The organism is Pseudoduganella buxea (genome assembly GCF_009720835.1).
GTDB lineage: Bacteria > Pseudomonadota > Gammaproteobacteria > Burkholderiales > Burkholderiaceae_D > Rugamonas > Rugamonas buxea.
Genome location: NZ_WNKZ01000031.1, coordinates 1 through 57,671 on the forward strand (window position 1 = coordinate 1; position 57,671 = coordinate 57,671).

General features: G+C 60.6%; 42 protein-coding genes (1 of these 42 running past the window's edge). 19 read left to right on the forward strand and 23 right to left on the reverse strand.

The genetic code is table 11. The annotated features are described in order from the left end of the window. Positions 1–84: 84 nt before the first annotated feature. On the reverse strand, positions 85–642 hold the full coding sequence (locus GM672_RS12435; RefSeq protein ID WP_155470851.1) for a hypothetical protein: 558 nt from the start codon (positions 640–642) through the stop codon (positions 85–87). 2,877 nt (positions 643–3,519) lie between these two features. Here GM672_RS12435 and GM672_RS12440 point away from each other — a divergent pair. Beyond that, a complete protein-coding gene (locus tag GM672_RS12440) occupies positions 3,520–3,810 on the forward strand; it encodes a hypothetical protein (RefSeq protein ID WP_155470852.1) in 291 nt (96 codons plus the stop codon). Positions 3,811–4,266: 456 nt separating this feature from the next. Then, positions 4,267–5,370 (forward strand): ribonucleotide-diphosphate reductase subunit beta, encoded by a 1,104-nt coding sequence (locus GM672_RS12445; RefSeq protein ID WP_155470853.1) that lies wholly within the window; start codon positions 4,267–4,269, stop codon positions 5,368–5,370. Between the two features lie 1,407 nt (positions 5,371–6,777). Here GM672_RS12445 and GM672_RS12450 read toward each other — a convergent pair. The 4 genes from GM672_RS12450 to GM672_RS12465 form a co-directional block, all read right to left on the reverse strand. Continuing rightward, a complete protein-coding gene (locus tag GM672_RS12450) occupies positions 6,778–9,270 on the reverse strand; it encodes a DNA repair protein (protein ID WP_155470854.1) in 2,493 nt (830 codons plus the stop codon). Positions 9,271–9,377: 107 nt separating this feature from the next. Beyond that, a complete protein-coding gene (locus GM672_RS12455) occupies positions 9,378–10,649 on the reverse strand; it encodes a metallophosphoesterase family protein (RefSeq protein WP_229417703.1) in 1,272 nt (423 codons plus the stop codon). Next, the gene (locus GM672_RS12460; protein WP_155470855.1) at positions 10,646–12,064 is read right to left on the reverse strand and encodes a recombination directionality factor; all 1,419 of its coding nucleotides are present in this window, start codon (positions 12,062–12,064) and stop codon (positions 10,646–10,648) included. The genes GM672_RS12455 and GM672_RS12460 overlap by 4 nt, the downstream gene beginning before the upstream one ends. A gap of 187 nt (positions 12,065–12,251) precedes the next feature. Then, positions 12,252–13,478: a DUF1173 family protein gene (locus GM672_RS12465; protein ID WP_155470856.1), complete on the reverse strand. Its 1,227-nt coding sequence runs from the start codon at positions 13,476–13,478 to the stop codon at positions 12,252–12,254. Positions 13,479–13,749: 271 nt separating this feature from the next. Between GM672_RS12465 and GM672_RS12470 the strand changes: the two genes are divergently transcribed. Further along, entirely contained in the window at positions 13,750–14,073 is a 324-nt protein-coding gene (locus GM672_RS12470; protein WP_155470857.1) for an H-NS histone family protein, read from the forward strand. A gap of 144 nt (positions 14,074–14,217) precedes the next feature. Further along, entirely contained in the window at positions 14,218–14,805 is a 588-nt protein-coding gene (locus tag GM672_RS12475; RefSeq protein WP_155470858.1) for a TerD family protein, read from the forward strand. A 1,142-nt stretch (positions 14,806–15,947) separates the two neighbouring features. Here the strand turns inward: GM672_RS12475 and GM672_RS12480 are convergent. Together GM672_RS12480 and GM672_RS12485 are read right to left on the reverse strand one after the other, a co-directional pair. After that, entirely contained in the window at positions 15,948–16,454 is a 507-nt protein-coding gene (locus GM672_RS12480; RefSeq protein ID WP_155470859.1) for a T6SS effector amidase Tae4 family protein, read from the reverse strand. Continuing rightward, positions 16,451–16,903: a Rap1a/Tai family immunity protein gene (locus tag GM672_RS12485; protein ID WP_155470860.1), complete on the reverse strand. Its 453-nt coding sequence runs from the start codon at positions 16,901–16,903 to the stop codon at positions 16,451–16,453. The genes GM672_RS12480 and GM672_RS12485 overlap by 4 nt, the downstream gene beginning before the upstream one ends. Before the next feature lie 257 nt (positions 16,904–17,160). Here GM672_RS12485 and GM672_RS12490 point away from each other — a divergent pair, with 257 nt between their 5' ends. From GM672_RS12490 to GM672_RS29965, 5 genes are all read left to right on the forward strand, one after another. Continuing rightward, positions 17,161–19,305: a type VI secretion system Vgr family protein gene (locus GM672_RS12490; protein ID WP_155470861.1), complete on the forward strand. Its 2,145-nt coding sequence runs from the start codon at positions 17,161–17,163 to the stop codon at positions 19,303–19,305. Between the two features lies 1 nt (position 19,306). Continuing rightward, positions 19,307–20,707, forward strand: a complete 1,401-nt coding sequence (locus tag GM672_RS12495) for a DUF2169 family type VI secretion system accessory protein (protein ID WP_170300040.1) — start codon at positions 19,307–19,309, stop codon at positions 20,705–20,707. An 11-nt stretch (positions 20,708–20,718) separates the two neighbouring features. Beyond that, on the forward strand, positions 20,719–25,677 hold the full coding sequence (locus GM672_RS12500; protein ID WP_155470863.1) for a PAAR-like domain-containing protein: 4,959 nt from the start codon (positions 20,719–20,721) through the stop codon (positions 25,675–25,677). Positions 25,678–25,685: 8 nt separating this feature from the next. Next, positions 25,686–26,093 carry an NTF2 fold immunity protein gene (locus tag GM672_RS12505; protein ID WP_155470864.1) on the forward strand — a complete coding sequence of 136 codons (408 nt, stop codon included), beginning with the start codon at positions 25,686–25,688 and terminating at the stop codon, positions 26,091–26,093. Positions 26,094–26,963: 870 nt separating this feature from the next. Next, a complete protein-coding gene (locus GM672_RS29965) occupies positions 26,964–27,212 on the forward strand; it encodes a helix-turn-helix transcriptional regulator (protein WP_155470865.1) in 249 nt (82 codons plus the stop codon). 45 nt (positions 27,213–27,257) lie between these two features. On the opposite strand, the gene GM672_RS12515 is transcribed toward GM672_RS29965, so the two are convergent. Then, positions 27,258–28,448, reverse strand: coding sequence for a tyrosine-type recombinase/integrase (locus GM672_RS12515; protein WP_155470866.1), 1,191 nt, complete (start codon positions 28,446–28,448; stop codon positions 27,258–27,260). A gap of 762 nt (positions 28,449–29,210) precedes the next feature. Continuing rightward, the gene (locus GM672_RS12520) at positions 29,211–29,948 is read right to left on the reverse strand and encodes a PEP-CTERM sorting domain-containing protein (protein ID WP_229417705.1); all 738 of its coding nucleotides are present in this window, start codon (positions 29,946–29,948) and stop codon (positions 29,211–29,213) included. 483 nt (positions 29,949–30,431) lie between these two features. Here GM672_RS12520 and GM672_RS28335 point away from each other — a divergent pair, with 483 nt between their 5' ends. The 3 genes from GM672_RS28335 (at position 30,432) to GM672_RS12535 (ending at position 37,378) form a co-directional block, all read left to right on the forward strand. After that, a complete protein-coding gene (locus GM672_RS28335; RefSeq protein WP_229417706.1) occupies positions 30,432–32,879 on the forward strand; it encodes a CehA/McbA family metallohydrolase in 2,448 nt (815 codons plus the stop codon). A 393-nt stretch (positions 32,880–33,272) separates the two neighbouring features. Next, entirely contained in the window at positions 33,273–36,209 is a 2,937-nt protein-coding gene (locus GM672_RS12530; RefSeq protein ID WP_170300042.1) for a ligand-binding sensor domain-containing diguanylate cyclase, read from the forward strand. 197 nt (positions 36,210–36,406) lie between these two features. Beyond that, positions 36,407–37,378 (forward strand): zinc metalloprotease, encoded by a 972-nt coding sequence (locus GM672_RS12535; RefSeq protein ID WP_155470868.1) that lies wholly within the window; start codon positions 36,407–36,409, stop codon positions 37,376–37,378. Positions 37,379–37,395: 17 nt separating this feature from the next. Here GM672_RS12535 and GM672_RS12540 read toward each other — a convergent pair whose 3' ends face one another. Both GM672_RS12540 and GM672_RS12545 read right to left on the reverse strand, forming a co-directional pair. Beyond that, complete coding sequence (locus GM672_RS12540; protein WP_229417707.1) at positions 37,396–39,096, reverse strand: methyl-accepting chemotaxis protein; 1,701 nt, start codon at positions 39,094–39,096, stop codon at positions 37,396–37,398. Between the two features lie 161 nt (positions 39,097–39,257). After that, the gene (locus GM672_RS12545; RefSeq protein WP_155470869.1) at positions 39,258–39,437 is read right to left on the reverse strand and encodes a hypothetical protein; all 180 of its coding nucleotides are present in this window, start codon (positions 39,435–39,437) and stop codon (positions 39,258–39,260) included. Between the two features lie 96 nt (positions 39,438–39,533). Between GM672_RS12545 and GM672_RS12550 the strand changes: the two genes are divergently transcribed. Beyond that, positions 39,534–40,502, forward strand: coding sequence for an IS1595 family transposase (locus GM672_RS12550; RefSeq protein ID WP_155470870.1), 969 nt, complete (start codon positions 39,534–39,536; stop codon positions 40,500–40,502). 124 nt (positions 40,503–40,626) lie between these two features. Here GM672_RS12550 and GM672_RS12560 read toward each other — a convergent pair whose 3' ends face one another. Both GM672_RS12560 and GM672_RS12565 read right to left on the reverse strand, forming a co-directional pair. After that, positions 40,627–41,178 carry a hypothetical protein gene (locus tag GM672_RS12560; protein WP_155470872.1) on the reverse strand — a complete coding sequence of 184 codons (552 nt, stop codon included), beginning with the start codon at positions 41,176–41,178 and terminating at the stop codon, positions 40,627–40,629. A 58-nt stretch (positions 41,179–41,236) separates the two neighbouring features. Continuing rightward, a complete protein-coding gene (locus GM672_RS12565) occupies positions 41,237–41,968 on the reverse strand; it encodes a class I SAM-dependent methyltransferase (protein ID WP_155470873.1) in 732 nt (243 codons plus the stop codon). A 237-nt stretch (positions 41,969–42,205) separates the two neighbouring features. Here GM672_RS12565 and GM672_RS12570 point away from each other — a divergent pair, with 237 nt between their 5' ends. After that, on the forward strand, positions 42,206–42,667 hold the full coding sequence (locus GM672_RS12570) for an Hsp20/alpha crystallin family protein (protein WP_155470874.1): 462 nt from the start codon (positions 42,206–42,208) through the stop codon (positions 42,665–42,667). 90 nt (positions 42,668–42,757) lie between these two features. Here the strand turns inward: GM672_RS12570 and xdhB are convergent, their stop codons facing one another. From xdhB to GM672_RS12585, 3 genes are read right to left on the reverse strand one after another with little or no spacing between them, the layout of a single operon-like run. Further along, positions 42,758–45,112: a xanthine dehydrogenase molybdopterin binding subunit gene (gene xdhB / locus GM672_RS12575; protein WP_155470875.1), complete on the reverse strand. Its 2,355-nt coding sequence runs from the start codon at positions 45,110–45,112 to the stop codon at positions 42,758–42,760. Continuing rightward, on the reverse strand, positions 45,109–46,593 hold the full coding sequence (gene xdhA / locus GM672_RS12580) for a xanthine dehydrogenase small subunit (protein WP_155470876.1): 1,485 nt from the start codon (positions 46,591–46,593) through the stop codon (positions 45,109–45,111). The genes xdhB and xdhA overlap by 4 nt, the downstream gene beginning before the upstream one ends. 27 nt (positions 46,594–46,620) lie before the next feature. Further along, on the reverse strand, positions 46,621–47,922 hold the full coding sequence (locus GM672_RS12585) for an NCS2 family permease (protein ID WP_155470877.1): 1,302 nt from the start codon (positions 47,920–47,922) through the stop codon (positions 46,621–46,623). Positions 47,923–48,479: 557 nt separating this feature from the next. On the opposite strand from GM672_RS12585, the gene GM672_RS12590 reads away from it, so the two are divergent. Next, positions 48,480–49,835, forward strand: coding sequence for a uracil-xanthine permease family protein (locus GM672_RS12590; protein ID WP_155470878.1), 1,356 nt, complete (start codon positions 48,480–48,482; stop codon positions 49,833–49,835). A 105-nt stretch (positions 49,836–49,940) separates the two neighbouring features. Continuing rightward, on the forward strand, positions 49,941–51,317 hold the full coding sequence (locus GM672_RS12595) for an 8-oxoguanine deaminase (RefSeq protein ID WP_155470879.1): 1,377 nt from the start codon (positions 49,941–49,943) through the stop codon (positions 51,315–51,317). 14 nt (positions 51,318–51,331) lie between these two features. On the opposite strand, the gene GM672_RS12600 is transcribed toward GM672_RS12595, so the two are convergent. Next, on the reverse strand, positions 51,332–52,036 hold the full coding sequence (locus GM672_RS12600) for a GntR family transcriptional regulator (RefSeq protein ID WP_155470880.1): 705 nt from the start codon (positions 52,034–52,036) through the stop codon (positions 51,332–51,334). A 172-nt stretch (positions 52,037–52,208) separates the two neighbouring features. On the opposite strand from GM672_RS12600, the gene GM672_RS12605 reads away from it, so the two are divergent. Both GM672_RS12605 and GM672_RS28925 read left to right on the forward strand, forming a co-directional pair. After that, positions 52,209–53,408, forward strand: coding sequence for a Gfo/Idh/MocA family protein (locus GM672_RS12605; RefSeq protein ID WP_211517357.1), 1,200 nt, complete (start codon positions 52,209–52,211; stop codon positions 53,406–53,408). A gap of 7 nt (positions 53,409–53,415) precedes the next feature. Further along, positions 53,416–53,646, forward strand: coding sequence for a hypothetical protein (locus GM672_RS28925; protein ID WP_211517358.1), 231 nt, complete (start codon positions 53,416–53,418; stop codon positions 53,644–53,646). A 10-nt stretch (positions 53,647–53,656) separates the two neighbouring features. Here the strand turns inward: GM672_RS28925 and GM672_RS12610 are convergent, their stop codons facing one another. After that, entirely contained in the window at positions 53,657–54,166 is a 510-nt protein-coding gene (locus GM672_RS12610) for a hypothetical protein (RefSeq protein ID WP_155470881.1), read from the reverse strand. A gap of 86 nt (positions 54,167–54,252) precedes the next feature. On the opposite strand from GM672_RS12610, the gene GM672_RS12615 reads away from it, so the two are divergent. Beyond that, complete coding sequence (locus GM672_RS12615) at positions 54,253–55,164, forward strand: alpha/beta hydrolase (protein ID WP_155470882.1); 912 nt, start codon at positions 54,253–54,255, stop codon at positions 55,162–55,164. On the opposite strand, the gene GM672_RS12620 is transcribed toward GM672_RS12615, so the two are convergent. From GM672_RS12620 to GM672_RS28340, 5 genes are all read right to left on the reverse strand, one after another. Then, positions 55,165–55,896 (reverse strand): sterol desaturase family protein, encoded by a 732-nt coding sequence (locus GM672_RS12620; protein ID WP_155470883.1) that lies wholly within the window; start codon positions 55,894–55,896, stop codon positions 55,165–55,167. It abuts the gene before it with no gap. Positions 55,897–55,984: 88 nt separating this feature from the next. Continuing rightward, complete coding sequence (locus tag GM672_RS12625; RefSeq protein ID WP_155470884.1) at positions 55,985–56,530, reverse strand: hypothetical protein; 546 nt, start codon at positions 56,528–56,530, stop codon at positions 55,985–55,987. Positions 56,531–56,743: 213 nt separating this feature from the next. Beyond that, positions 56,744–57,118 (reverse strand): hypothetical protein, encoded by a 375-nt coding sequence (locus GM672_RS12630; RefSeq protein WP_155470885.1) that lies wholly within the window; start codon positions 57,116–57,118, stop codon positions 56,744–56,746. A 166-nt stretch (positions 57,119–57,284) separates the two neighbouring features. Further along, positions 57,285–57,461, reverse strand: a complete 177-nt coding sequence (locus tag GM672_RS12635) for a hypothetical protein (RefSeq protein WP_155470886.1) — start codon at positions 57,459–57,461, stop codon at positions 57,285–57,287. 88 nt (positions 57,462–57,549) lie between these two features. Further along, positions 57,550–57,671, reverse strand: the 3' portion of a protein-coding gene (locus GM672_RS28340; protein ID WP_170300039.1) for a hypothetical protein. It continues 424 nt past the right edge of the window; the window shows 122 of its 546 coding nt (coding positions 425–546); the start codon falls outside the window, past its right edge; its stop codon occupies positions 57,550–57,552.

Genomic DNA, 57,671 nt, shown 5'->3' on the forward strand with positions numbered 1-57,671 from the left:
CAACTGGTTGTGGACCTACAATCACGACCGACCCAATATGGCGCTCGGCGGTATCACGCCAAAACAGAAATTGGCACTTGCCGCTTAACCTCTACTTTTAGCGTGCTCTAAAAATGGGGGGATTACCAGCGGAGACGCTTCCGATCGGGCACTACGGGTGATTTCCGTCAAAGTTACGTGTTCCTTGGCCGGTGGTGTAACGTCCCGATGTCGGCGTTGTCTTGAATTGGCTTCATCAGTATCGACACCGCACACTGAGCTTAGTCGTCGATACGCGGTGATTAAGTGACGAACCATAATTGGATTAGCGGCAGCAATGAACGCCGCGTTCTTCCGATTGTCGGAGCGGTTACTTCCTTCAATTTTCATATCGAAACCACGTCGACTGTGCGTCCGCCGGGCCACAACGTGCGTCTCAAATGCGCACCAGGGGCCTGGTGTCGCGGCATCGCAAAGTTCTTCCAGTTTGTCCAACAAGTTTGCAAACGCCTCATCAGTGGGCACTAGAGCCCCAAAATACGCGGCACCGTTCCATGCCGGTATGTTCCGCAGAGGTTCTGCTTGAGTCAGCGCACGAATGGCACTGTCAATTTCATTTTGCGCCGTCAAGCTCACCATTTGATCTTTGTTGAACGTGTTCATCCCCATTCCAATACCTACAACGTTTTGCCGCTGCTATTGTTCTTCTACGCCTGCCATGGATTAGTCTGCGAGCGTGTCTTGTGTGGCTTGTCGGCATTGTGTGCCAGTAGCCACATATGACCGCCCCCACATTTGCCGTCGAGCTGCCCTGGCCCTTTCAGGCGGACTAGAGTGCACACTCCGGACATGCCCAAATGGGATAGCCTTACAATGTAAACTCAACAATACAATTAAATGCGTGCTCCCTTAGTATCTACCATGCGGAGCGGGATTCAACCTGATATGCCAGACTGTGCAAATCCACAATGGCGTCATTTTGGGCCCAATTTCGTGTCGACCTTGAAGTCTGGGCGTTCGAGTGCGAGAATGAAGTGCTATCTGTGAGAATCGCTCTCACTATGCTCTCAGCGCAGTCCATCGCGGACGATGCTTGAGAACCTACGTGGTCACCACGCGGGCGTTGGCGTACGATATGCGCCCCTTTGTATTGGCCAGCTCCCTGGTCATTCTTTGCAAGCCGGACAGCGAGCAAGCTGCACGGTGTTTTGCAAAGTTGGTTGTCGCCAGCTGCAATGGCTGACGAACGCTGGAACGCTTCCCCAGTTGTTCCTCATAAGGTCCAGGTTTTCTGTACTGGGCCTACCTTTGTCTTTCCGACAAACAGTTTGAGCTTTCCTGGCTCATGAGCGAAAGGGACCCTCGTGGAGCCCTGACGTTCTCTATCCTGACACGGAGGTCTACATGTCCACTGTTATTGAAGAACCCGTCTGCACGCTACTGGGCGGGTCGGGGCGACGCGCTATGGTTATTCAAACATCAACGGTATGCGCCTTGCTGCTACCGCCGATGCAAACGCATCGCTCAGGTACGTCGAGCTGCGTTGTCTCGGCACCAATCTCTCAGCCACGCCGCCTGTTTGTCATGCTGAGGTCAGTCGTTACTGCAGCACGTCGCTGCTTGGGCACACACGCTATCGCGCATCGGAGCTAGATAGCACGGCAAGTAATCATTTGTGCCGCACGCGGGGGCTACTTGGTTTCCCGCAAGGGCGCCTGATACCTCTCGCTGCGCACTTGAGGAGATCATCATGGCGAAGGATAGGCCACCTGGGCGGCGGCGTTCAGCGGCCGACGTGGAAGAATCACGCGTCTGGGCCGGATTATATCGAAAGGTACGGGATCCGGTTATCGCATTCGAAGTGCTTACGATGCTGGACTCCGATCAGAAATGCTTGGAAGAACATCGAGGCCTTTATCTGCAATGCCGGTGTTCGTTACGACGCGCGAAACAGCGCGAAGCGCGATTGTCCACCGTGCGGCATTGTGGGACAGTTCTGGTGAGTTGGCTGTGCCTGCCGTATCGAATGGTCGGTGGCACGCTACGATTTCTGGCAGACGTGGTCACGAGTCCGCCGGAGTTTGAAGAGGAACCCGCTACGGCGGCGGTTCAGCGATTGAGCAAGAAACCTAGCCCTTCAGAACAACAGAAGAAGCAGGTAAAACAGGCCGGCCCCGTTAAGCATCAGGCAAAGGCGTCCGAGTCTAGCCAAGAATCGCCAAGCGCGGATGGTCAAGCGCAGGCGTCGGTCAAATAGTCGGCCCTGGGTGCCAAAACAACACTCAACGGCGCGATCAATTAAACCATGCAGCAACCTCGTGTCACTGCCATGTCCCGGAAAGCGGTCCTTGCAGCCTTTGACGTACCTGTCCAAATCCTGCAAGGACACAATATTCGCTGGCGGCACTCCGGTAATCCATGAAAGTCGTGCGATTTCTGCGGGCGTCAACCGAACTCGTTTTCCCAGCTGAATCATTTTACCGTTCCTTATGGCGATCACACCCCGCGGCAATAGCGCTTCGTGTGTCATTCATATTAAGCACGAGTCCCGCAGGATTCAACCCTGAAAGGATGGCTCCCGGGCCTCGCGCTTGTCTCAGGCTGCGATCGGAATTGCGGCAACGGAGTGATTTGGGTGTTTCTTGCGGAGTGGAGGCAACAATGAATCGTTTACTGGACGCGGGGCGAAGGACCACCGCATCGATATCTACCCACATCGTGGACCCAGCAGTTGAGAAGCTTGAGGCCCTGCGGCCTGGCGCTTGGCTGCGAACCAAGGACGGCGGTCGGTATATCCGAACCGACCGTACGTGCATATGTTTTTGCAACCTGGAAACAGGAGAGATGTGTTCGGCGAAAGATATTTGTTATCGCCACGGCGGCATCAGGGAGGAAAACCTTCTTCATGATGCATGAGACGTATTGCGCGTGGCCGGGTCGTTGCCGTCTTGGCGGCCGGCACGCACTGTTGGCCCCGTCGGACACAAGGCTGTGATGAATATTAATGGGCGGGAATAATGGAAGAACTCGACGAAACTCCAGGAGCGACCGCGGTTTTCGCACTCGCACAAGCCTGTGCCGGACTCGATAACACTGAGGCCGCGTCCTCTCGGTTGAAAGCCGCAGCATTTGATATTTCCCAGTTTGGATATCAATGCTGGATGACCGGGAGGCCCATGCCAGATGTGTTCCTTGGATACGCCAATGCCGGTCCACTATGGGCTGAAGGAATTCGGCGCGCACGCATGGACTGCGCTTTGATGGCATGCAGTTGCGACTGTCCCCGCGGTTGGCGCGCCTTTGAACCGTATCGCGTCTGCCAACGCGACGTTCCAACGCGCCGGCAACAACGGTTGGCAGCAATCCGTATCGTCGTTGCGGCGCTTTGTCCGGATAAACAGGGCATTATTGTTGCCAGCGGACTGGTGCCGCGGCGGCTATCAAGCGAGTATCGGGACAGGCGATAATATTTTCGGTTGACGTAATCTTGTAAGATTTGAGAATCTCTTGCGATTAAGTTCCTAATATTTGAGGAGAAATATGAAATACATCGGATCTGTCCAAATCTCCGATACGGAGATGAAAATTTGGGTGCATCAAGATGAGTGCGAAACCTGCGTGTGGTTGTTCGGACCGCAGGGTAGTCATGCTAGTGTTTCCAAGCGATTAGCGCTGCCAAGGCTGGGTGCAAGTGAATTCTTCGCCAAAACATACTCGGGAAACTCGCCGCTGCGCGAACCCTTGCTCAATACCGGTCTGTTTATCGATACCGGACGCCGGGTGCCAAGTGGATTTGTTGACCTAGAGGTGTGGCGCTTGACGCATCCATAAATTCGACAACGGCACACAGGCTGGAGCATCGTAAAATCAGCCAGATGTCCGGTGGTTCATATCTGGCCAGTCGCAAATTAAGGGAGTAATGATGGACATATTTTCGACATCGGATGATTGCTGTGGCGACGGTCTCTCGCTCGCCCCAGAGAAGTGCATCGATGGCAGTTGGTCGGCTCGGCAACTGGATGCTTTTAATGAGGGGTTTCACGCACGTACCGCCTGCCATGGTGACTGCGTGCCGGACCCCGACGTCGCCTGCGAGCCGGAACTGCTGGGCCAATGGCACCGTGGGCGGGCTGCAGCTATTCTGATCGGCGTTCTCGCAACCTGCGACTGTGGGGATGCCGGGCGCTGCCTGCGTACCGACGCCTGTGGGTCGGTATGCCTCATTAGGCAAACCCGTGGGTACGCGCCAGAGAACGTATTCCGGGCGGAATATAAATCTAGTTTTGGATGATGGAGGATCTGATGCGGGATTGTGATGAAGACCAGGTGGTACCGAGTTCGGGGAGTGCGCAAATCGATCCTGGCGAACACCGTCTCACCAAACGCATTATCAATGGAAAGACGGACATCAATCAGCTGATGCCGTTCCAATACACATGGGCCTGGGAGAAGTATTTGGCCGGGTGCGCCAACCACTGGATGCCGCAGGAAGTCAATATGCAACGCGACGTAGAACTGTGGAAAAGCCCTACTGGCCTGACCGACGATGAGCGCCGGATCGTCGAGCGCAATCTTGGTTTCTTTGTTACCGCTGACTCCCTGGCTGCGAATAATATCGTGCTGGGAACCTACCGGCATATTACGGCGCCCGAGTGCCGCTTGTACTTGCTACGCCAAGCATTCGAGGAAGCCATTCACACGCACGCTTATCAATATATTGTAGAATCGCTGGGATTGGATGAGCGGGCAATCTTCAATGCATACCATGAAGTGGATTCTATTCGGGATAAGGACCAGTTCCTGATACCGTTCATCGACACGTTGACCGATCCGGCTTTTGTAACAGGTACGTTCGAGAATGACCAAAAGCTGCTGCGGTCAATCATTGTCTTCGCCTGTCTCATGGAAGGGCTATTTTTCTATGTCGGGTTCACGCAGATATTGGCGCTCGGTCGCCAGAATAAGATGACCGGCGCCGCTGAGCAATATCTGTATATCTTGCGTGACGAATCGATGCACTGCAACTTCGGCATCGACCTGATCAATACGATCAAGATCGAAAATCCACACCTATGGACATCGAAGTTTCGCGATGATCTCGTCGTGCTGTTTCACCAGGCCGTTGAGCTCGAGTCGCGCTATGCGGAAGATACCATGCCGCGGGGCGTCCTCGGCCTGAACGCGCAAATGTTTAAAGAATACTTGCGATTCATTGCCGACCGACGTGCCGTGCAGATCGGACTAGAACCGATCTTCGCGCAAACCGAGAATCCATTTCCATGGATGAGCGAGATGATCGATCTGAAAAAGGAACGGAATTTCTTCGAAACTCGGGTCACAGAGTATCAGACCAGGGCGCTCGACTGGGGCGACTGTGAGGCCTGCCAATGAACGAGCACGATTCGCTATGCTTTATGCTCTAGCGGAAAACCCGTCGAATGTCGGTAAGCAGTCGGTTGACCAAGTCTGCTTCTGCATCCCGCACTGTTGAGGAAGATGACGCTCCAGGATCGTCATTGATGGATTTTGTGGCTAGCCGTCTCCAACTGGTGCATTGCTTGATAGATATCGCCAGCGAGCTGGCGACACTTAGGTGGTTTCAAAATAAGACGAATGGACGGAGGTTGCCAGAACCTGGCACGCAACGTTCAAGATAGGCGGCCCTTATGGCCGCCATTTTTTTTCGATTGACCTTCTGAGTCCGGCTCAGAGAATGGACTGGTTTCGACAAGATGCACCTCGGACTGGTATTACATATTATGCCCAATGAATATGTCCCCAACGTCTGCGTTTCCCTGCAATCCACTCTGTCACTTCTTTTTGGCTGCGACAACGCGCAATAGCATACTATCATGCTGTCCTTCTGCCTCACAGGAAAAGATTTGCAATGGCACATCTTTTTGTGTCCGACCACCAATGCCGCGCTAATGCTCGAGGTAACCTCTGCGCCGTTCAACGAACAGGTTATGGACAGGGACTCGCCCGCCTTAGTGGCGTACACCCCTCCCTCGGTCGTCTTGCCGACCACGTAGTGCGGCTGTAGGCCTATGTAACGAAAGCTGACCTTCAGCGACTCTTGCTGCAGATGATAGTGCTCTTGGCGCTCGTCAATGCGCGCTTCGCGTATCGCGTTGATGCGGTCCTCGATCCAGCGTTTGTCGTCGCTCGTCAAGTCATGGCGGCTTCTCAGATAGGGCGGTTGGGCCGGTGCAAGTTGGCCGATCTTCGGAAGGACTGTGGTGAACAATATCTTTCTTTGGACGAGCGGACGACAAGATGGTTGAGTACAGATTTCTGCGCATTGATAGAGCAAGGCGAAATGCGGCGCGCATTGCACGCGCCGCACATATTACTTGGGGAGATATAGCATCAATGGTGCTTATAAAAATCTCACCTCCTTCCTATGTACTTACTACCGTTGTCCCGGGAGAAATTCGAATGCCGACCGGTCGCTCTTTGCTTAAAAGGCGATAATATTAATTGTTGCACTTATGGTGCGGGCGACAGCGCTTGCACTGCAAGTCGCCATTGTACCGGCCTATCAGGATGTTGCTTATGCTTCCAACGCGGCAGCCTTCTGCCACGCCGAACCACGATTTCGTAGAAGCAAAAATCACAGCGATAGACTCCTGAATACGGTGCAATTTTACCCGCGGCATGCAATTCGTCAAATACGTCGGCAGATGACGCTACAAGCAATGCGCTGTATTTATATACTGCCACGAATCACGCCCTCCTTTTTCGATATTGGAATGTCCGAAATAATGACATCGTTTTTCAATTGATGATCAATGAATATCAATATACTAGCTCATCGATTGTTGCGAGGGGATTGTGTTCAACTCGACTTTCATCACTAATCGAAAGAACGTATTGATCCAGGTCTATAACTGCATCAGCCATTTCGATCAGCTCCGGCGTATGCGAGATAAAAAACTCTTGATTGTAGTCACCGATATCGAGAACGGCACGTTTCATTGCCATGAACATGCGCTTATGCTCTGGGTCAAATGCCCCATCGGCTTCGTCGGAGAAAAGCGTGTCGGAGCGCGTACGCGACCGGCGGGCGAGGAACAGCGCCATAGCGCGAAACAGGCTCTCGTTGATCCAGACTCGTTCGCCGCCGCTCATCTTGGCCAGGTTTTTCGACTGTTGGCTTTCCGCATCGTGAACGACTATCGCGAACCCGTCGGTCATTTCCCCCTTGGCCGTCGCGACGAGCGTTTGCAAGGAAACAGTGAATCGGGGGCCATAGCACGCCATCAACAAATTGTTCGTCAGCACAGTAAGCTCGGGCCCGGCGTCTTCGATTGAAAGCGCGATGATTCCGTCGTTTCCCAGTGCTTTGGCGAGCGTCGTCCACGTAGCGCAACTGGCCTCGACCCGTTGCGCCAAATTCTCGCTTTCCAATAACGCCAGTCGGATTGCGCCAAGCCTCTTGCCGGCGTCGGCGTGCAACTGCGCCTTGACGGCGGCATCTTGTAGCGTTTGCTCACACGCATTAAGTGCTTCTTGTGCGTCGGACAGCTGCCGTTCTGCTGCGGCGAGTCTATTCTGGTCAAACGGCGCGGGAAGTGCAGCGAGCGCGTGTTGTATACGTTCATCCGCTTGCTTGAGCAACTTACATTCATTGTCCCGGTCGCGTTGCAGCGCAGCTGCCTCGTTGTTGAGCTCCTGCAGGCGCGTACGGTCCTCCGCAGCTTCGCGTACGCTTTGCGCAGTCAGGTCACTTAACTGTGCTACGACGATAGCGCGGTTCGTCTCTGCCGCATCGACATCGCGGCGACGTGCAGCAAGGGCGCACGTATCACGGAATCGTTGCTCTGTGCGCTGCAGCCTGTCAGCATGCCGCGCGAGCGCGGTGTGAGGATCGCCCAGTGCATCGCGTTGGCGTCGCAAGTCTGCTAGCTGGTCCTCGAGATCTTGTCGGTCCGTGCCCAATCGTGCGACTTCCTCTAGCGCCGAAGGGATGAGGGGCTTGGCCGTGCGTGCATCAGCTAGCAGGGTACAGCGTCCGGGCAGGTCGGTCCCCGCGCACGGCACCTGTTCAGTAAGCTTGCAGCGACGTTTCAGGTCATTGACGCGTAGTACCGCTTTCCCAGCCGAATGCTCAATGGCGGCGATCCTGTGCTGTAAGTGGAGCGCTGTGTCGTCCAACGTCGCGGCGCGCTGGGCTTTCGTCCGGTGTTCTGCCAAAAGTTCTTTGCGTGCAGCAACCAACGCTTGCCAGCGCGGTAGCGCACTCTCCGCGCGAAGGACCAGGGTGCGGCGGTTAAGAAGTTCGTCCAAGATGGTTTGCTGCTGCAACAGGGCGGTGCGGGATCGCTGACGATCGGCTTTGCGTTGTCGAATTCCCCGTTTGATCGTTTCGTAGGCGCTGGCATGAGCGCGCTGTCGTTGCGCATAGTCCTCCATTGCGGCCCTGTGTCGCGCAACGATCTGATCACGGTCCGCCTTTAGTTCGTGACGGCGCGCTTGAAACTGCTGGTCGTATGACGCCTGTGCCACGAGCGCAGCGTGCTCGCTGTGCGCCCTGGCTAAATGCATCTTTGCCTGACCAGCTGAATGACGGAGCCAATCTTCACGGCGTGAAACGTCGAGCAATGCAGCGCATTCACCCGTCAGGGCAGCTTCCTCTTCACGCCGGAGCTGGCATTGGTGTCGCAGGGGTTGCAAACCGGTACGTAACAACTTCGCTGTTTCAGCAGCAGACGTCCCAAGGTGCCGAATTTCACTAAGACCCAGTAAATCACCGAACAGTGCCTTGATTTCAGCGTTGTCGTATTTCGAAAGCGAACGACGATTCTGGGCCGAGAAGCACGTCGTGAGGAATACAGTTTGTGACCCGGCGACATGCTCAATACACCGTGTGTAGGTGTCCATCTTGCCGTCGGAGACGGTTCCGTCAGGTAGGCGTACTGGCTTCCATTGGCTGCCGTGGCGAATGTGTAGATACGCTTCAGTACGCCGCCTTCCAGCAAGGCGTATGACCAAATGCTGACGAAATACCGTGCCGTTCTGTTCCCACACCAGGACTTTGTGATTTTCCGGCAAGTAGACTTCATCGTAGTAGCTGAATGCGCCGAGGCCATCGCGGCCGGCCTGCGAAGGCATGACCGGATAGTAGATCATGTTGTTCAGGACCGTTGTCTTGCCCCGGCCGTTGCCACCCGTGATAGCGACCAGCTTTGGAGAGCCCCCAAGCGCTCGAAAGTCGAGGTGAATCGACTCGCGGTGCATGCCATCGCGCACGCCGTTGAACCCGGTCAGTGTCAGGGATATCAGAGCCATCAAAGTCTCCTACAATTCAAAACATGCTTCTACAGCGCAACGCCGCACTCTTTTAGGCGGCTGGATAGCGCCCATCGGCCACCGCGAACTCTCTAATCGATGCGCTGCTATCGGGGTGTGTCCAGTTCCAAGGAACGGTGTGCAGATTCCGGCGTAGACACCGAGGGAAGGAGCAATCGCTGTGCGATCTTGGCCGGGTCGTACCGCCGGAGATCGTCCAGGGCGGCGATCAGCGGTGCGCTATCGACCTCTGCAATCGATGCCCACCTTTGGACTTTCTCCTCGAGCGTCAGGTGCTGGGTGATGCCCGTCGCCCGCGTGCACGCCAGCGGCACCATACGCCCCTCCAATTTCAGGTTCGCCGCGCCGCGGAAAAGCGCTTCGATGCGGGACCGATCTATGGAGGACTGTTCCTCTTCTAAATACGTCCAACGAATGCGCACCCACGTCCCAGCGACATCGTGGGTCGTGGTCCATGCCTCCAACTCGGCCATGTCGGGTGGTCCCGCAAAGGAGAACTCCGTCATCGTCCGCGCTGGTGTCGGTATCGCTTCGAACGTGGCGCCATCGGTATCGAGGTTCCAGATCAGAAATACCTTGTCACCACGCTCACCATAGTGATTGCGGCCGACCGAACCAGGGTACGCTATTAATTGGCGTCCTCTGGACCACGTCTGATGCAGATGAATATGCCCAAGCATGAAGGCGTCGGCGCCCGCGGCAAGCAAGTCGTTTGCTGTGAATTCGTGGTCCAGACCGGCCATCGGTACGCCGTGTTCAGTCTCGCAATCGTTAACGGTCCCGTGCGCCACCCCAATCGTCGGTATCCCATGGCTTCTGGCCCATGCGTTCGCATGGGAAAAGCCGCGCAGGACAGTCGCAATGTGTTCCCCCATGACGCTGGCCGCATCGGCGGCCCCAACCGCCGCTGCGAGCGATGCTTTGTTCAGTGTCGGTACGCATGAACAGAGCAAGTGTGCGTCGGGAGGAACCTTGTCGAAACGCCAACCCGGCGATCGGACCCACTCCCGTGCTTGGGTCAGCACTACCTGTTCCAAGTGATCGGCGACTAATGCCTGGTACCGGCCACCCATGAATCGAAACAAGGATAGCGTGCCGGGGGGTTCATGACTGAAGGTCCCTTGCAGGATCAACACCGGACAGTGATCAAGCAGGCGTCGCACCTGAACCGCCAACGCAGCGAGGGCTGGTGAATGAGCCTCGAGGGCGTGATGGGTGGAATCCCCGCTGATGACGGCCAGGTCGACTTGGCGGCCGATTGCCGTTTCGACGGCGAATCGAAAGCAGCGGTCAGATTCGTCCAGCGTACCGTGACCGTAGTGTAGGTCGGAAAAGTGCGCTATACGCATTGTCATCATGCTCCCCCGTCGCGATGCCGGTCGGCAAGCGCGCGTTCGATCTTGTCGCGCAGGCCTTGGGGATCATTTTTATAGCGCACCAATTCATCGAGAACGCGGCGGCGGCCAGTTGCATTTTTCACCCAACCACTACCCCAGCGGATATAGCTATATTTGTCGAAATTGTCAGGATCGAGCTTATACTCCAAAATAAGACGACCGATCGATTGATATACCTCGTCATGCACCAATGGGTCGTCGGGGTGGACGCCACTTTGACTCGCACCGGTTTCGCGCCCTGTGTCATTGGGCGCGTCTGGCTGGCGTTGCTCGGCCGTTTCAGTGACCGGTGTTTGGGCTCGTAGGGATGTTGCGGGGGTTGGGGCTGCAATTGGCACATCGCGTTGCTCATCGCTCCAGTCGTCCGTATCTGGGTTCACCGTATATGCGTCGATGGATAAAGCGCTGACAGCGCTATCCGCGGCGAGCAGCGTATCGTCGCCTTCGGGGGCAACCAAGGCACACAAATCGACTGGCGCCTCCAAATGGATAAGCCACTGTGCGACCCGCGTTGGGCGGCCGTTGTCGTCGATCCGCGTGACCTCGGTCAGCTTTTTTGTGATGTAAAAGGGCGTTTTTTTGTCGTCGAGAAAGCCGGCCAGCCGGCCGCCGCGCATAAAAGCAACTGCTTCAAAACGCTGAATCGCGTTGCTCATGGCATAGAAGCTGTTTGTGGGTAGCTCGAACGCTTCCACGGACTTAATGCCAGGGATAAAGAAGATGAATCTGCCGGCCAAGTTGCATTTGCGCGCTTGGAACTGTGGGCACAGTTCCGGATCACAAATGCCATCGTTTTCCGGCCGCACAACCGTTGGTCGGCCGTTAAAGCTGCGTAGAGGCCGGCCGCCTGGACCTTCCAACTTCGGTGGGGCGTACATCATGCAGTGCCGTGTGCGCCCGTCGGGAGAATAAGCGCTCCAGTACTGACGCTCGTTCTGCTTCCACGCTACCAGCTCGTGCGGCATCACCGCTTCCCATGAATCGGAGGGGAACACGACGGGAAAGCGGTACAAGCGCCGCACCCCGTCACCGCGATCTTCACCGTATGCCGACAAAATTTGGTCGGCAATCTGTTCGTTGGAAAAATCGCACGGGCGCACAGTAAAATATTGCACGTTTTTGGGTAGCAGTACCACCCTGTCCTTATATTCTGGGAACTTCCTGACGATTAGGTCGCCGATCAGATCAAAAGACAGGCCGTTCTGTAAGCCGTTCTCATACAGTTCGACGATCGCTGGGTTCGCCGCGGCAGCGCGTGTAAGTTCCTTCACGCCTGGACGTATTTTGCCGCCCGTAGGGATGCGCGAACGGACCGTTCGCCCGAGAACCGTGTGGTGTACCACTTCTTTCTGCGTTGAAATTTCAGATCTGGCCATGTCAGTCTCCTGTTGATAAGGTCTGACCTATGCTCGCATGGGTCCTTACCGAATCAAGTGCAGGATCTGTCACTTCTGTCTCCAGGCATATCCTAGAATCCTTGATCGATCAGGTCGAATCGCGTACGGGGGCAACGTTGCCGGGCATACTCGGCAGTTCTCACGTTTCCAGCTGGAAGCTGACAGCTTAATGGTATCTATGTACGGGTACAGGCGGTGGTAATTCCGGGATAGATTCTTCGGCTCGCCAGAGCCAAACGGGAAGGCCATCGTGTGATTTCAAGCGTTCTTTTGCGTCACGATCCCTTTTCGTCATGAACCCGCTTACGACGTGAAGCGGCGTTGGCACTGATCCGGTGTCGAGCAACAGTACGTTTGGGAAAAGTGCAGGCTCTTTCGCATCGTACGGTAGCGGCTTCATAAATCTTCTTCGCCGGTCTACCAGATGATGAAGCAGTGGGAGCTCACATGGATCGCAAAGCGGAATCCACTGGTGAGTTGCGAGTGTCAGAAAGATGGCGTCCGCCTGATAACAGTACGGTTGCGGTGAGTAAATTATCGCGCTGACTAGAATGCGCGATGGCGGCGTGCCGTCGGCTTGACGCACCATGAAGAGCGGTTTAAATTTCTTCAACGTCTTCGCCCATAGCTTTTCATCGATCAAAATAGGGGCGTCGGGCATGTGCTTCAGCATCAGGCGATAGCCGAACGTATCCTCTTGTGCCGCTTTGAACTCGCCCATGACCAGCGCCATCGGAAACTCTTCGGGTGTTCCGTGACGTTCAAGGAGCGCTAGCTGGGCACGTCGCCGGCCCCGGATTTGCTCTCTATCGTCCGGGTGATAGGGTTCGGGGATATACAGCCTTTCCACAAGCGGCGAGTTTTTCACGTTAACACCGTCGGCGGCTTCCAACACATACTTGCGAAAGACGCCCTGGTTGCGCTTTCCATCCATCGCCGGTGACCAGCGGTTGAAACGCGCCTGCTCCAGTAGATAGTGGGTCACGGCACGTAGCGACATGTGATGACGTGCCGCACGCACTTCGGGCGCGCAATTCTCGCCAACAGGTTCAATTGCGCGCCCGCGTCGCCGCGTCAACGGGAAGTCGACAAACATCTGGACACCCTCATCCGTACTTTCGATCAATGCGTCGCCTAGCAAGACCCCGAGACCGGATTCCGACGCAGGAGGGTCATAGTGCTCACAATGTGGAGCATGGAGTGGTCCGGTGCCGGGCATCCGTTTAAGTACGAATTGATGAAATTTGGCGACGTACATTTCGACGCCTCCTGGCACGCACATGCACCGCGCGCGTTCGGCAGACCCATGGATATATTGCAAGGCAGATTGAAGCTGCCCATCGTCGCCGGCCAGTCGGTATCCCCGGATGAAATAGGTCGAGCTATCATTCATGACTCCTCCCCTCGTGTGTTCAGATAGATGAAAGTGTTTTGATCAGGCTGTTAAGTTCGTCCGGAGACTGCCGGGGCAGCTTGGTGGGACTGGACCCTTTCGCAGGCCTATTACCATCGTAGCCAGCTATGTCGCCAGATAAAAGGATCGACACATTCAAAAATTTGCGCGGGGAGCGAACGTTTTCGCAACGGGTTATCGGCGGTCTTGTTCATTTGAGGTAATATAGGCATGTTTCATAACCCGTCGAAATGCTATAGGAGAATTGAACATGATTGACCTGGACAAGATGTCATCTGCAGAGCTTGTGCAACTGATCGAGGCTGCAGAAAAGCGCGTTAAGGTTAAACGTACTGAAGAGATTGAGGCTGCGCGCAAAGAAGTAGAGGCGATCGCCAGCAAAATTGGCGTCCCTGTCAGCGAGCTTCTTGTCGCCAAGGGGCAGGGGACACATCGGCGTTCCGGCAAGCCGGTCGAGACCAAGTATCGGCTTCCGAACGATCATTCGAAAACCTGGACGGGGCGCGGACGTCAGCCATTATGGGTGCGTGAGTGGCAAGACAAACACGGCAACTTGGACGGCCTCAAAGCTTAATCACAGTTGCACCGGCTGCGGGAACTTCAAATCGGATCGCCGCAGTCGACCCGAGGGCATAAAGCTAGTTAGGGTGTAACTAGACCAAACGATGAATGTCGGAGTTGGCATAATAGCGAACCGAACATCAGTAGAGAGAAGGGCATGGTGATAGAACTGAACCGTGGCGAGAATGTGCGATTTGAAGAAATCGATCCGTCCATTACCAAACTCCGAGTAGACATAGACTGGGCGAGTGCAGATATCCAAGAGCACGAAATTGATATTGCAGTATTCTTGCTAACAGACGTAGGAGTAGTCCGAGACGCAGATGAGTTGATTTTCCATGCTCATCCGGTCTCGGCCAATGGCGCCGTCAGGCTTTGCGATGTTCCTTTTAATTTGGATGCTCGCCTGCGACGCGAGGCCGTGGAAGTCGATTTGCCGGAAATACCGCAGCACGTCGTGCGGATTGTCATTTGTGCAAGCATCTATGACAGAGGTCGTCGTGGATTGTCTTTCGCCCAGATAGATCGACTGTCCGTTCGGTGTGTTGATACTTCTGCTAATATCGAGATCGTCAGCTTTAAACCGGCAGGATTCGATGCGTCGAAGACTGCGATCGTATGCAGTGAACTCTGCCGTGATGGACATGGTTGGCAATACATGGCCGTTGGGCGCGCCATCGCCGGCGGTTTTGCGGCGCTGTGTGAGGAGTATGCGCAAATTATTGTGCAGCAGGTCACAGCTTAGTCGAAGTCGTTGGTGTTGCAGCGCTGTTTGCAATAAGCGTCGGCACGGGGCGCTCATTCCATAGTGCAATGAGGCTATACGCGACATGGGCGTACATCAAAGCAGCTCGAGAATTCAAGAAAACATAGGGCTAATAGGTCGTACGTTCGACCTACTTCAGTTTGTAGAGCATATCGCAGCCTGGTTGACGGTGTTCGATCCCGAAGGCGGATACAGAAGGATAGCCTCGATTGCTGCCAATAGGTAAGCTGCGATGATAATGCGCGCGAGCGATAAATTGGCGGACGATGCGTCACTATATACGCCACAGTCATAGTACAGTAAAAAATTGTGTAGCACGTCACTGGGGTGACCATATTGAAAAATGCACGCGTTATCGAATAGCGATGCGACACACCGAGTCGTCCCATTATTCATGATACGACCATCGTTTCCCACCTGGAAGCGCAAACCCTTGGGTACCACGTTGCGAAGTGCTCGCAGGTCCCATTCTGTTGCGGTGTATCGCGGTACGCGCCAGTCTGTCGCCGTGATCGAGTCTGGAAACAAGTTGCCAAGTCGTCGCAGTACCCGGTGGAGCCGGCAGTCAATGCGTCGGCTTCCGCGCTGGCTTCTCGCCAAAACACGGCTGAGTTGGACCGCCTCCAAGAGCACCGGGGCCTGGGGACTGTGTAGGACCTGCTCTGGCCAACAAGCGGGGTTTAATAGTGCCGCGCTCACGTCCATCTGGACAGCCTCAACAATGCAAAATTAGCAATGGCGGATGTTCTGACCATGGAGTCATTTTTTTAGGCGGAGTCCCTCATGTCAAGGTGGGCACTGGCGATTTAGTACAGCATCACAGTTTCCGTTCTGCGCAGGCTGTCATAGCGGCGCCACTAGTGCTGTGCGAGCCGCGTTCTAAACATATTGCTGTTTGGCCATGTTCGTGCCATCTGTAGCGGCCACTGCCGCTAATCTTGTTGGTAGCGAACTACTCCCCTGTTGTGCCGCCGGGACACCTAAGGGCTCGAACGCAATGAGACAACAGACACCTATTTACATCACCGCGAGCAGCAGCGGGTGCACGCGCTACGGCGTGCAGCTCAATTGACCATCTAGGCATAATCGATGATCGAAGCGGGCCGCATCAAAGCAAGTGCTCAATGCAGATCCCAGAACCACACCTTGTTGTACGGACCGAAGAAGCAAGTATTCGCGCACTCTTCAAAACCCGGCCTTCTGGGGTACAACAAATCTATGTGTCCTTGTGCACCGACTATTGGCAGTAGGTCGTTGAAAAAGAACGCAGCCACGCCCTGCCGCATTACCAGCTTGGTCTTTGCGTCAGCGGACGAGTCAAACCGCTCCGGTGGCCCCCACATGTCTTGCAGCTGCTCGGAGAGATTTTTCATCCCGGGTTCGATGCGCTGGCCCTTGTGCGGCCCCCGGTTGATGCGCAGCCCGCCCCTACGCAGTGGTGTTCCGGCCTTGGCCAGGGCGTAGCTGACGCGTATGGCACACGTGTTCTGATACGCCGGATCATAGATCAAGGCCTCGATACCCAATTCCGTATAGAGGGCCGGCAGCATCATGGACTTGGCCGGATAGGCAGCAGCGAGGGTGGCGAACGATGGCTTCGCCACGCGGCTAGGCAAGCGTGCTGTCATTTGTTATTTCCTTCGGGGACAGGACATGGGTATCGGCGCTTAAGTTCCATGAGCACAAGAGGCGCAGCATTGCCTTTGAGTATCTCTACCGAGTAGCCTTCCCTTATCGCGCCAACCACCTCATAAGTACTCTCATCTGGCTTGATGGGGTGATTGAAGCACCAGACCGTCCCTTGGGTTCCATCCTTCAGCCCAGCCACATAGTGATAGGCGCGATCGCGCTCCCGAAAATCGGCGTCAGTCACCGGCGGCGTCATGAGCTTTTGGATAACTTCGGCCGCTGTCATTGTATTGAAGGGGTACGGATAGGGGTGGGAATGGCCGCTTGCGGCAGTTACCGTTCCTGGACATGCCCGCGCGCATGGGAGAACACCTATTGTCGTCCACATGACTCCCGCCAGAACAGAAAGGTGGATTCTTGGAAAGAAAAATCTTTTGTTGTTAGGCATTGAAATTTCCTCTGGATAGTTCTAACTTGCTGGCGCAATTTGAGTGAAATAGAAAAACGCCCGTGACAGATTGCCGGTTGAGGCGTGCTTACCATTATAATTCTGGGTTTCCCGATGAGTACCGCCTTATCTTCGTACGAACAAGAGATATTGATCCTCGACAAGGGGCGGTATGACTTTCGTCAGTGCGTTCTCTGCAGTAAATAACTATTGTGCAACTATGGCGCACCCTATTCAATCATGATGCGGAAGATAGAATGACTCTTTTCTCTGACACCGGATGGCAGTCCAGCAGGTTGGGCCAAACTAATCGTCTGCTACGACTCCAGTTTCCTAATGGGGACGGTCCGGCAGCGACAATGGTGGCGAGCAGATTGGACGCGCGCGAAGGTGTCTCACGCGATTTCCGTTTTGTGGTAGAGATCATTTCCGACGATGCGAACATTGCGTTAAAGGACGTGCAGGGAAAACTTGTCACAGTCGAGCTGGTGCGCGAGGACCGTAGTCTGCGATATTTCAGCGGATACGTGTTTGAATTCCGTCGCGATGGGAGTGACGGTGGCCTGGTTTATTACGACATGGTATTGCTGCCATGGCTCGCGTATTTGCGCCTGCGCCGAGACAACTACATCTTTCACGATAAAGATATTGCAGATCAAACCCACGAAATCTTCGCTGACTATCCAGTGCGCGACTGCGAGATGCGTATTGCAGCGGGCGGCCCGGTGATCACCTTCGCGTGCCAGTACGGGGAATCGGACTACAACTATCTGCACCGGCGCTGGGAGCAGTTGGGTTGGTATTACTGGTATGAGCACCGGGCCGACGGCCATACGCTGGTGCTGTCGGATGACTCGACATTGGCACCACCCATCGATGGCATGCGCTCCGACATACCATTTCAAAGCGAAGCTGGGGCAAACGAGGACGATGGTTTATTTCATTGGACGCCACAGCGTCAGTTGATGCCAAGCAGCGTAGGACTGTCCAGCTTCGACTTCAAGAAGCCCAGGCCTGCTAGCATCGAGCTACCCACCATCAACGAGCAGGGTGCTGTTTTGCCCATCGAATCGTATGAGTACGCTGGTGCTTACGGATTCAGCAATAACGCTGACGGGGACAGGCAGATTCGTTTGCGTTTAGAAGAACTTGAAGCTGCCGGCAAAAGTTTTGAAGGGCACGGCAATGACCGAACGGCCCAGCCGGGACGTAAATTTACGCTGAGTGGGCATTTTGATGAGGTCAACGCCAGCGATCTGGACTTCCTTATCTTGGAGGTCCATCACATGGCAAACAATAATTACCAGGATGCCGACGCGGCATCATCCCGCTACACCAACCGCCTTGTCTGCAGCCGCATTCGGGTGCCATGGCGGCCAGGTCGTGGCCATAACAGCACGGAGCCGAAAATCTACGGCCTGCAAACTGCCATTGTCACCGGTCCAGACGGTGAGGAGATTTGGACGGACGAGTATGGCAGGGTGCGCGTGCAGTTCCATTGGGATCGCGCAGGCAGGGGCGATGACCGTAGCTCTGCCTGGCTGCGCGCCGCAACGCCTTGGGCCGGCGCCAATTTCGGCATGACATCGATTCCCCGCGTTGGTTCGGAAGTCATCGTTCAGTTCCTGGATGGCAATCCCGACCGGCCCCTGATCACCGGCATGGTGCCGAATGCTGTCACGATGCCGCCCTGGCCACTGCCGGAGAACAAGACGCAGAGCGGCATCCTGTCGCGATCGACACCAGGTGGCACGTATGAAAATGCCAACGCGCTACGGTTCGAAGACAAGAAGGGCGCAGAGCAGCTATGGCTTCATGCCGAGAAAGACCAGCTCACCGAGGTGGAGCACGACGAAGACAAGTGGGTCGGCAATGACCGCCGTAAAACCGTCGACCGCGATGAAACGAATCACATCAAGCGTGATCGCACCGAGACGGTGGAACGCCACGAAAAGATCACAGTGGGGGAGAACCGTACGGAAGATGTCGGCAATAACGAATCCATCAGCATTGGGAAGAATCGCACCGAGGACGTCGGCGCAGACGAAAACGTCACTATCGGTGGTAGTCGCCACGTCCTGATTGGCCAAGTTAAGACAGAGACGGTGGGCCTGGCCAAGATCGTGTCAATCGGCGGTGCTTATCAAACCACGGTTGGCGCGGCCATGAATACGTCGGTGGCACTAATGCAAAGTGAACAGGTCGGGTTGTCGAAAAGCGTCGCCGTAGGACAGAAGATCTCATTTACTGCGGGCGAGGAGGTTTCGATCGAGGTTGGAGAAAGTAAGCTCGTGATGCGCAGCGATGGCCGCATTGAAATTTCTGGGAAGGAAATCATCATTCGCGGATCAAAGAAAGTCGAACTGCATGGCGACGATGTTGACATCAATCCAAAAGGCTGACATGACGCCACTGCCCACGATACCAGCACTGCGCTTTGACAACCGCACTGTTTTCGACGCTCTCCACTTCGATACGATTGACCAGCACGATATTGGCTTTCACGTCATCGTTGCGAAGATCGGCTACCGTCTCGGGCTGTGTGACGAAAGAGGACAAGCGCAATTGCAGCCGCTTGATACTCCTGCAGCACTGTACACGGAAGACCGCTTTCACGAAGATCGCGTCGAATGCAGCGTACGGGTGGAAAGCGATCTGGCACCGTACAAGCCCCGGTGCGACGTTATCGTGCTTGGCGACGCTCATGCACCGGGCGGTCGCCCCGCAAAATCCTTCGATGTGACGGTTCGGGTGCAGATGCCCGACCAGCCTGCGCTACTGCCTGAACCACCGCGGCCACTTAACCCGTTCCAGCCCATTTCAGGAACGGTACGCCGGCAATGGCAGTCTAAGCTCGCCGGCGCCGCCGATACGCGAACTCCTGGTCGTCTGCTCATCAACAAAAGTGTGCGGGTCACAGGGCCTCGTGAGCTGCGACGCGCTGGCGTACTGCGGCCCGGTTGGCAACTGACCAGCCCGTCCCCCGTTGTCAAGATACCGCTGCGGTACGAATACGCGCAAGGGGGTGAATGCATGGTTGATGGTGGGAGCGTGGCCGCCAGCCGTGTGCCCGAGCAATGGCGACTGACCCCGGAACAGCAATCCAATTACGGTCATATGCCTGTCGCGCCGGCAGCGCATGGCGCCTGTGAATACAATCCGACAGGTCGCGGTTTTGCCCCGGAGTGGTATTTGAAAGCGACGCGCACAACTCGGCTGCCAGCGCCGCAGCTGGAGTATCTCGATGTGCCGTTCTCCGCACGCATGTTCGCGCGCTGCTCCCAGGGGAAATCCGAGCTGGTTCCTGCCGGACTCGGTTTTGTCGGCCGAGCGTGGCTACCGCGCCGGAAATTGGTGGGCACGATCGATCCATCGGCCGCCTGGTACGGCGACGACGTGCCGCGGCTGCCGGGTGACTTCGATTTCGCTTACTGGAACGGTGCCCCCCATGACCAGCAGTGTGACCATCCGGCTGGCGGCGAGCAGGTAACGCTCGTCAATCTGTCCGCGCCTGACGCGCCATTCGCCCGCGATGGCGTTGTGCGTTTTCGCTTACCGCATGAGCGATTGTTCGCCTTGGGGGTGAATGCTACCGACGCCGTCGCGGCGACGCCGCTGTCCATCGATACCATCATCATCGACACCGCATCGGCACGTGTCGAGGTGACTTGGCGCCTGTGCTTGATTGCGGATGGAGAGTTTGCAGAGGTCCGCCTATTGCACGCCTCGACACCTGAACAGCTGCAACGGCTGCAGCATTGGAATTCACCCGAACAGACCCAGGACTCGTCGTTTGTCGCCTGACGCACAATCATATGGCCCACGAAACCGTCACTAAATCGCAGCGCTTCTATTGCGTCAGTATTACTCCCGACATATGCAAGACGCCTGTTGGGAGCAGCGTTGTTCCCATCCCCTATAACATCACTGGCGAATTCAAGGATTCCCTTTCCGTTTCCTCGAATGTTAAGGCCCATGGCGAACCAGTCTTCCTACACAACAGAAGCTATATTCCAGCAGTGAAGGGCGACGAGCGCGGCACGCTTGGAGGTGTGAAGAGCGGCACCTTTATGAAACGGGTGGAATCGCTGCAGTTCAGCTCGACAAAGGGAGCAAACGGCACTCAGACCATCCAGGAATCGCGGTTAGTATGGATGAACGACCGTAACACCGTGGGCCGGATCCTGGAACGCAAAGTGCAGGCGCCGCGCGCCAGGATCAAAATGTTTGGGTACGAGCTGCCGGGTTCGGTGAAGGAAGCGGCGCAAATTTATATGGACGACTATTCTGCGTCAGTCCATCAGTTCGGTGCCAATGCGATGGATGCCGGTGGCAAAATCGGCATGGGAAGTGCCGCGCTCGGCGTAGCGGGGCTAGGCGTCGCTGCAACCGGAGTTGGCGCACCGGTTGCGGCAGCAATGGAAACCGGTGCTGCACTTGGCGGCGCGACTGCAGGCGCTGTCGCGGGAGGTGGCTATGTGATCGATTCGGGAGCGACCCTTGCTGACCAGGCAGCGGAGTACTTCATCAGTGGGAAGACGCCTGACGTGCTCGCAGCGGCTAAGGACATGGCCACCAGTGGCCTGGAGAACTTGTTACTTCGGAAGATCCCGGGCGGGGGAGGGCTGTTCAAACGTTTCTTTAAGAAAAAAGACGTCCCTGGGAAATCCACAGCACCGCCACCGAAGAAGCCAAAGGAAGGGAATGATAACGACGGTGTAGATGGCGGCAAGACGAAGACGGAAAAGAAAGACAAGAACGACAAGCCAGCAAACTGCTGTCCGAAGGACAAGGGGCCGGCCGGTAAAAGCGCAATGAGCCGAAAGCCGGTGCACATCGGAACCGGGGAAGAAATTCTCTATCAGTCCGATTTCGAGCTCGATGGTCCGCTACCGCTGATCTGGTCACGTACCTACCGATCAGGGTCCGAAACAGAAGACTGGAGCATGTTAGGAGCACGGTGGGCCTTGCCCTTCAATTCTGGGGTGTCGGTGTGCCCGGAAGGCGTGGTTTTCCACGACGACACAGGCCGCGCGGTCCGGCTGCCGTTGCTGGCGGAAGGACACGAGTACGATCATCGTGGCGAAGGCTTCATGTTACGCCGCGACAGCGCGGACCAGTTTACGCTGAAGTGGCGCACTGGCACTGTTGACACCTTCGTGCGGGGGGCGGACGGCTTCCTACCCCACGGCTATCGGGGTGTCAACGCCATGCTGCCTCCCAGCCAGTCAACCATGACCCAGCGCTTCTGGCTGGTTCGCACCGTTGGCCGGAACGGACACGGCACCACGATCGATCGCTACCCCGAGGCACAGCCAGGGGAGGTGTTGTTACGGGTCCGCACCGATGACGGTCTGGTAGTAGAGGCGCTGTCGGCGCCGATGATCGCGGAGGATCTCGTTCAGCCACTGATCGGCCGCGTCGAACAGGTGTTCCCCGATGGGCGGCGTATATGCCACGTAACATACACTTACGAACGCGATTCGAATGTTGACGAGAGCGCACCAACTCGCTGGTATCTGACCCGGCAATCGAGGGGGACCGATGAGGTACGCACGTACCGATACCGGCACTGTTTATTAGAACAGTGCACCACCTACGGCGGTTTCGCGTATGGGTTGGAATGGATTAGCTTGGAGGCACTGCGCGACGCTTGGTCGGGCAGCACACTTTCGGCCGAGGAATTGCGCCAGCGGCGCCCCATTACGCAAGACAACAGCTATCGTGCTCGTGCCATCCGGACCACGACCGTGGACGGCTGCGGCGAAGTAGGAATGAACTATGTGAATGCAGACACCACGCTAGTGACCGAGGCCGATGGCGGCGTGCTGGAGTACCAATTCAATCACGACTGGCTGATCGTCGAGGTACGACGCATCGGCGTGGACGGCAAGACGATCTCCCTTGGCAGGCGTGAGTGGAATACCGATGGCAAGCTGGTGGCCGATATCGACCCGGCTGGCAACACGAGTCGCTATACCTATGATGAACGCGGCAACTTGGCTTCCGTGACAGATGCGCTGGGTAACATCACCTTGCTCAGCTACACCGCCGACAACCAGCTAGAACGGGAAACGGATGCGCTGGGTCATACCACGACGTTCGCTTACGACAAGCGCGGAAACGTTGTCGAGCATCGGGACCCGCTCGGCCGTGTGAGCCGGCAGGAATATGATGAGGCTGGGCGCCTACGTGCGATCGTCGATGCCAAGGGCGGCCGCAAGCGTATCGAATACGATACGCATGGTCGCATGAGTGCCTACACGGACTGCTCGGGCCTCTCTACCCTGTATCGCTACGACGACCAGGGCCGACTCGTCGAACTGGTCGATGCAGCTGGGCAGAGCACGCGCTTTGAATATAGCCGGTATGGCGACCTTACGGCATGCCAGTACCCCGACGGAACGAGCGAACGCTTCCGCTTTGACATTGACGGTCGCCTGCTCGAATATCTCAACGGCAAGAACCAACCGACCCGCTATGCCTACAACGGCCATGGGTTGCCGATCGAGCGGACGGACGCGAACGGGAATGTAGTTCGATACCGCTACGACCGGGCACTGCGGGTCGTCGAACTCGTCAACAGCAACGAGGAAAGCTACCGGTTCAGCTATGACGCTGAAAGTCGCCTGCAGAGCGAAACCGCCTTTGACGGTAAAACGACCCGCTATACCTATGACCGCGCAGGACACCTGATCGCGCGCGACGTCAATGGCCTTCGTACCGAGTATGCACGCGACTCGCTGGGTCAACTCGACGCCACTGTTAACGCAGACGGCAGCGTGCGTTACGCGTTCGACCCATTAGGCCAGCTGATCGGCACGCGCAGCGCCTACGCTGAACATCGCTTCCGGTACGACGCCGTCGGCCAGATGATCGACGAGCGCGCCGCATATCGCCGCGTCCGACCGATGACTCCAGAACATGAAGCACCCTATGACATCGCGTTGCGCATGACACACGAGTATGACGAGCTGGGTAATCGCATTCGTACGACACTTCCGAACGGCCGTGTGATCGACACTCAGCGCTACGGTTCCGGCCACTGGCATGGGACGTTGTGGAATGGGACTGCGATTGTCGATATAGAACGGGACCGGCTGCACCGCGAAGTTGAGCGCCGCGCCGGTAATAATGGCGGCCTGCTGACACACCGTGCTTTTGATCCCCAATCACGGTTGGTGGCAATCTCGCTGTGCCAAGGCGACGAGGTCCTGCATCGGCGCCAGTACGCGTACGACCGCGCTGGCAACCTGGAGAGAATCAACGATCTGCGTCGGGGAACAACCCGCTACGAATACGATCCTGTCGGCCAGCTGCGCGTGGCCGTACACCCGAATCTCACCGAGGTTTTTGCTTTCGACCCTGCGGGTAATCTTCTTGAACCGGAAACCCGCGTCAACGGTGTATTCGACACGCGCCCAGACAGGCTGACTGAGCAACCGCTGCCGGGCAGCCCTGTGCCCCGGTTGGCAGCGGTGACGCAAAACCTGCTGCGTCGATATCTCGGTCACGAATACGAATATGATACCCAGGGCAACACGGTCCGCAAAATCGTCCGTGTGGCTGACAGCGCAAACGACGTTGGCGAAATGGCGATGGCGTACGACGCCGAAGCTCGCCTGACGCAAGTCGAACGCGCAAGCGGTGCGCTGGCGCTAACAGCTACCTACACCTACGATCCCTTCGGGCGCCGTATAGCAAAGCACGTGGTGATGGACGGTGTCAGCCGAACCACCTATTTCGTCTGGGACGGCGATACCCTGTGCCAGGAAATCCGGGATGATGGAACGACCACTTTCCTGTATGAGCCGGATACCTTCGTGCCCTTGGCGCGGATAGAGTCTGCTGCGGACCGACCGAGCCTGAATCCCGATCAAATTCATCTGCACGAGGTGCGCGCATGGCTGCCGCCACACCCGCCGCACGATCCCCGAGCCCACGTCGGGGCCTGGCAGCAGGACCGCGATCGAGCCGCTAAGTACCGATGCGATATGCAAAGGCTGAACCGTCAGGAGCTGGCCTCTGATGCCGCACGCGAGGACAAGATTTGGCACTACACGTGCGACCACATTGGCTCACCATTGGAACTGTATGATTCAACCGGCGATCTGGCATGGGCTGCGCGCTACCGCACATGGGGACGCGTTACACGCATAGCTGGCAGCCAGGTGAATCAGCCGCTGCGTTTCCAGGGGCAATACGAAGATGAGGAAACAGGCCTCTTCTATAATCGCTATCGTTATTATGATCCCCACTGCGGACGTTACCTGACGCAAGATCCCATTGGGTTAGCGGGTGGACGAAATTTCTACCAGTACGTGGCGTCACCGACGACGCACATTGATCCGCTTGGCTTGCTTGCACTTGCAAATTATTCTTACGGTGTCGGGCGCCGAATCGAAAGCATGACAGCAGTCGTTACACCGGCGGATTTGGGCACGGGAACGAGCACAAACGACTCGTCTCGCTCTTGGGCGAGACGCCTTGGGTGCCCGAAAGATGATGCGGGTCATGTATTAGCCAGTCGTCTTGGCGGCAGTGGCGGAAAGGACTTCGTTTTTCCTCAGTCCCTTGGAGTGAACCGAGGAAACTTTAGAACGTTTGAAGGGCAAATCGCCAGGGATATCCGAGCGACCGGTAGCGCAGCCACGATCAATGTAACGTTGGAATACAAAGGCCTTAGCACCCGCCCAGATAGGATCGTGTATGATTATACGATCAATGGCACGACAAGACGGCGAGCCTTCCTCAACCCAAGAAACTGTCCTTAAGGATTAACATGAGTAATGACCAGATGGAAAATGTCAAAGCCACTGCGATAGAGTTTTTCAAATCAATGGCTGACTGGGAGAAATGGAACTGGCAGCTTGATTCCGCAAACGGCGATGACGACAAGCAGCCCGAGCGCGCGTCGGCCTTGAATGCAATATTCAAACGGCACCTAACGAAGAAGGCCATCGCCCGGGGGCAGGAACGACAGGAAGGACTTTATTATGATGACCCTCCATCTTTTGATCGGAACATTACCAAAATTGAAGCCGATAAGGGCTCCTATTGGGTCTATATCCCTGAAGGTATTGCGGCAATGGCGCGGTACCGATTTGTTCAGGAAGATGGAGATTGGAAGGTGGATTATAAGGAATCGGGAATAGGCGACGGAAAGTGGGATAAAGAACTTCATATCTGACTCAATCGTCTCACATCGATCTCAACTTTTAACCTGCAGACCAGGTCGAGCGAAAGTCGCCGTTCGCGCGAGCGTGCCCACCCTAGGGAAGATGCTGGACACGCAGTAGGAATGCAGCTCGGGGGCAGCGGTGGCGACTCAACAGGCCCCCACGTTGGCAAATGACAGATACTGACTACACCAAAAGCGCTTGCGACGTAGCCCAAGCTTTTTTCGCCGGAATGCCCGCATGGGAACTCTTGAGCGCGAGTGCTCAGAGTGGCAATGATGGCCGGGACGATTGCCATGCGAGGCTGAAATCAATTTTCGATAGATTTCTTTCATAAATCGCCCCGGGAGTGCGTCGGATCGCGTGTTGCTTATGTCTTCCAGTGACTATATACGAGCTTCGAGCTTGACCATCATGACAAGTGGACCGAATTGTTGAGCGCGGTAATTCGAGTGACATCTGGCTGAGCGCTAGCCTAAGGTGTTACGCCCGCAGTGCTCGACTTTCGTCAGGATTGCCATATGCATGACCCGGAAGTACGTTCTACCTACCGCGAATTAATGGATTGTTGGGTTTGGCATTCGTGTTTAAATGTACTATCATACAAAGCAAGTTTGTGTGGTTAGATAAGTACCATGCCGTTGAAAACGGCCGTGTCTGTCTACGACGGTCGCTCACGAATTCTTCATTTCAGCTTCGAAGCCTGGTTTGCCAGCATGCCACGCTTGGAAGCTCATAGTTCTTCAGCCGGCTATACCTGTGTTCGACGGTACCGCCGCGCCTCGTTGATGTTCAATCAAACTCATAACGTTTCGCGTATGGGCCGCACACATGCGGCGCTTTGGATTCATCATGATTAAATTAACTTGGTGAGGAATGTCATGGATCAACAGATTTTTGATAGTATCATTAAACAGGCTGAATCGGGAAGGCCAGTGATCTTAAAGTTACCAGAGGTGATAGAAATCTGCAGACTCTCAAAAACCACTATATACCGCGATATGCGCGCCGGGACTTTTCCAAAGCCGATTCGCCTAACCAAGAGGTCAACGGGATGGGTCGGGCACGAAATCATTGAGTGGCTTGCTAAGCAGATAAAAGCAAGATCAGCTCAGGGGCAAATGAGATAATTCGCAAGCAGTGGCGCTTGTGAGGCGGGAAAATCCAGGATGGATTCACATGGAAAGCCGCCTCAGCGCCTCAATAGCCGTTGTTCTTTGCAAGTGTCCGTAATGCTGTTCAATCATTCGGACCGAGGTGCCGCTAATTTGCGCGACGGTCACTAAATCGAGGCCACCATGCACAAGATCAGTTATCACACTGTGACGTAGCGTGTATGCGGTCGTAGATTTTGGAAGGTTTGCCGCCCTCGCTGCTTCTTTGATTCGATGGTCCCAAGTGTCTAAATTCCAGGCGAATCCGTCGAGGCGTGCGATGAGTGGACTTTCCATTGTCCGGCCGCCTGCAGCGTCGGTAAGAAGCGCACATATCGTTGGCGGCACCACAATTCGACGATAGTGTCCACCTTTGTCGCGATTAATACTTAGCTCACAATGTCTAGGGTTGAAGTCCCGTACCTGAAGGGATGCTAAAGCCCCCGGTCGCAAGGGCAAAGTGCACAGGCATTTTAAAAACGGCACGAAATCGGCGCGGGCGCTTTTTACAAGTGCTGACCGTTGGTCATAATCCAGGTACAGATTACGGCTATTAACTGCGTCACGAAAAGGCCTCGCGCCTTTTCGCCATGAACCATTTGAGGAAAGTCCACTCTCTTCCATCCCTCTACCTACAGCTGCGCAAATTGCAGCGAGCTCTCGGTTTACAGTGCTTTTCGCACGCTTGCGAACGTGTCCCGCTGGATCGATGACGGGTTTGGCGTAAATGCGGTCCCTTAGCCCAGCCATATCTTGTGCCGTTAAATCGGCTAATTCGCGGTCCCTGACTGGGTCATCAGCTAACACGCGCTTAAACCGTTGGTGCATTTCACGCCCTTCTTTAGGCAATCGATCTTTTGCATAGCTGCGTACGTATGCCTCGCATGCCTCCCAGACTGTCCGAATTTTTGCAGTACGACAGATTTGGTTGTTAGCGGAACGTTGTGACACCCAGCCAAGGTCCGAGGTTGTGGTCTCAGCAACGTCAGTAGCGGTCTCTCTTAAGTGCGCATCATGATTTTCAATGACCGGCAGGTTGCGCGGCACAGTGAGCGATTCTACCGCTGCAAACCACCGCGATGCCAGCTTTACAGCCTCCTCGAACCGCCGATGCTCCGGTAAGTCGCTAAGCGCACCGATGCTATGATGTAGCCGGATCCCGGAGGCAGTTCGATATTTCGCTACCCAACGCGCTGCCTCCTTCGACGACATGATACGGTATCCAACATGGCGGCCATTGGCCAATCGATGCCAGTATGGTTCTCGTCGGCATTTCAGTTTGCTGCGTGCGACAACGGTATCTATCTTAGTCACGGTATAGCTTCGGCAAAGGAACGTACCGGGTCATCATCCAGAGCCCTTATCTAAGAAGCGCTTAGCAATGGGTTCTATCATTTGACTGAACCCGTTATCATAAGTTCCGAATGAGAAGCGGGATGTTCAACCCGGTTCCGCGAAGTATCCATCGGACCAGGCTGAATTAGCGTGCTGGCGATTTCGGCCGGCGCTCGCCGACTCATAGATGAGGTGTTTGCATCTAAGGCGTGGACTGCAGCAAACGTATACTGGAGGCTCTTTGTACTGCAAAAGTACGGCAAACCGTGTGGCACGCTATGGCACCAGGCCGGCTCTCGAAGGAGTGAAAGGCAGGCAGATGATGTCCCGGGTAGTAGCAGATGGTGCCACGCTATGTCATTCACACTGCAGGGGTCGCAAGTTCGAAACTTGCACTTCCCACCAGAATTCGTTTTAAGATCAAGGGCTCGCACACTTCGGTGGCGAGCCCTTTTTCTTTGCCATGTGCCTGTGTAATTTGCTGGTTTAATCCGGTGCGGCGGCTAGCTGCGCAGCGGCGCCAGGACCGCAGGGCGGAGGATGCGCGGGGAATCACCCTGGTGCACGACTGCGTCGGCGAACGATTCGGAGCCCGCTGCGGGTTAAACATGGCGCCGCGCCGGCCCCGAAGAAACAGATCTATACCTTGTGCCGACGCGCGGCGAAGCCGGCAATTCCCAAGCCTCCGAGCAGCATGGCATACGTAGCCGGTTCAGGGACCGGAGACACTTGCACTGTCAGCACGACATCGTGCCAGTGCACCGATGCATAAGATTGATAATACGTCGTCACCTCAGCTTCATCACCGTCGTACCAATAGCTTGAACCCGATTCCGCGGAGTTATACACCCGGTTGTGGAGGAGCATCGTGAAGTCGCCTTCAAACGGCATACCGGCATTCAGCTGGATCTGCTCGTCACCATGGACATTCTCCAGGGTCCGCTGCCCCATTGAGATTGATTGACCAGCTAGTTCGAAGCGACCCATGATGAATTCATTGCTCACCACGCCGATCGTCCCGCCTGCGGACGGGATGCCTGGACTGAGCACGCCGGTAAGGGTGCCGGTAAGCGTCATCGTATTAATACGGTAGCCGTCACGCACGTCGAATGCAAACCCTGATTGGCCCCAGTTCAGTAAATCCGGTGCATTGTCCTCCTGTGAAGTCACATCCATTACGTAGCCCTCGACGCCTTCGAATCCCTTGATCGCAATACGGGCCGTACCACCGGAATCGGACAAGAGGCCAAGGCTGCTGTTGCTCCAGGTCCCGGGAAGCCTCATGGCGAAGCCAGCGGCATCGGCTCTTTCTGCGTGGACGACAGTGCTCGTGAGGGCAGCCAGGCCGAATAGAAGCGTGGGAATAGTTTGTCGCATGAAAACGCCGGTAAATGGTTGCGCCCGGTCGACCGGAGCGCTCGTTTTATGGCAAGGCCAAGTCGACGGATCTCACCAAATATTGCGGAATCGGTCTAATAATCGAATAAGATGGCTGGCAACATTACTTGCGGTCAGGCAAAGCAGCGCAGTCGAACGACGAATTTTGCATTTGAACACCTATATTTTCGGTATGACTGCATTGCTTGGGTAAGGCCCGCGATCCTGCCACATTCTCGTGCCGGCGCGGGCAGCCGCCGGGTAGCGCCCAGTGCTTTGCTTATTCCGCGCATTTTGAATCTCCTGTCCCTGCCTGATAAATCTATCAGGCTCGTGTCTCATATTTCCAAAAGAATAATCGAGCACCTTTCAATTCGATTGTCCCGTCACGAACTTGTCATGCATGATTGCGACAATCCGGCTGCCCAGTTATTGGAAACCATTAAGGAAATCATGCGTCGCACACAGATTTTTGCAGGTCTTTTGTTGATTGGCGGCCGCGTTTGCGCCGGCGAACTCGATCACCGGGAATTCGAAGCAACCCTCCACGTCCCCTATGCCACACAAGCCGTGGCCCAGGGCACGGACAAGTCGCGGGCCAGCGCCGGCGCCCGTACCTTTACGCTCGACTTCAGCTATCCGCACGTCGAGCAGCCGCACGACGTCAGCTGGCGCCTGGAACTGGTGGCCCCTGGCGGCCAGGTGGTGCAGCGCTGGGATGGCGTGCAGCGCCTGTTTCGCAAGGCCGTGGCCGTAACCGTGCGCTGGCCTGGGCGCGGTGCCGACGACCGCCTGCCGGACGGCATCTACCAGGTGCGCATGCGCGCGGCGGCCCATCCGGCCACGCGCGGCAACGGCGACGCGAGTACCGCCGCTATCGAGGATGCGCTGGCCCATGCCGGCGACGAGATGATCGAGCAAAGCTGGGATCTCGCCCTGGGCACGCCGCCCGCGATGCGCATGCCGGCATTCCGGGCCCTGCCGTCGCCCGGCATGGCGCAGGCCGGCGGCGACGTTGCCGTGGCGACGGCGGCGCCGGCACCGGCCGCGCTGCCGTACACGGTGTACTACGGCAACCTGCACAGCCAGACCAATCACAGCGACGGTGGCGGAGCCCTGGCCAGCTGCGGCGGCGCCCAGGCACCCCAGTCGGGCGCGCAAGGGCCGGCCGAAGCCTTCGCGTATGCGCGCAACCGGGGCCTGGATTTCCTCGTCGCGTCCGAACACAACCATATGTACGACGGCTCGGACAGCACCAACACGTCCGCCAATCCAGCCACCGCCCGTGCGCTGTACCAGTCCGGGCTGGCCGCGGCGGCCGACTTCAACGGCAAGTACCCCGGCTTCCTCGGCGTCTACGGCCTGGAGTGGGGCGTCATCAACAACGGCGGCCACCTGAACATCTTCAATTCGCCCGAGCTGCTGCAGTGGGAAGTCAACAGCGGCGGCCAGCTGCTCGGCGACACGCTGACGCCGAAAAACGATTACGCCGCGCTGTACACCTTGATGCGCCAGCGCGGCTGGATCGGCCAGTTCAACCATCCGTCGTCCAGCGGGCAGTTCCTCGTCAACGGCGTCGCCCTGGGCTACAGTGCCGACGGCGACCAGGCCATGGCCCTGTGCGAAGTGCTCAATACGTCCGCGTTCTCGACCAACACGACAGAGACGGAAACGGGGCGCAGCAGCTATGAGGGCGCCTGCAACAAGGCGCTGGAGGCGGGCTTCCACGTGGCGTTCAGCACCAACCAGGACAATCACTGCGCCAACTGGGGCGCGTCCTACACCAATCGCACGGGCGTGTTGATTCCGAACGGCGCGCCATTGACGCAGGCGAGCTTCATCGACGCACTGCGGGCGCGCCGGGTGTTCGCCACGATGGACAAGAATTCGCAGCTGGTGCTGACGGCGAACGGCCACGTCATGGGCGAACGCTTCACCAACAGCGGGCCGTTGACGCTGGCTGTCGAATTCGCCAACAGCGCCGGCAAGGCGGCGTCGACGGTGTCCCTGGTCGAGGGCGTCCCGGGCCGAAACGGCACCGTCAGCGTGCTGTCGACCAGCCCCACCACGACCATCACCCCGGCGCCGGGCGAACACTTCTACTACGCCAAGGTGACGCAGAGCGACGGCAACATCCTGTGGTCGGCACCGGTCTGGGTGACGCAGACGGCCGGCGGCGACACCAGTGCGCCCACCGTGTCGGCCGCGGCCAGCGGCAGCAGCGGCACCATCGCCTTCACCGCCAATGCCAGCGACAACGTGGGCGTGGGCCGGGTCGATTTCTACGTGGATGACGTCCTGAAGGGTACGGACAGCACGTCGCCGTACATGCTCAGCTTCAATTCCACCGCCCTGAGCAACGGCAGCCACAGCCTGACGGCGACGGCCACCGATGCCGCCGGCAACCTCGGCAGGTCGGCGCCCGTCACCTTCAGTGTCAACAATGCGGGCACGCCGCCCGCCGGCGCGCAGCTGGTGCAGAACGGCGGCTTCGAATCGGGCGCCACGTCGTGGAGCGCCAGCAGCGGCGTCATCACGGCGAACACCACGTATCCGGCGCACGGCGGCACGTGGATGGCACGGCTGAACGGGCAGGGTGCGGCCCGCACCGACACGCTGTACCAGCAGCTGACGATTCCGTCCACGGTCAGCAAGGCAACGCTGTCATTCTGGCTGCGCATCGCCTCCAGCGAAACCACCACCAGCAGCGCCTACGACACCCTGAAGGTGCAGGTGCGCTCCAGCACCGGCACGCTGCTGGCCACCCTGGCGACGTATTCGAACCTGAACAAGGGCAGCAGCTATGTCCAGCGCAGCTTCGACCTGAGCGCCTACAAGGGCCAGACCGTGCGTGTCCATTTCGAAGGCAAGGAAGGCACCACCTTGGCCACCGCCTTTGTCGTCGACGACGTGCTCGTCACCACGCAATAGCCTGGCGTTCTGTTGCGCAATTGCAACTATCCGGCAGCCGCGGCGCGCCGTCGTCCTTGCAGTGGCTGCTGCTGCTTGCACGGACGGTAGGGCACCGGTCGGGGCACTCGGCGGCTCCGTTTCCCTGGCATTACTGGACAGCATTCGCCGCCCAGCCGGATGGACGGGACATTGAACGGCGGTTTATCAGCCGTCCATGCCGCCGTCGCGGCGCCGCCAGCGCATGAAAAGCCGAAACTGACCGGCTATCTTCGGTATAGTGAGCGCTGTTTCTATAAATCACTATGCGATATGCCCTCCGTATCACGGGTCTTCCTTGCCTGCGTGTTGTGTCTCCTCGGCTGCTTAGGTAGCGTCGCCGCGTCGGCACCCGCGCCGCAGCCGTGGGCCGCGATGGGCCACATCTCGTTTCGCAACCACGCCGATCCCGTCATTTCCGGAGCGATGGCGATGGCGCAGGACAGGGATGGCTTCCTGTGGCTGGGTACCCAGATGGGCTTGCTGCGGTGGGATGGCCAGCGCATGCGCAGGCATGTCGCGGACCCGGGCAAGGCCGATGCCATGCCGGACAACTATGTCCTGAGCCTGCACATCGCGGCGAATGGCACGCTGTGGATCGGCACCAGCGCCGCCGGCCTGGTGCGTTACGATCCGGTGCACGACGCCTTCGTCCGCATGCCGCGCCTGCGCAACGTCCGCGTCTCCGCATTGGCCGACGATGGCGCGGGCGGGCTGTGGGTCGGCACCGGGGCCAGCCTCGAACGGGTCGCGGCGGACGGCAAGGTGTACGCCGCCGCCACGCATTCCGGGACCGGGCCCACGTTTGCCGACACGGGCGTCGATCAACTGCGTCGCGACCGGCATGGCGGCCTGTGGGTGGGCACGCGCAGGGGCTTGTGGTACGGCCGCACGGCCGAAGCGCCCTTGCAGCGGGTCGGCCTGGCAGCGCCGGGTGGGCGCGAACCGGCCATCAGCGCGATCGTCGAGGACCATGCGGGACGGCTGTGGATCGGGACGCGGGTGCATGGCGCCTTCGTGATTCCGTCCCCCGGGGCCAAGCCGGTCGCGGTCGTCGAGTCGCCGTCCGGCGGCACCCTCGATGGCGAGCGCGTCTTCTCCATCGTGGAGAAGTCGGACGGCGTCATGTGGCTGGGCATGGAGGCCGGCGGCATCATCGAAGTCGACGTGGCCACGGCAAGAACCCAGCGCATCCGGCACCGGCCGGACATCCCGGACACCTTGCGGGACGACGATCCGATGGCGATGTTGCGCACGCGCGACGGCCAGGTGTTCGTGTCCACCGTCGATGCGCTGAGCCAGCACGACCCGCGGCCGCAAGGCGTCATCACCATCCGCACCCTCCCTGGTGTCGACAAGCTCAGCGTGCCGGCATTGCTGGCCCGGCCGGACGGCCAGGTCTGGATGGGGCTGACGGCCGGTGCCATCGCGCGCGTCGACCCCGTGGCCGGCATGATCGGCACGATCTCCGTGGCGCGCCGCCCGGGCGGGGCCGGCCTGCCGAAGGGCAGCATCCTGGCGCTGGCCAACGGCCCGCACAATACGGTCTTTGTCGGCACGCAGCAAGGCCTGTACATGGTGGACGGGGACGGCAGCGGTGTACGCCGGATCGCCATTCCGGAGCGCCCGGCCGAGGCGCCCGTGTATGCGCTGGCGGCGCGCGCTGGCGTCGTGTGGGTCGGCGGCCTGGACGGCATCTGGGCCATCGGCGCGGCGGACAGCCACGCGCCCAAGCTGCTGCGCCATGAGGACAGTGCGCTGGGCGACCGGCGCGTGACGGCCATCCTGCCCATGCCGGACGGCGACGTCTGGGTCGGCACCCGGGCCGGGCTGGCGCGTGTAAAGGGGGCCGGGCCCGGTGCCGAAGTCATGCCCACCAGTGCCGTCGATCCGACCCGCCTGCCGAACGGCTATATCACGTCGCTCCATGCGGATGCGCATGGCCGCCTGTGGGTCACCAACTTCTCCGCCGGCGTCGCCGTACTGCTGCGCACCGACGCGGACGGCCGGCGCTGGTTCCGCCGCTTCACCACTACCGAAGGGCTGCCGGCGAACGGCGTCAGCGCCATGGTGGACGACGGCGCCGGCGGCTTGTGGTTCAGCACGGACATTGGCATGGCAGGGCTCGACACGACGACGTTCGCGATCCGGCGCGTCGGCAGCGCCGACGGGGCCAATATCGCTGCCTTCTGGACGGCCGCGGGCGTTCGGGATACGCGGGGCAACCTCGTGTTCGGCGGCCTGAACGGCGCGAGCGTGCTGCGTCCGGGACGGCTCGATACGGCGCGCGGCACGCCGCCGCTGGTGGCCACGCAGCTCAGTCTGGGTGCGCGCGAGATGCCGGCCTGGTCGTTCAACCGCCATGGCGCCCCCGTCAGGCCGCTGGCGATAACGCCGGCGCAGCGGGAACGCGGCTTGTCGGTCGAATTTGCCGCACTGGATTTCGGGCTGGCCGCCGAACGCCGCTATGCCTACCGGCTCGACGGTTTCGACCCGGACTGGATCGACACGGATCCGACCATCCGGCGGGCCAACTACACCAATCTGCCGCCGGGCGACTATACCTTGCGCATGCGGTCCACGCTGGCGGACGGCAGCGGCGCCGTGGCGACCGGGTTCCCCGTCCACGTCGAACCGGCCTGGCACGAGCAGACGCTCGTCAGGATGCTGGAAGGCGCCCTGGCCGTCGCCGCGGTCGCGCTCTTGATGCGCGGCAGGACATCGCTGCTGCGCAAGCGCCAGCTGGAACTGGAGACTCTGGTCGAAGCGCGCACGAGCGAACTGCGCGCCATCCAGGCGCGGCTGGAGACGATGGCCTACGCGGATGCGCTGACGGGGCTGCCGAACCGGCGTCTGTTCAACGATGAATTGCGGCGCATGGCCGCGCAAAGCGAGCGCGATGGCGAACCGTTCGGGCTTCTGCTGATCGACCTGGACAAGTTCAAGGCCGTCAACGACAGTCTTGGCCACGACGCCGGCGACGCGCTGCTGGTCAGCGCGGCCCGCCGCCTGCCCGACGCCGTGCGGGCCACGGACAAGGTGGTCCGCCTGGGCGGCGATGAATTCGCGGTGCTGCTGGCCGCGCGCGTGGACGGTGCCGCCATTGCCGAGGTCAGCGAACGGATCGTGGCCGCGATGGCCCAACCGGTGCTGTACAAGTCGCACAGCCTGCAGATCAGTGCCAGTGTCGGCGCCGCCATCTTCCTGCCCCGCGCGTCGGACGTGGACACGATCTACAAGGCGGCGGACGTCGCGCTGTACCGGACCAAGCAGGCCGGTCGCAATGGCTGGACCCTGGCCGGCACACGTTGAAGCGAAGGCTTCCCGGCTTCGGCCGGGGCGGGGCATGCATGTACTTTCGCGACGCTAGTCCGTATAGTGGCGTTGTACGTACAAGTCGTTAAAACCTGCAAACTTTCAGTTTCCGGATCGAAACGTGGTTTGAAGCGTCGATTGAACGTACAACGCACCCGCCCGCAGTCAAGTATCGAGGAGGTTCTATGCTTCGGATGTCCCGCACTACCAATGCCGCGCTGTCGCTGTCGATGTGCCTGCCGCTGGCGCTGTCATGTTCGCTCGCATGGGTCGGCACGGCCGCCGCCCAGGACGCCACGTCGCTGCGCAAGGCCAACCGCACGACGGCCTCGCTGGCCCTGGCCTCGCGCCAGAACGCCGTCGACCTGGGCTTCGAGGCGTTCAAGAAGAAGGTGTTCAAGGAGCCGTTCCCCGGTGGCGTGTACATCGTCAACGGCGACACGCCTATCCTGGACGAGGCCGAACTGCGCGAGTTCTATACGAAGGAGATCGTGCAGGAGTGGAAAAGCACGCGCTTCGGCCTGCCCGCGGGGGCGGGGCCGACGATCCAGCTGATCGTCGATGCACCGGGCGGCAAGCCCAATGTGTGGGACAACGTGGCCAAGAAGGCCATCAGCTACTGCGTCAGCAAGGGCTTCGGCGCGGATTACGAACGGGTCAAGGCGTCCATGGCGGCCGCCGCCCAGGCGTGGCAGGAGGCGTCGGACGTGCGCTTCGTGCACCGGCCCGAACTGGACGCCAAGTGCTCGGCCACGACGCCGGAGGTGGTCTTCGACGTGCGCCCTGTCAATGTCAACGGGCAGTACCTGGCGCGCGCCTTTTTCCCCCGTACGCCCCGGCCCCAGCGCAATGTGCTGATCGATGCCAGCGCGCTGAAACTGGAGCCGGGCAAGCTGACCCTGGACGGCATCCTGCGCCACGAACTGGGCCACACGCTGTCCTACCGCCACGAGCACACGCGGGCCGAATCGGGCAAGTGCTTCGAGGACAAGGACTGGGTGCCGCTGACGTCCTACGATGCCTTCTCCGTCATGCATTACCCCCAGTGCAACGGCCTGGGCGACTGGTCGCTGACCTTGACAAGCCTGGACAAGACGGGCGCGGCCTGCCTGTACGGTCCGGCACCGGGTTTCGTGCTGGACCCGGCCCAGTGCCCCAAGCTGTAAGCCGGGGCTGAGCCGGATCAGCGGGCCAGTGCCAGCCGCGCCGGGCCGGCGGCCTGTCCGCGCAGGCGGAAACTGCCCACCGCCTGCGTCAAGCCGCTGGCCTGTTCGCGCAGGCTTTCGGCCGCCGCTGCTGCCTGTTCGACCAGGGCCGCGTTCTGCTGGGTGATCGCATCCATCATCGACACGGCCCGGTTCACTTCCATGATGCCGGTGGTCTGCTCGGCGCTGGCATTGGTGATGCCGGCCATGATAGCTTCGAGCTGGCGCACGGCCTGGACCACCTGGTTCATCGTCTTGCCGGCCTCATCGACCATGCGGGCACCCTGTTCCACCCGGCCCGTCGAATCGCCGATCAGTTCCTTGATTTCCCGCGCCGCCGCGGCGCTGCGCTGGGCCAGGTTGCGCACCTCCGACGCGACGACGGCAAAACCGCGGCCCTGTTCGCCCGCGCGCGCCGCTTCCACGGCCGCGTTCAGCGCCAGGATATTGGTCTGGAAGGCGATGCCGTCGATGACGCCCGTGATATTGCCGATGCGGGTCGAGCTTTCGCGGATCGACCCCATCGTGTCGACCACCTTCGACACCTGCTCACCGCCCTGGGCCGCGATGGCCGAGGCGTTCGCGGCCAGCCGGTTCGCTTCGCCGGCATCGGTGGCATTGCGCTGCACGGTCTGCGTCAACGATTCCATCGAGCTGGCCGTCTCCTCCAGCGAGCTGGCCTGCGATTCCGTCCGTTCGGACAGGTCGGCGTTGCCCCGTGCGATCTCGTCCGTCGCCACGGCCATCTCGTCGGTACTGGCGTGGATCTTGCCGATCATGCCGGCCAGGTTGTCGTTGATGGTGGCAATGGCGCGCATCAAGGTGCCCACTTCGTCGTCGTGGGCCACGCGGATGTCCCCGGTCAGGTCGCCCTGGGCGATGCGGCCGGCCGACGCGGCGGCGCTGGCCAGGTTGCGCTGGATATAGCGGTACACCAGCAACAGGCACAGCACGATGGCGCCGACGGACAGGCCCAGCAGCACGACAGCCATGGCGAAGGCGGCGCGGGTTTCTCCCTCGGCCTGCAGCACGGCCGCCGACGTGCGGGCGTCCAGCATGGCCAGGAATTCATTCAGCGGCCGCATGATGCTGGCCTTGTTCTGGTGATAGGTGGCGTCGTGCATGATGCGCCGGGCCAGTTCCAGGTCCGGCGCGGCCTCGCGCGTGAAGCCGCCCTTGCCGTCGTCGAAGCGGCCCTTGACGGCGTTCATGGCGATCACTTCCGTCTTGACGAGCCCGTCCGAATTGGCCTGCGCCTCCTTCAGCTTGGCGAATTCCTGCTCCGTGAAGCCGGCTTCCTGCATCAGCTTCTGCAGGGCGACCGTCTGGCCGGAAGAGGGCGGCACGGGCGTGCCGCCCGCCACGAAGTCCCAGTAGATGCGCTCGTAGTTCTGCGGGCGCGCCTTGGTGCCGTTGCGGATGTCGAGGATGGCCATGTATTGCTGTTCATACGCTGGGTCGCCCGACACGACATAGGTGCGGGCCAGCCGGGTCAGGTCGTCCGAGCTCTGGCGCAACTCGTCGGCCAGCAGGTAGGACTGGTAGCGTCCCTGGCTTGCGGCCGTTGCGGCCGCCTCCTTGTCCGACACGCGCAGCATGGCCCAGAAGGTCAGCCCCGCCAGCGTCAAGGTCAGCAGGAAGGTGGCGATAAAAGCTTGTTTGATGGACAGGTGGCACATGGCGGTCTCGCTGACGGTTCGGATTGTGCTATGGGGCAACAGTAGCTCCACATCTGCAAGTTTGTCCACCATTTGCTGCGCAGCGGTAGCGTTCTGCTACGCATCTGTCGGCTCCCGCGCACACAGTTGGCAAGCCGCCATGCCCGGGCGGCATCGTCGGCTCAGTCCCGCGTCAGCATCCACCGCCGCGACGGGTAGTCGAGCGTGATGACATGCGCGCGCAGCGGCAACAGCCCCAGCACACCGACCAGCTTCACGGGCGAGCGGAAGCCCTGGTCCATGCAATAGGAGTCGCGGGCCTGCGCCAGCACGGCACCGGCCAGCGCCAGCGGTTTCTTCACGGTCGTTTCGAAAGGCGCTGTGCCCCGGTCGCAAGGAACTTGTTGGCTCGACCATTGTCATACCGTAAGTTGGCATGAACCAAGACGGAGGTGGGCATGGAAATCGACGAGTACCAGGCCGTACGGACGCAGTGCCTGGCGTGGCTGACCCGGCTGACCGGCGAACAAGGGGATGGCCTGCGACGGCTGTTCGAAGGATGTGCCTCGCTGGCAGACTGCCTGGCCATCATCGAGGAACGGGGCGCGCGCATGCGCTGTTGCCCCCACTGCGGCGCCGACAAGCTGTACCGTCACGGCATCCTGCGCGGCCTGCAGCGCTACCGCTGTCGCCAGTGCCGCCGCTCCTTCAACGCGCTGACGAAGACCCCGCTGGCCTTTATCCGGCTGCGCGAGAAATGGTTGCCGTTCCTGCAGTGCATGTTGGGTTCGATGACGGTACGCGCGGCAGCGGAAACAACCGGCATTCACCGCAACACGAGCTTTCGCTGGCGCCACCGCTTTCTTGCCATGGCCAAGGACGACCGGCCCAAGCCCTTGAGCGGCATCGTCGAGGCCGACGAAACGTATTTACTGGAATCGCAGAAGGGCGCGCGTCACATGACGCGGCCTCCCCGGCGGCGCGGGGGCCGTGCGAAAAAACGGGGCATCAGCGGCGAACTGGACTGCATCCTGGTGGCACGCGACCGGCAAGGGCGTACCTGCGATTTCGTGCCGGGGCGCGGCCCCGTCACGGCGGCGCAGTTGCAGCAGCATTTGTTACCCGTGCTGGACAAGGCCGTGCTGCTGGCCACCGATGCGGCGACAGCGTATCGGGAGTTTGCGAAAGATCATGGCATCGCGCACCGGGCCGTCAATCTGCGCCAGGGCGAGCGGGTGCTGGGGGAAATCCACGTCCAGAACGTGAACCGCTACCACGCCGTTTTCAAGACCTGGCTGATCCGCTTTCACGGCGTGGCCAGCCGCTACCTGCCCCACTACCTGGGCTGGATTCACGGGCTCGACTGTCGGCACCTGAGCACGCCGCAGCAATTTTTACGGGCTGCATTGTTCCCGGCAGGAAGCTAAATGCCGGTGAGACAGTTCACCGCGACCGGGTGACAGCGCCTTTCGAAACACTGCACGTCCTTGCCCCAGCTGTTCAGGCCGAACGGCCGGACCGGGCCGCCGGCCGTCAGCGGCGCGCCGTCCGTCAGCGCGGCCCATTCGCCGGCGTCCGTGGCGGCCAGGCCGAAGCGCACGGCACCCATGTCGAGCAATGCATAGCCAGGCGGCCCGCCGGCAACCTGGACTTCCACCAGCGGGTGGCCGCCCGTGGCCGCCCAGCGGGCATAGAACAGGGATGGGCAGCCGGGTTCGACGCCAATGTCGGCCCGGGGGAGAAGGCAAAGCGGGCATTACCCAGGTCCAGGGTCAAGGTGCCGTGCTCGAAGAAGGCATTGCCGACGGTGGCGACGGCCCGCAGCGCGCACACTTGCGGCGTTACGTAACGCACATTGCCGCCATCGGCCCAGACTTGCCTGCGGATGCCGGCCAGTTCGACCGTCAAGAGCCGTTTCGCCGTTGCGCCGTCCGCCGCGCCGGCCCACATCAGCTCGCCGTTGGCGCCCGTGTCCAGTTGCACCAGGCAGGGCGCGCCGTCGATTCGCGCGGGCAGGAACAGGGCCACCGGCTCGGGCGGGCCGCCGGCAAAGCTGTCGACATGCCAGGTAAAGGGCTGCCACGCGGGTGCCGCGGCCTGCATCGGCAGGCCCCAGCAAAGCAGGGCAGAAAGGGTAGCAAGGGCTGCCCGGTGCACGGCCTTATTTGCGCAGCACGACGATGCCGGCTTGGTGCTTGGAGAACAGTACGGTGGCCATGCCGACCAGGGTGCGCATGCCCGGCAAGCCAAGCAGCTTGCCGAGCAGGCCACGCTGCTGTTGGCGGTAGAGGGCGATATACAGGTAGGACGCATGCGGATGGACGGAAAAGGCGCGGAAGCCGACCTTCTTGCCTGCGCGAATGATCTTGGCGGGATGCATGTCACGTTCCGTTACGCCGAACTCGGCCATCACGGCCTGCGAGCGCCGCTCGTGGCCCCGGCCCGGTTCGGACGTGATGCAGATGCCGCCCGGCTTCAGGGCTTGCCAGGCGCTGCGAAGGGCGCCCACTTCGTCCACCGCGTGGTGCAGGCAGTCGAAGAAGACGACGACGTCGAACTCCTCCTTGAACGCGAGCGACTCGTAGTCGCCCACGACGAAGTCCAGCTTGGTCACGCCATTCTGGTGTTTCAGCTGGCGGCCTGCTTCGATTGCCTCCGGTACCAGGTCCTGGCCGACGACGTCGTAGCCCCGCTTGGCGAACAAGACGCTGGTCCAGCCGGTACCGCAACCCATGTCCAGCAGGCGCCCGCCCTCGGGCATCAGGCCCATCATGGCTCCCAATTCCATCAGGTACAGGCCGCACTGGCTGTCGGACCACGGCTTGTGGGCGGCGTGCTGCATGCCGGCTGCGCCAATCTTCTTGAAGTAGTCGTGTTCGCCTTGAGTGGCCATGGCAGTGGAATGAGTGAAAGAGGCCGTATTCTAAGTGAAAGTTGCCAGATAAGAAAATCTGCGCCCGAGCGACCATAAATCCAGGCCCGCAGATTTGATGTACCTCAAACTTTTATGCGAAAGCTTCGCTACGCTATGAGCATCAAGGCCGGCATGGCGTTGTCACCCGGCCGGGCCGCGCCGCGACCGCCGACCGCGGCCGGCCTGTGCATCCAGATCGGCAACCAGGAGGAAATCATGGCGAATTTTCTGACCCGTTTCGATCCGTTTACGGACCTGGCAACCTTCGCGCCGCTGCGCGAAATGGACGACGTGTGGCGTGACATGCGCCGCCGCTACCAGCTGTTCGACGATGTCGAATCGGCCGGCATCCGCCTCGACGTCGCGGAAAACGACAGGGAGTACACGGTCTCGGCCGATATTCCCGGCGTCAACAAGGAGGACATCAAGGTCGACGTGCAAGGCAACCGGGTGTCGATTGCCGCCGAAGTGCGCCGGCAGAGCGAAGTGAAGGGCGACGGCCAGGACCGCGACAAGGTGGTGCGCAGCGAGCGCTACGTCGGCCGCCAATACCGCAGCTTCACCCTGGAGCATGCGATCGACGACACGGCCGCGGTCGCCAGGTATGAAAACGGCGTGCTGCAGCTGACCTTGCCGAAAAAGGCCAACGAAGGCGCCCGCAAGCTGCAGATTAACTGATGCATCACCCGTGGCGGCAAGCCACGGCGACAGCGGCGGCCACCCGGGCCGCCGCTTTTCCTTGCGCCAGCTTCCGCCTGGCGGAACCCGTCAGGCCGGCTCGACCAGCTCCCGCACCGCTTCCACGGCGTCGAGGATGGCTTCACTGGTGGCCGGTGCCCGCAGCGGCGGGTTGAAGCGGTGTTCGCCCACGGCCGACACGGCATCGCGGATGGCCAGGAACACGGAGAAGGGCAGCAGCAGCGGCGGCTCGCCCACGGCCTTGGAACGGTGGATGCTGTCGAAGACGTTGCGGTTCTTGAACAGCTGCACATTGAAGTGATCCGGGCAGTCCGACACGCCGGGGATCTTGTAGGTGGAGGGCGCATGCGTCATCAGCTTGCCCGCCTTGTTCCACCACAGCTCCTCCGTCGTCAGCCAGCCCATGCCCTGCACGAAGGCGCCTTCGACCTGACCGACGTCCAGCGCCGGGTTCAGCGAATTGCCGGCATCGTACAGCGCGTCGACCTTCAGCAGCTTCCATTCGCCCGTCAGGGTGTCGACCACCACTTCCGACACGGAGGCGCCGTAGGCGTAGTAGCCGAAGGGGTTGCCCGTCATCGTCTCGCGGTCCCACGACAGGCCCGGCGTCGCATAGAAGCCGTCGGACCACAGCTGCACCCGTGCCAGGTAGGCCTTCTGCACCAGGTCCGGGAAGGTGGTGATGATCTCCCCGGCGTGGACCATGCCGTCGGCGAACTGCACGTCGGCCACGCCGCAGCCGTAGGTCTTGGCGGCGAAGTTGCGCAGGCGGTTCGACAAGGTGGCCGCCGCATCCTGGGCGGCCTTGCCGTTCAGGTCCGCGCCCGTCGACGCGGCCGTGGCCGACGTGTTGGCGACCTTGCTGGTGTCCGTGGCGCTGGCGCGCACACGCACCAGCGGGATGCCCAGTTCATGGGCGACTACCTGGCAGACCTTGGTGTTGATGCCCTGGCCCATTTCCGTGCCGCCATGGTTCACCAGCACGGTGCCGTCCGTGTAGATGTGCACGAGGGCGCCGGCCTGGTTGAAGTGGGTGACGTTGAAGGCGATGCCGAACTTCACCGGCGTCAAGGCAAGGCCCTTCTTGAGCACGGGGCTGCCGGCGTTGAAGGCTTCGATGGCGGCGCGGCGTGCGCGGTAGCTGCTGGACTCTTCCAGCTGGGCCACCAGTTCGTGGATCACGTTGTCGACCACCTTCTGGCCGTACTGCGTGACGTTGCGGCCTTCCTCGTCATTGCGGCCGTAGAAGTTCACGCGGCGCACGTCCAGCGCGTCCATGCCGAGGTTGCGGGCGATCTCGTCGACGATGTACTCGATGGCGATGGCCCCCTGCGGCCCGCCGAAGCCGCGGAAGGCGGTGTTCGACTGGCTGTTGGTCTTGCAGGCCATGGCGCGGATGTCCACGTCGGACAGGTAGTAGGTATTGTCGAAGTGGCAGATGGCGCGGGTGGCGACGGGCGCCGACAGGTCGGCCGAGAAGCCGGCGCGCGACAGCATTTCCACCTTGGCGGCCGTGATCAGGCCCCGCTCGTCGTAGCCCACCTGGTATTCGTAGTGGAAGCAGTGGCGCTTGCCCGTGACCATCATGTCGTCGTCGCGGTCGGCGCGCAGCTTCACCGGGCGCTTCAGGGCCGCGGCGCAGATGGCGGCGCAGGCGGCCCACAGCGCGGACTGCGACTCCTTGCCGCCGAAGGCACCGCCCATGCGGCGGCATTCGATGACGACGGCGTGCGACGGGTAATGCAGCGCATGCGCGACCACGTGCTGCATCTCGGTCGGGTGCTGGGTCGAGCAGTACACGTGCATGCCGTTGCCTTCCTTCGGCAGCGCATACGAGATCTGGCCCTCCAGGTAGAACTGCTCCTGGCCGCCCACCTTCAGCTTGCCCGTCAGGACGTGCTTCGAGTTGGCGAAGGCCTGCTCGGCGTCGCCCCGCGTCAGGCGCATCGGCGGCACCACGAAGGAGGCCGCGTCGCGCGCCGCCTCGGGTGTCAGCACGGCCGGCAGTTCCTCGTAGCCGATGACGGCCTTGCGCGCCGCGTGGCGGGCCTGGTCGTGCGTGGCGGCGACGACGATGAAGACGGGCTGGCCCACGTATTCCACCTTGTCGACGGCCAGGATCGGGTCGTCGTGGATGATCGGGCCGCAGTCGTTGGTGCCGGGGATGTCCTTGTGCGTGTAGGCCGCGACCACGCCCGGCATGGACAGCACGGGTGCCAGGTCGATCGAGACGATGCGCGCGTGCGCCACGGTCGACAGGCCAAGGGCGGCATGCAGGGTGCCTTGCGCCTCGGGGATGTCGTCCGTGTAGGTCGCTTCGCCCAGCACGTGAAGGATGGCCGATTCGTGCGGGTGGTTGCGGCCCACTTCGGCCCAGCCCTGGGCCGCGCCGGCCGTCATGAACGCTTCGTTTTTGCTGTTCATGCTGCGTTTTCCTTGTAGGCGAATGCGTTGATCGAGGTGGTCGGCAGGGCCGCGTCGGGGCGCGTCTCCAGCCAGAAGCGGCGCAGCAGGTTCTGGGCCGTCTTCATGCGATAGCTGGCGGTGGCGCGCATGTCCGTCAGCGGCGTGTAGTCCTGGGCCAGGGCCGTCATGGCTGCCTTCAGGCTCGCCTCGTTCCACGGCTTGCCGTTCAGGGCCGCCTCGGCCAGCGGCGCGCGGCGCGACGTGGCGGCCATGCCGCCGTAGGCGATGCGCGCTTCCCGCACCACGCCGTCTTCCACCGTGAAGGCATAGGCGGCGCAGACGGCCGAGATATCCTGGTCGTAGCGCTTGGCCAGTTTATAGGTACGGAACTGCAGGCCCGGGCGGGGCAGCGGCACGCGCACGGCCTCGACGAATTCGCCCGCTTCCCAGTTCTTCTTCATGTAGTCCAGGTAGAAGTCTTGCAGGGGCATGGCGCGCTGGCCACGGTCGCTGCGGAGCACGATCTCGGCGCCCAGCGCGATCAGCCACGGCGCGGAGTCGCCAATGGGCGAGCCGTTGGCGACGCTGCCGCCCAGCGTGCCCGTGCTGCGGATCGGTTGCGAGGCGAAGCGCTGCCACATCTCGGTCAGCGAATCGTTCTGGTACAGGTCGCACACGGCCTGGTAGGCGTCGTCCAGCGACACGGCCGCGCCGATTTCCAGGAAGCCGTCCGCCTGCGCCATGCGGTGCAGCTCGCGCACCTGGCGCACGTAGATCACGTCGCCCAGGTTGCGCATCTGCTTCGTCACCCACAGGCCGACGTCGGTGGAGCCGGCCAGGATGGTCGCGGCGGGATTGGCGGCCCGTACTTCGGCCAGTTCGGCCAGGGTACGGGGGGCATGAAAGGTCTGGCCGTCGTGGCTGTAGCTGAACATAACGTCTCGTTGCAGGGTCTGCAGGGCCGCCACCAGCGCGGCCCGGTCGAATTGCACGGCGGGCAGCTCGCCCATGCGGTGCGCGGCGTCGATGATGGGCCGGTAGCCGGTGCAGCGGCACAGGTTGCCGGACAGGGTCTCGTCGATCTGCTTGCGGCACAGGGGTTCGGCCTGGCCCTCCTGCTTCAGGTACAGGCTCCACAGCGACATGGCAAAGCCCGGCGTACAGAAGCCGCATTGCGACCCGTGGCATTCCACCAGCGCTTCCTGCACGGGGTGCAGGGCGCCGTCCGGCTGGCGCAGGTCCTCGACGGAGAACACGGCCTTGCCGTCCAGCGTGGGCAGGAACTGGATGCATGAATTCACATTGCGCATTTCCAGCTGGCCGTCCACCAGCGAGCCGACGACGACGGTGCAGGCGCCGCAGTCGCCTTCGGCGCAGCCTTCCTTGGTGCCCGTGCAGTGCAGGTCCTCGCGCAGGTGCTGCAGCACCGTGCGGGTGGGCGAGACGGACCTGACCTCCTGTACGCGCCCTTGAAAATAGAAACGAATCGGTTCAGACATTCACAGCTCCAGTAGTTCGTGCGTGGTTCAGCCGGCGATGTAGATGGTCTTGAACAGGAACACGCCGGCGATGCTCCAGATCATGCCGCTGACTTCGCGGTATTTGCCGGTCAACAGTTTCAGCCCGGCGTAGCTGATGAAGCCAAGGGCCAGGCCGTTGGCGATCGAATAGGTGAACGGCATCACGAGGGCCGTGATGACGGCCGGGACGCTTTCGGTGGTCTCGTTCCAGTTAATCTCCGTCAGTTCGCGCAGCATCAGGCAGGCTACGAAGAACAGGGCGGGCGCGGTGGCATAGGCCGGCACGACGCCGGCCAGCGGCGCGATGAACAGGGCCAGCAGGAACAGCACGGCCACGGTGACGGCCGTCAGGCCCGTGCGGCCGCCGGCCTGCACGCCGGCCGCGCTTTCGATGAAAGCCGTGGTGCTGGAGGTGCCCAGCACGGAGCCGGCGATGATAGCGCCGGAATCGGCCAGCAGGGCCTTGTTCATCCCGACGGGCATTTTGCCGTCCTTCATCAGGCCGGCGCGCTGAGCCACGCCCATCAGGGTGCCGGTCGCGTCGAACAGTTCGACGAGGAAGAACACCAGCACGACGGTGACGAGGCCGTGCGAGATGGCGCCGATGATGTCCATCTTGAACACGGTCGGTTCGATCGACGGTGGCAGCGACACGACACCGTTGAAGGTATTCCCGGCGAAGAAGAAGGACAGGATCGTCACCGTCATGATGCCGATCAGGAGGGCGCCCGTGACGCGCAGGCGGTCCAGCGCGACGATGACGAGGAAGCCCACGACGGCCAGGATCGGCTCGGGCTTGTGCAGGTCGCCCATGGTCAGGAAGGTGGCCGGGCTGGCGACGACGATGCCCGAGTTCTTCAGCGAGATCAGCGCCAGGAACAGGCCGACGCCGGCCGGAATGGCCGTGCGCAGCGACGGCGGGATGGCCGACATGATCTTTTCCCGGATGCGCAGCAGGCTGACGATCAGGAAGCAGCAGCCCGAGACGAAGACGGCGCCCAGCGCCGCCTCCCAGGGGAAGCCCATACCCTGCACGACGCCATAGGCGAAGTAGGCGTTCAGGCCCATGCCGGGCGCCAGGCCGATGGGGAAGTTCGCATACAGCCCCATGATCAGGGTGCCGATGGCGGCGGCCACGCAGGTGGCGACGAACACGGCGTCCTTGGGCATGCCGGCATCGCCCAGGATGGAAGGGTTGACGAAGATGATGTACGCCATCGTCAGGAAGGTGGTGAGGCCCGCCAGCACTTCCGTGCGTACGTTGCTGCCGTTGGCGGTCAGCTTGAAGTATTGATCAAGAAAGTTCATATGATTGTCTCGGTTTAGTTTTTATACGCCCGAAATTCCTTCGCCCCGTGGAAGGAAAAATATGGCGTGCCGGTCTGGCGCACCACCAATATCGTTCATGGCCCGCCTCCAGTCTTATGCCCTGGCGCATATAACGTATTTGTTTCCTCATATATAAGGCTGTTACGCCCGGGACAGCTGGAGAATGCGTATTTACAAGGTCGCGCGTCGCCTTGCATCCTGCAAGTGAAACTGTGTCATTTACGCAATGCTTGGCCGTCGGTACACACAAATTGTATACAAAATGCGTTGACATCCAATCCCGCTCTGGGCACCATGGGTCGCATTGGACGCCGTCGCAGAACGGCGCGGCATATAACAGCATCCTGGGGGGGAGCCTCCTCGCGCCGCCGGCACGCATCCGTGCCCGGGGCGCCGGCGCCACGCCGCCCGCCGTACCACGGCGGCGGTCGCGCCGGAGCGACATCCCGCACCGCCACCGGCACCAGCAGACGACACGATCCGCGCCGGCCAGCTGCCAGGACCAGCAGTACCGACAAATCATCATGGAGACAAACATGAACAACCTGCTCTACCAGGTGGACGACCGTCCGCCGCTCGTTACCACCGTCCTGCTGGCGGCCCAGCACATGCTGGCCGCGCTGGGCGGCATCATTGCCGTGCCGCTGGTGCTGGGCGCCGTGCTGAAACTGCCGGCCGACCAGATCGTCGCGCTGGTCAATGCGGCGCTGCTGGGTTCCGGCGTCGTCACCATCATCCAGTGCAAGGGCGTCGGCCCCGTCGGCATCCGCCTGCCCTGCGTCATGGGCACCAGTTTCGGCTTCGTCGGCGCGGCCATCACCATCGGCTTCGAACACGGCGTGCCGGGCATCCTGGGCTGCTCGCTGGCCGGCTCCGTCATCATGATCGTCGGCAGTTTCTTCATGCCGCAGATCCGCAAGCTGTTCCCGCATACCGTCACGGCCGTCGTCGTGACGATGATCGGCCTGTCCCTGATCCCCGTGGCGATCGACTGGGCCGCCGGCGGCAAGGGCAGCCCCGCCTACGGCGCCCCCGTCAACCTGGGCATCGCGCTGTTCGTTCTGGTGCTCGTCATCGGCCTGGTGCAGTTCGGCCGCGGCATCATCTCGGCCGCCGCCGTCGTCATCGGCATGAGCATCGGCTACGCCGGCTGCATGGCCTTCGGCCTGGTCGACTTCAGCTCCGTCAGGCAGGCCGCCGTGTTCGCGTTGCCGCAGCCCCTGCACTACGGCATGACCTTCCCCATCAGCGGCATCTTCGCCATGAGCCTGGCTTATGTCGTCACCATTGTCGAAACGACGGGCACCTTCATGGCGCTCGGCACGGCCACCAATACCAAGATGCGCGGCAAGCTGCTGTGCCGCGGCGTGCTGTGCGACGGCGTCGGTTCGGCCTTCACGTCGATCCTCGGCAGCCCGGCCGTCTCCACCTTCGCGCAGAACGTCGGCGTGATCTCGCTGACGGGCGTGGCCAGCCGCCACGTGGTGGCATTGACGGGCGTGTTCCTGGCGCTGGCCGGCCTGTTCCCCGTGCTGGGCGCCCTGGTCGTGACGATTCCCCAGCCGGTGCTGGGCGGCGCCGGCCTGATGATGTTCGCCATGATCCTGGCCGCCGGCGTGCAGATGCTGGCCAAGGTGGAGCACAACAAGCGCAATGGCCTGATCATCGCCGTCTCGCTCGGTTGCGGCCTGGCCGTCACGGGCCGCCCGGAACTGCTGTCGAAACTGCCGGCCATCGTCAACGAGATCTTCGGCTCGGGTATCACCACGGGCGCCATCGTGGCCGTGGTGTTGAACCTGGTGCTGCCGGGCCGCGAGACGGAAGCCAGCGATGACGAGGCGGAAGAGGAAGTACCCCAGCCGATGCTGGTCAAACACCTGGGGGCCGCGTAAGCTTGTGGGCCGTTCGATAATGGACGGCCCTTTTTCTGACATTGTTTCCGCAGTGCCCGTGCATTGTTTCCGCAGTGTTTAATCATTCAACAAGGTAGGACACAAATGACCAAAACTCTCCTGATCCACAATGCCCGCGTACTGGTGACGATGGACGACACAAGGCGCGAAATCGCCGAGGGCGCCGTGTTCGTGCGGGACAACGTCATCGAGCAGGTCGGCCCCTCGGCCGAGCTGCCGCAGACGGCGGACACTGTCATCGACGCGGCCGGCCAGGTCGTGATGCCGGGCCTCGTCAACACGCACCACCACATGTACCAGAGCCTGACGCGGGTGATTCCCGCCGCGCAGGACGGTGAGCTGTTCAACTGGCTGACCAACCTGTACCCCATCTGGGCCAACCTGGACAGCGAAATGGTGCGCGTGTCGACGTTGACGGCGATGTCGGAACTGATCCTGTCGGGCTGCACCACCAGCAGCGACCATCTGTATATCTACCCGAACGACTGCCGGCTGGACGACAGCATCGAGGCGGCGCGCCAGATCGGCATGCGCTTCCACGCCGCGCGCGGCTCGATGAGCGTGGGCCAGTCGAAGGGTGGACTGCCGCCGGACCGGGTGGTGGAAGAGGAAGGCGCGATCCTGAAGGACACCCAGCGCCTGATCGAGACGTATCACGACGCGGGCCGCCACGCGATGCAGCGCATCGTCGTGGCGCCCTGTTCGCCGTTTTCCGTGTCGCGCGAGCTGATGAAGGAATCGGCAGCGCTGGCGCGCAGCTTTGGCGTCTCGCTGCACACGCACCTGGCGGAGAACGCCAACGATATCGCCTACAGCCGCGAGAAGTTCAACATGACGCCGGCCGAATATGCCGAGGATTGCGGCTGGGTGGGCCACGATGTGTGGCATGCCCACTGCGTGCAGCTGGACGACGCGGGCATCGACCTGTTCGGCCGCACCGGCACGGGTGTCGCGCACTGCCCCTGCTCGAACATGCGCCTCGCTTCCGGCATCGCGCCGGTGGGCCGCATGCGCGCCGCCGGCGTGCCGGTGGGCCTGGGCGTGGACGGCTGCGCATCGAACGACGCCGGCCATATGCTGGGCGAGGCGCGCCAGGCCATGCTGCTGGCGCGGGTCGGCTTCGGTCCGGACGCGATGACGGCGCGCGAGGCGCTGGAGATCGCGACCCTGGGCGGCGCCAGGGTGCTGAACCGGGACGATATCGGCGCACTCAAACCCGGCATGTCGGCCGATATCGTCGCCTTCCGCATGGACGGCATCGGCTTCGCCGGCGCGCTGCACGACCCCGTTGCGGCACTGGTGTTCTGCACGCCGGCCAATGTCTGGACCAGCATCATCAACGGCAAGGTGGTGGTCAAGGACGGCCAGCTGCAGACGGTGGACCTGCCGCTGGTGATCGAGCGGCACAACGCGCTGGCGGGCAAGCTGGCCCTGGCGACGGGCACGCGCAAGGCGGCCTGAGTTTTATCCAGGTTCTATTTCAACAGGGCCGAGACCAGGTCCTTCTCGTGGGGCGCGCTGCCGTCGAAGATCAGCGCGCCCTCCACATGCGACAGGTGCTCGAGCATGATGCGGGCGGCCAGGTCCGCGTCGCCGGCGCGCGCCGCTTCCAGGAAGCTGGCATGCTCGTTGGACGAGCAGACAGCATCGCGGTCGGACTGGTACAGCATCGTGATCAGCGAGCTGCGCGCCACCAGCTCGCGCAGCATCTCGCGCAGCACGCCATTGCCGGCGACGTCGGCCAGCAGCACGTGGAAGTCGCCCAGCAGGCGCGAACGCACCTGGTGGTCGCCCTTCAGGGCCTGGCGTTCCATCTTCAGATGCTTCTCCAGCATCTTGTAGTCCGCAGGCGTGGCCTTGGCGACGAACTCGCGCGCCAGGGCCGCCTCGATGATGCGCCGCGCCGCGAAAATATCGCGCGACTCCTTTTCGCTGGGCTGGCTGACGAAGGCGCCCTTGTCGGGCACGATCTGGATCAGCTTGTCCTTCGACAGGATCAGCAGGGCGGCGCGGATCTTCGTGCGACTGACATGGTACAGCCGCGACAGGGCTTCCTCGCGCAGCTTCGTACCGGGCGGGAGCTTGCGCGCCGCGATGGCCGCGGCGATATGGTCGGCGATGTCGTTCGCGCTCGCGCCGCTGCTGTGCATTTCTTCGATGGCTGCGATGGACGAGGGCATAGGATTCACGGGTTATAAGTCCCGCAATCATACATGGACGGGCAAATATTGGCTATGGGGCAAGAGTCCCCGTATGCCGCGTAACTGGTCCAGCCGGATACAAAACTGGTCTTGCCAATTTACGCGGTCGATCCTACCATCGTCGAACACAAGAACGATATGGAGACCTTCGATGACCGACCGTTTCAACCGCAGGACCGTCCTGAAAGCCGCCGGCGCCGCCGGCCTGCTGCTGGCGACGAATGCCATTGGCGCCAATGCCCGCAAGCGCTATGCCGTCGTCGGCGTCGGCTCGCGCGCGCGGCTGTTCACGGGTGCCATCACGGGGAGGTACCGAGACGGCAACGAAATCGTCGCCGTCTGCGACAGCAATGCGGGCCGCCGTGCCCTGGCCGCGCGCCGCATCGCCGCCACTGGCGCGGGCACGCCCGTGGCCTATGCGCCAGCCGACTTCCAACGGATGATCAAGGAAACCAGGCCGCAGTACATCATCGTCACCACCGTCGATGCCACCCACGACGACTACATCGTGCGCGCGCTGGAAGCGGGCTGCGACGTCATCACGGAAAAGCCGATGACGACGACGGCGGCCAAGGCCCAGCGCATCCTCGATGCCGTCAAGCGCACGGGGCGCCACGTGCGCGTGACGTTCAATTACCGCTATTCGCCGCCGCGCACGCAGGTCAAGCAGCTGCTGATGAGCGGCGAAATCGGCGACGTGCTGTCCGTCGACTTCACGTGGCTGCTCAATACCGTGCACGGCGCCGATTACTTCCGCCGCTGGCACGGCAAGAAGGCCAACTCGGGTGGCCTGATGGTGCACAAGTCGACCCACCACTTCGACCTGGTCAACTGGTGGCTGGGCGCACAGCCCGAGCTGGTGCACGCCTTCGGCTCGCGTCAGTTCTACACGCCGGCGACGGCCAGGCGCATGGGCCTGCAGGGTCCCCACGAACGGTGCCTGACGTGCCCGGAGAAGGCCAGGTGCAGCTTCTACTTCGACCTGGCATCGGACCCCGGCCTGAAGGCCCTGTACCTGGACAACGAGCAGCATGACGGCTATTTCCGCGACCAGTGCGTGTGGCGCCCGGAAATCGATATCGAGGACACGATGAACGTGATGGTCCGCTACGACAACGGCACGCAGCTGAACTACGCGTTGTCCGCCTACGACGCCTGGGAGGGCTATCACATCGCCTTCAACGGCACCAAGGGCCGCATCGAGCACCGCATCGTGGAGTCGGCCGGCGCGGCCGGCGCCGGCGAGGTACAGAGCAAGAGCACGGGCGTGACGACGCGGGTGATTCCGCTGCGGGGGCGCGCCGCGCGAGATCGAGCCCTGGACCGGTACGGGCGGCCATGGCGGCGGTGACGACGCCATGCTGCAGGAGATCTTCGGCGACGCGCCGCCCGACCCTTATCGCCGCGTGTCGGACGAGCGGGCCGGCGCCTGGTCGATCCTGGTGGGGGTGGCCGCCAACCGCTGCTTCGAGACGGGGCAGTCGGTACGCATCGCCGACCTGGTGACGGGCCTGACCCCGCCGGAGCGCGCGCCCATGCCGGATCGCGCGGCGCCGCTGCCGATGCCGCGGCGCGTGCGCATCCCGTAAAGGCGTTGGCTCAGTCGGCCGCGGAGCCGATGCCGACGATGCGCCAGCGTCCGCCCGTGTAGGCCAGGGTGCGGGTTTCCACGGTGGCCGCGTCGCGCCAGTACGTCAGCACGACTTCGTCGCCGTAGGCCTGGACTTCCGCGCCCCAGGCGTCGCCGGCGCGGGGCAGGGCGGCGATCAGTTCCGCGTCCGGCCGCACGGTGGCGGTTTCTTCGTCGCTTCCGGTGGCCGAATCCTTGCGGGTCACGGTGCGGCCCATGTGCTCGCGCAGGAAAGCCAGGTTGGGAGACAGACGGTACCCGCACAGCAGCGCGTGCACCAGTTTCGCTGCCTCGGTCGGTTCGCTGACCTTGCTGGCGGGGGCCTGCAAAGCCTTGCGCAATGCGGCCTGGCTGCCCGGCGTGCAGGCGTTGACCAGGGTTTCGGAACCTGCCTGAATGGTCGGCGCCGGTGGCACGGCAAGGGCAGACGTAGCGCCGAGGGTGCAGCACAGCGCGAGGAGAAGGTGATTTTTTGACATCTCTTTATTGTAACGTCGGCGGAAGCCGTTGGCACGAACCCTGGTGCCGGCTAGAATGATAAGCATTCTCATCTACCAGGCTTGTCATGACCGATTCCTCCGTTCCGTCTTCCCGCCGTACCGTGCTCGCCGCAACCGCCGGCGCGCTTCTTATGCCGCGCGCGTGGGCGGCGGCAAGTGATCCGTGGGAGGGCGCCACCTTGTCCCAGGCGCGCCAGCGCGAGGTGACGTCCGCCATCACGGGCCAGCGCTATCGCATCTTCCTGGGCGTGCCGGAGGGGCCAACGCCGCCGGGCGGGCACCCGGTGCTGTTCGCACTGGACGGCAATGCCACCTTCCCCAGTCTGGCGCTGATGGCCCGCACGGTGGGCTGGCGCGCCAAGGCCACAGGCCAGGCGGCGCCCGTCGTCGTCGGCATCGGCTACGCTACCGACAAGGACTATGACGTCGCGCGAGGCCGCGACTACACGCCGCCTTCGGGCGAGGGCACGCCGCCAGGCGAGGGCGGCGCGGACCGCTTCCTCGACTTCATCGAACAGGAACTCAGGCCACTGGTGCACGCCATCGCACCGCTCGACCCGAAGCGCCAGGCCCTGTTCGGCCATTCCTACGGTGGCCTGTGCACCTTGCATGCCCTGTTCACCCGGCCCGCCATGTTCCATACCTATATCGCGGCCAGTCCGTCGATCTGGTACCGCGAGCGCGCCGTGCTGGCCCAGTACGAACCATTCCGGCAGCGCGTTGCCGCACTGCCGACGAAACCGTCGCTGCTGCTGACGGCCGGAGAACTGGAGCAGCCCGCTGCGGACGGCGGATCGGGCAGCCGCAATCCCGAAGCGGCGAAACGCCGCATGGTCGACGAGGCGCGCGAGCTGGCCGCGCGGCTTTCTTCAGCGGGATCGCTCGCGCGGGTGCAGTTTCAATTGCTGCCGCACGAGAACCATGGGTCGGCGATGTTCCCGGCCATGTCGCGGGGGATGGAGTTTTTCGTGGGGTGATCAGTGCCGGTGCACGTCGCGGAACAGCAGCATGTCGGCGATCCGTTCGGGCTTGTCGCCATCGAAGCCCAGAATCATTGACCGTTCGCGGGGATTGCTCCACGTCCCGAACAGCATGTCCCACAGCGGCAGGCCGTAGTTCTGCCGGTGGTGCCCCAGCTGATGGTGCACCGTATGCATCTCCGGCCGTTGCACGATATACCCCAGCCACGTGGGCGTGCGCAGGTCGCTGTGCAGGAACAGGTCGAACAGGCCGGTGAGCAGCAGCGCGATCGCGGCGGCCAGCGGGCTGGCGCCCAGCACCAGGTAGCTGACGCCGGCATTGATGCAGATGGCCGCCGCCGAATCGAGCGGGTGGGCATAGAACGCTGTCAAGGCCTCGACGCGACGCGCGCTGTGGTGCAGCTGGTGGAACACGTGCCACAGCAGGTCGGACTTGTGCGTCAGCCGGTGCCACCAGTAGAACACGAAGCTGGTCAAGAGGAAGGCGAGGAAGCCCACGGCCGCATCGGGCATGACGCTGCCCGCGTCGAACAGGGCGGCGTCATGGATGGTTGCACTGAATACGTAGCCCGCCACCAGGGTGACCAGGACCGTGGCCGCACCGACACTGCTGGCAAGGACCAGCCAGCGCCGGTCGCAATAGTTGCGCGATGCCGGCGCGATGACTTCGCGGCTGAAGAGGGCAATGAAGGCCAGGCCGATGATGGGGAGAGCGAGCAGTTCGGTCATGGTCGGTGGTGTGAGCGATTCGGTGGCATGGGAGGAGCCCCCGCATCATCGCCGACAGCGCGCGCTGCAGCAAGCCCCCGGTCCCGCATCAATTCGCATTCGAGCCAAAGCCCGTCATGTCGTCGAGGGTCAGGTACAGCAATGTGCTCTCCGGCGACCAGCACACAAAGCCATCGACCACGCGCCCGCTGAGTGTCATCGCCGCGCTGTGCCGGCGGCAGGCTGGCATGGTGGCAATGTCGCGCAGACCATTCTGCTGCTTGGAAAGCAGCTCCCTGAAGTGAAGGGGCAACCAGGCGCGAGGTGCTTCCGGCATGATCAGCACCTTTCCTGGTTTGCTGGGGAGCCGGTCGAACCACGCCTTGTCTGCTGGAGCAAGTTCCGCGACAAGCGAGATGTATTCCGTCGGCCCGGGCACGCCACCCATGTGTTCGGGCGTCCCGAAGACCTGCCAATGCACAGTCTTCGCGGGGATGCCGACATACACCATATCGTTCAACTCGGTCAGGCTGGTATTGGGCGTTGCGGCCTTGTATCGGTACCACCAGCCGTCGGCAAGGAAGGCGAGGATGGGCAGGGCGGCGATGGCGATGAGTATGCAGGTGGTGATGCCTAGGGCTTTAAGGTAGCGCATTGAATATGTGCCAAACAGTGGCAACCGGAGACGAAACGAGCGGAATTAAATTAACAGACTAAGCGATCGATATCCACCGGAAATTGCTGGCCTAGAGATAATTTCTATGGAAAACGAAAATTTTAAAAGTGCGGGCTCATGTTCAGGATTGCACAAGATCTAATATCTGTCAATTAAAAATCGGAAAATCTATCTTCGCGGGTGTAAGTTCGCCTAATTGGTTCCAATTAAATCTATCTGCGATTCCCCGAAACAGATGGTCTTTTGCATTGTTTCCGGATCTTTGCCGATAGTACGTGCGACAATTTCAATCCTAATCGCTTTGTTGCTATTGAAAAGCCTGCGTAGTTCTCGGGCATGAAGAACGGCCTCGAGGTGCCAAAAGCCGTTAGGCCCTATTTCTGTGAAAGTGATCTCAGAGCTTGGCGGAGGTACACTGGCGGGAATAGAAATAGTCTTCTTTGTATCTTCGCCGACCAGGGTAATATACGGCCCCTTGACATCCAGAAAATTCAATGAACAAACGATTGATTTCTTGCTCACGTTTGTCAATTTCATTTTTAGTAGAATCGGCAGGTCTGAGAACACGCAATTTGTTTAGTCGCCGCATGTCATCTCCAATTTCAGCGGGAGTGCTGGCTCTGAATCTTTACTTGAGCACGGAAGCGCCATCAAGAGCGCTGTTAAAGCAAAAATATTTCGCATGTAATCCTCTTTCCCAATTTCTTCCGAAGAAGATATTGAACTTCTATTGCTATGCTCCACCAGCTTCGCGGGAGAAATTAGCTTGTTCCGTACGCTCCATATGAAGTCCGCTAAGGACCAGCCAGCGCAGGTCGCAAAAGTTGCGCGATGCCGGCGCGATGACTTCGCGGCTGAAGAGGGGAATGAAGGCCAGGCCGATGATGGGGAGAGCGAGCAGTTCGGTCATGGTCGGTGGTGTGAGCGATTCGGTGGCATGGGCGGAGCCCCTGCATCATCGCCGACAGCGCGCGCTGCAGCAAGTGCCCGGTCCCGCATCAATTCGCATCCGAGCCAAAGCCGGTCATGTCGTCGAGGGTCAGGTACAGCAAGGTGCTCTCCGGCGACCAGCACACGAAGCCATCGACCACGCGCCCGCTGCGTGTCATCGCCGCGCTGT

Coding starts and splice junctions, on each gene's coding strand:
- GM672_RS12435 (WP_155470851.1), bottom strand. CDS start 642: ATGAACACGTTCAACAAAGATCAAATGGTGAGCTTGACGGCGCAAAAT.
- GM672_RS12440 (WP_155470852.1), top strand. CDS start 3,520: ATGAAATACATCGGATCTGTCCAAATCTCCGATACGGAGATGAAAATT.
- GM672_RS12445 (WP_155470853.1), top strand. CDS start 4,267: ATGATGGAGGATCTGATGCGGGATTGTGATGAAGACCAGGTGGTACCG.
- GM672_RS12450 (WP_155470854.1), bottom strand. CDS start 9,270: ATGGCTCTGATATCCCTGACACTGACCGGGTTCAACGGCGTGCGCGAT.
- GM672_RS12455 (WP_229417703.1), bottom strand. CDS start 10,649: ATGATGACAATGCGTATAGCGCACTTTTCCGACCTACACTACGGTCAC.
- GM672_RS12460 (WP_155470855.1), bottom strand. CDS start 12,064: ATGGCCAGATCTGAAATTTCAACGCAGAAAGAAGTGGTACACCACACG.
- GM672_RS12465 (WP_155470856.1), bottom strand. CDS start 13,478: ATGAATGATAGCTCGACCTATTTCATCCGGGGATACCGACTGGCCGGC.
- GM672_RS12470 (WP_155470857.1), top strand. CDS start 13,750: ATGATTGACCTGGACAAGATGTCATCTGCAGAGCTTGTGCAACTGATC.
- GM672_RS12475 (WP_155470858.1), top strand. CDS start 14,218: ATGGTGATAGAACTGAACCGTGGCGAGAATGTGCGATTTGAAGAAATC.
- GM672_RS12480 (WP_155470859.1), bottom strand. CDS start 16,454: ATGACAGCACGCTTGCCTAGCCGCGTGGCGAAGCCATCGTTCGCCACC.
- GM672_RS12485 (WP_155470860.1), bottom strand. CDS start 16,903: ATGCCTAACAACAAAAGATTTTTCTTTCCAAGAATCCACCTTTCTGTT.
- GM672_RS12490 (WP_155470861.1), top strand. CDS start 17,161: ATGACTCTTTTCTCTGACACCGGATGGCAGTCCAGCAGGTTGGGCCAA.
- GM672_RS12495 (WP_170300040.1), top strand. CDS start 19,307: ATGACGCCACTGCCCACGATACCAGCACTGCGCTTTGACAACCGCACT.
- GM672_RS12500 (WP_155470863.1), top strand. CDS start 20,719: ATGGCCCACGAAACCGTCACTAAATCGCAGCGCTTCTATTGCGTCAGT.
- GM672_RS12505 (WP_155470864.1), top strand. CDS start 25,686: ATGAGTAATGACCAGATGGAAAATGTCAAAGCCACTGCGATAGAGTTT.
- GM672_RS29965 (WP_155470865.1), top strand. CDS start 26,964: ATGGATCAACAGATTTTTGATAGTATCATTAAACAGGCTGAATCGGGA.
- GM672_RS12515 (WP_155470866.1), bottom strand. CDS start 28,448: ATGTCGTCGAAGGAGGCAGCGCGTTGGGTAGCGAAATATCGAACTGCC.
- GM672_RS12520 (WP_229417705.1), bottom strand. CDS start 29,948: ATGCGACAAACTATTCCCACGCTTCTATTCGGCCTGGCTGCCCTCACG.
- GM672_RS12530 (WP_170300042.1), top strand. CDS start 33,273: ATGGGCCACATCTCGTTTCGCAACCACGCCGATCCCGTCATTTCCGGA.
- GM672_RS12535 (WP_155470868.1), top strand. CDS start 36,407: ATGTCCCGCACTACCAATGCCGCGCTGTCGCTGTCGATGTGCCTGCCG.
- GM672_RS12540 (WP_229417707.1), bottom strand. CDS start 39,096: ATGTGCCACCTGTCCATCAAACAAGCTTTTATCGCCACCTTCCTGCTG.
- GM672_RS12550 (WP_155470870.1), top strand. CDS start 39,534: ATGGAAATCGACGAGTACCAGGCCGTACGGACGCAGTGCCTGGCGTGG.
- GM672_RS12560 (WP_155470872.1), bottom strand. CDS start 41,178: ATGCAGGCCGCGGCACCCGCGTGGCAGCCCTTTACCTGGCATGTCGAC.
- GM672_RS12565 (WP_155470873.1), bottom strand. CDS start 41,968: ATGGCCACTCAAGGCGAACACGACTACTTCAAGAAGATTGGCGCAGCC.
- GM672_RS12570 (WP_155470874.1), top strand. CDS start 42,206: ATGGCGAATTTTCTGACCCGTTTCGATCCGTTTACGGACCTGGCAACC.
- xdhB (WP_155470875.1), bottom strand. CDS start 45,112: ATGAACAGCAAAAACGAAGCGTTCATGACGGCCGGCGCGGCCCAGGGC.
- xdhA (WP_155470876.1), bottom strand. CDS start 46,593: ATGTCTGAACCGATTCGTTTCTATTTTCAAGGGCGCGTACAGGAGGTC.
- GM672_RS12585 (WP_155470877.1), bottom strand. CDS start 47,922: ATGAACTTTCTTGATCAATACTTCAAGCTGACCGCCAACGGCAGCAAC.
- GM672_RS12590 (WP_155470878.1), top strand. CDS start 48,480: ATGAACAACCTGCTCTACCAGGTGGACGACCGTCCGCCGCTCGTTACC.
- GM672_RS12595 (WP_155470879.1), top strand. CDS start 49,941: ATGACCAAAACTCTCCTGATCCACAATGCCCGCGTACTGGTGACGATG.
- GM672_RS12600 (WP_155470880.1), bottom strand. CDS start 52,036: ATGCCCTCGTCCATCGCAGCCATCGAAGAAATGCACAGCAGCGGCGCG.
- GM672_RS12605 (WP_211517357.1), top strand. CDS start 52,209: ATGACCGACCGTTTCAACCGCAGGACCGTCCTGAAAGCCGCCGGCGCC.
- GM672_RS28925 (WP_211517358.1), top strand. CDS start 53,416: ATGCTGCAGGAGATCTTCGGCGACGCGCCGCCCGACCCTTATCGCCGC.
- GM672_RS12610 (WP_155470881.1), bottom strand. CDS start 54,166: ATGTCAAAAAATCACCTTCTCCTCGCGCTGTGCTGCACCCTCGGCGCT.
- GM672_RS12615 (WP_155470882.1), top strand. CDS start 54,253: ATGACCGATTCCTCCGTTCCGTCTTCCCGCCGTACCGTGCTCGCCGCA.
- GM672_RS12620 (WP_155470883.1), bottom strand. CDS start 55,896: ATGACCGAACTGCTCGCTCTCCCCATCATCGGCCTGGCCTTCATTGCC.
- GM672_RS12625 (WP_155470884.1), bottom strand. CDS start 56,530: ATGCGCTACCTTAAAGCCCTAGGCATCACCACCTGCATACTCATCGCC.
- GM672_RS12635 (WP_155470886.1), bottom strand. CDS start 57,461: ATGACCGAACTGCTCGCTCTCCCCATCATCGGCCTGGCCTTCATTCCC.